This window comes from Rubrivirga litoralis, assembly GCF_031846415.1.
GTDB lineage: Bacteria > Bacteroidota > Rhodothermia > Rhodothermales > Rubricoccaceae > Rubrivirga > Rubrivirga litoralis.
Map to the genome: position 1 here is coordinate 1 of NZ_JAVRHT010000033.1, position 40,546 is coordinate 40,546.

Annotated in this window: 36 protein-coding genes; 12 read left to right on the forward strand and 24 right to left on the reverse strand. The window is 74.6% G+C overall.

The window, feature by feature from the left end; genetic code table 11:
• Positions 1-163: 163 nt before the first annotated feature.
• The 12 genes from RM540_RS12675 to queF all read right to left on the reverse strand — a co-directional run bounded on the left by RM540_RS12675 (position 164) and on the right by queF (position 14,476).
• Complete coding sequence (locus RM540_RS12675) at positions 164-967, reverse strand: TIGR04290 family methyltransferase (protein ID WP_311664656.1); 804 nt, start codon at positions 965-967, stop codon at positions 164-166.
• Positions 968-1,109: 142 nt separating this feature from the next.
• Positions 1,110-2,195, reverse strand: a complete 1,086-nt coding sequence (locus RM540_RS12680) for a CgeB family protein (protein WP_311664657.1) — start codon at positions 2,193-2,195, stop codon at positions 1,110-1,112.
• A gap of 64 nt (positions 2,196-2,259) precedes the next feature.
• Positions 2,260-2,532: a hypothetical protein gene (locus RM540_RS12685; RefSeq protein ID WP_311664659.1), complete on the reverse strand. Its 273-nt coding sequence runs from the start codon at positions 2,530-2,532 to the stop codon at positions 2,260-2,262.
• A 68-nt stretch (positions 2,533-2,600) separates the two neighbouring features.
• Entirely contained in the window at positions 2,601-3,674 is a 1,074-nt protein-coding gene (locus RM540_RS12690; RefSeq protein ID WP_311664662.1) for a CgeB family protein, read from the reverse strand.
• 5 nt (positions 3,675-3,679) lie between these two features.
• Entirely contained in the window at positions 3,680-4,861 is a 1,182-nt protein-coding gene (locus tag RM540_RS12695; protein ID WP_311664664.1) for a CgeB family protein, read from the reverse strand.
• A 114-nt stretch (positions 4,862-4,975) separates the two neighbouring features.
• Entirely contained in the window at positions 4,976-6,400 is a 1,425-nt protein-coding gene (locus tag RM540_RS12700) for a glycosyltransferase family 4 protein (RefSeq protein WP_311664666.1), read from the reverse strand.
• Positions 6,401-6,426: 26 nt separating this feature from the next.
• Positions 6,427-7,494, reverse strand: a complete 1,068-nt coding sequence (locus RM540_RS12705) for a Gfo/Idh/MocA family protein (protein WP_311664668.1) — start codon at positions 7,492-7,494, stop codon at positions 6,427-6,429.
• A 335-nt stretch (positions 7,495-7,829) separates the two neighbouring features.
• The gene (locus RM540_RS12710) at positions 7,830-8,765 is read right to left on the reverse strand and encodes an MDR/zinc-dependent alcohol dehydrogenase-like family protein (protein WP_349256327.1); all 936 of its coding nucleotides are present in this window, start codon (positions 8,763-8,765) and stop codon (positions 7,830-7,832) included.
• 236 nt (positions 8,766-9,001) lie between these two features.
• Positions 9,002-11,182 carry an NAD-dependent epimerase/dehydratase family protein gene (locus tag RM540_RS12715; protein ID WP_311664672.1) on the reverse strand — a complete coding sequence of 727 codons (2,181 nt, stop codon included), beginning with the start codon at positions 11,180-11,182 and terminating at the stop codon, positions 9,002-9,004.
• Between the two features lie 2 nt (positions 11,183-11,184).
• The gene (locus tag RM540_RS12720) at positions 11,185-12,336 is read right to left on the reverse strand and encodes an SDR family NAD(P)-dependent oxidoreductase (protein WP_311664674.1); all 1,152 of its coding nucleotides are present in this window, start codon (positions 12,334-12,336) and stop codon (positions 11,185-11,187) included.
• A gap of 445 nt (positions 12,337-12,781) precedes the next feature.
• Positions 12,782-13,849 carry an endolytic transglycosylase MltG gene (gene mltG / locus RM540_RS12725; protein WP_311664676.1) on the reverse strand — a complete coding sequence of 356 codons (1,068 nt, stop codon included), beginning with the start codon at positions 13,847-13,849 and terminating at the stop codon, positions 12,782-12,784.
• 96 nt (positions 13,850-13,945) lie between these two features.
• Complete coding sequence (gene queF, locus RM540_RS12730; protein WP_311664678.1) at positions 13,946-14,476, reverse strand: preQ(1) synthase; 531 nt, start codon at positions 14,474-14,476, stop codon at positions 13,946-13,948.
• A 159-nt stretch (positions 14,477-14,635) separates the two neighbouring features.
• On the opposite strand from queF, the gene queC reads away from it, so the two are divergent.
• The 3 genes from queC to RM540_RS12745 all read left to right on the forward strand — a co-directional run bounded on the left by queC (position 14,636) and on the right by RM540_RS12745 (position 17,582).
• Complete coding sequence (gene queC / locus RM540_RS12735; RefSeq protein ID WP_311664680.1) at positions 14,636-15,421, forward strand: 7-cyano-7-deazaguanine synthase QueC; 786 nt, start codon at positions 14,636-14,638, stop codon at positions 15,419-15,421.
• A 3-nt stretch (positions 15,422-15,424) separates the two neighbouring features.
• Entirely contained in the window at positions 15,425-16,297 is an 873-nt protein-coding gene (locus tag RM540_RS12740) for a 7-carboxy-7-deazaguanine synthase QueE (protein WP_311664681.1), read from the forward strand.
• 697 nt (positions 16,298-16,994) lie between these two features.
• Positions 16,995-17,582 carry a Uma2 family endonuclease gene (locus RM540_RS12745; RefSeq protein ID WP_311664682.1) on the forward strand — a complete coding sequence of 196 codons (588 nt, stop codon included), beginning with the start codon at positions 16,995-16,997 and terminating at the stop codon, positions 17,580-17,582.
• Between the two features lie 37 nt (positions 17,583-17,619).
• Here the strand turns inward: RM540_RS12745 and thrS are convergent, their stop codons facing one another.
• Positions 17,620-19,695, reverse strand: coding sequence for a threonine--tRNA ligase (gene thrS, locus RM540_RS12750; RefSeq protein ID WP_311664683.1), 2,076 nt, complete (start codon positions 19,693-19,695; stop codon positions 17,620-17,622).
• Between the two features lie 276 nt (positions 19,696-19,971).
• On the opposite strand from thrS, the gene RM540_RS12755 reads away from it, so the two are divergent.
• The 4 genes from RM540_RS12755 to RM540_RS12770 all read left to right on the forward strand — a co-directional run bounded on the left by RM540_RS12755 (position 19,972) and on the right by RM540_RS12770 (position 23,504).
• Entirely contained in the window at positions 19,972-20,145 is a 174-nt protein-coding gene (locus RM540_RS12755) for an aminotransferase class V-fold PLP-dependent enzyme (RefSeq protein WP_311664685.1), read from the forward strand.
• A gap of 37 nt (positions 20,146-20,182) precedes the next feature.
• Positions 20,183-20,596, forward strand: coding sequence for a SufE family protein (locus tag RM540_RS12760; RefSeq protein WP_311664687.1), 414 nt, complete (start codon positions 20,183-20,185; stop codon positions 20,594-20,596).
• A 649-nt stretch (positions 20,597-21,245) separates the two neighbouring features.
• Complete coding sequence (locus RM540_RS12765) at positions 21,246-22,076, forward strand: glycoside hydrolase family protein (RefSeq protein WP_311664689.1); 831 nt, start codon at positions 21,246-21,248, stop codon at positions 22,074-22,076.
• A gap of 93 nt (positions 22,077-22,169) precedes the next feature.
• Positions 22,170-23,504, forward strand: coding sequence for an amidohydrolase (locus tag RM540_RS12770; RefSeq protein ID WP_311664691.1), 1,335 nt, complete (start codon positions 22,170-22,172; stop codon positions 23,502-23,504).
• Between the two features lie 97 nt (positions 23,505-23,601).
• Here the strand turns inward: RM540_RS12770 and RM540_RS12775 are convergent, their stop codons facing one another.
• The 11 genes from RM540_RS12775 to RM540_RS12825 form a co-directional block, all read right to left on the reverse strand.
• Positions 23,602-24,087 carry a methylated-DNA--[protein]-cysteine S-methyltransferase gene (locus tag RM540_RS12775; RefSeq protein ID WP_311664693.1) on the reverse strand — a complete coding sequence of 162 codons (486 nt, stop codon included), beginning with the start codon at positions 24,085-24,087 and terminating at the stop codon, positions 23,602-23,604.
• A 547-nt stretch (positions 24,088-24,634) separates the two neighbouring features.
• Positions 24,635-25,045 carry an ATP synthase F1 subunit epsilon gene (atpC, locus tag RM540_RS12780; RefSeq protein ID WP_311664695.1) on the reverse strand — a complete coding sequence of 137 codons (411 nt, stop codon included), beginning with the start codon at positions 25,043-25,045 and terminating at the stop codon, positions 24,635-24,637.
• A 91-nt stretch (positions 25,046-25,136) separates the two neighbouring features.
• Positions 25,137-26,663: a F0F1 ATP synthase subunit beta gene (gene atpD, locus RM540_RS12785; RefSeq protein ID WP_311664697.1), complete on the reverse strand. Its 1,527-nt coding sequence runs from the start codon at positions 26,661-26,663 to the stop codon at positions 25,137-25,139.
• 171 nt (positions 26,664-26,834) lie between these two features.
• Positions 26,835-27,362, reverse strand: coding sequence for a DUF1648 domain-containing protein (locus RM540_RS12790; protein ID WP_311664699.1), 528 nt, complete (start codon positions 27,360-27,362; stop codon positions 26,835-26,837).
• An 85-nt stretch (positions 27,363-27,447) separates the two neighbouring features.
• Positions 27,448-28,563, reverse strand: a complete 1,116-nt coding sequence (gene thiL, locus RM540_RS12795; RefSeq protein ID WP_311664701.1) for a thiamine-phosphate kinase — start codon at positions 28,561-28,563, stop codon at positions 27,448-27,450.
• A gap of 249 nt (positions 28,564-28,812) precedes the next feature.
• Positions 28,813-29,973: an anhydro-N-acetylmuramic acid kinase gene (locus tag RM540_RS12800; protein ID WP_311664703.1), complete on the reverse strand. Its 1,161-nt coding sequence runs from the start codon at positions 29,971-29,973 to the stop codon at positions 28,813-28,815.
• A gap of 73 nt (positions 29,974-30,046) precedes the next feature.
• On the reverse strand, positions 30,047-31,012 hold the full coding sequence (locus RM540_RS12805; RefSeq protein ID WP_311664705.1) for a hypothetical protein: 966 nt from the start codon (positions 31,010-31,012) through the stop codon (positions 30,047-30,049).
• A gap of 78 nt (positions 31,013-31,090) precedes the next feature.
• Positions 31,091-32,614: a glycosyltransferase family 2 protein gene (locus RM540_RS12810; protein ID WP_311664707.1), complete on the reverse strand. Its 1,524-nt coding sequence runs from the start codon at positions 32,612-32,614 to the stop codon at positions 31,091-31,093.
• Complete coding sequence (gene lptE / locus RM540_RS12815) at positions 32,611-33,087, reverse strand: LPS assembly lipoprotein LptE (RefSeq protein WP_311664709.1); 477 nt, start codon at positions 33,085-33,087, stop codon at positions 32,611-32,613. Before lptE ends, RM540_RS12810 begins: the two co-directional genes overlap by 4 nt.
• A 110-nt stretch (positions 33,088-33,197) precedes the next feature.
• Positions 33,198-34,499, reverse strand: coding sequence for a sigma-54 interaction domain-containing protein (locus tag RM540_RS12820; RefSeq protein WP_311664711.1), 1,302 nt, complete (start codon positions 34,497-34,499; stop codon positions 33,198-33,200).
• Between the two features lie 320 nt (positions 34,500-34,819).
• The gene (locus tag RM540_RS12825) at positions 34,820-35,101 is read right to left on the reverse strand and encodes a hypothetical protein (protein WP_311664713.1); all 282 of its coding nucleotides are present in this window, start codon (positions 35,099-35,101) and stop codon (positions 34,820-34,822) included.
• A gap of 137 nt (positions 35,102-35,238) precedes the next feature.
• Here RM540_RS12825 and infC point away from each other — a divergent pair, with 137 nt between their 5' ends.
• From infC to pheT, 5 genes are all read left to right on the forward strand, one after another.
• Positions 35,239-35,868: a translation initiation factor IF-3 gene (gene infC / locus RM540_RS12830; protein ID WP_311664715.1), complete on the forward strand. Its 630-nt coding sequence runs from the start codon at positions 35,239-35,241 to the stop codon at positions 35,866-35,868.
• Positions 35,869-36,033: 165 nt separating this feature from the next.
• Positions 36,034-36,228 carry a 50S ribosomal protein L35 gene (rpmI, locus tag RM540_RS12835; protein ID WP_311664717.1) on the forward strand — a complete coding sequence of 65 codons (195 nt, stop codon included), beginning with the start codon at positions 36,034-36,036 and terminating at the stop codon, positions 36,226-36,228.
• Between the two features lie 87 nt (positions 36,229-36,315).
• Positions 36,316-36,663, forward strand: a complete 348-nt coding sequence (rplT, locus tag RM540_RS12840; RefSeq protein ID WP_311664719.1) for a 50S ribosomal protein L20 — start codon at positions 36,316-36,318, stop codon at positions 36,661-36,663.
• 169 nt (positions 36,664-36,832) lie between these two features.
• Complete coding sequence (gene pheS / locus RM540_RS12845; protein ID WP_311664721.1) at positions 36,833-37,900, forward strand: phenylalanine--tRNA ligase subunit alpha; 1,068 nt, start codon at positions 36,833-36,835, stop codon at positions 37,898-37,900.
• Between the two features lie 59 nt (positions 37,901-37,959).
• A complete protein-coding gene (gene pheT / locus RM540_RS12850; protein WP_311664723.1) occupies positions 37,960-40,482 on the forward strand; it encodes a phenylalanine--tRNA ligase subunit beta in 2,523 nt (840 codons plus the stop codon).
• Positions 40,483-40,546 lie beyond the last annotated feature (64 nt).

A 40,546-nucleotide genomic window follows, 5' to 3' on the forward strand; every position in this document is an offset into this window, starting at 1 on the left:
CGGGGCGGGACGGCCTCGGGCGGAGCACGCGCCGCCCCGAACGGCGCCCGCCGCCCCGCCTGTGCGCCGAGGGCGCGGGCGGGGCGGGCGCGCAGCGCGCGGACCTGGGACAGCTAGCGCGGGCGGGGCGGGCGCTCCCGAGATGGACCGCCCCGCCCGCCGGCTACGCGCCGTCGCCCGCGACAGCCTGGAGCTCCGCCGCCCGCGCCGCCGCGTTCGGGTCCTCGGCCGCTCGCTCGGCGACCCAGATCTCGTGGCCCGGGCGCGAGGCGACGCGGAGGCCGGCGGAGCGGAGCAGGGCCTCGCACGCCGCCGCGTTCGGCGCCCACCAGTTCGTAGGGTCGCCAGCCAGGCGGTGCTCGATAAAGGCCATCTGCGGCCAGCCCGGCTGGGCCATCTGCTCGCGCGCGTCGATGGGCAGGTTCTCGGGCGGGGCGGCGGCGGCCTCGCCCGGGGCCGTGAGCGTCTGGAACACGACGAGCCGCTCGGCCGCGCGCGCCACGAGGTCGAGGGCGAGGAGCGGGTAGCGGAGGTGGTAGAAGACGCCCATGAACCACACGAGGTCGAACGTCTCGTCCATCCGCGCGAGGTCGTAGACCGTCCCCTGCCGGAAGCGGACGCGGTCGGCGAGCCCGAACTGCTCGGCCGCCCACTCGGCCTGCGCGATGTAGTGCGGGTCCAACTCCAGGCCGGTCACGTCGGCCCCGCGCCGGGCCAGCTCGAAGGCGTAGAACCCGGCGTTCGAGCCGATGTCGAGCACGCGCCACCCGCTCAAGTCGTCGGGCACGTGCGGGGCGATCTCGCGCCACTTGAACGCGGGAAAGTCGCCGAGCGGGTGGTCGGGCGCCGTCTGCGTCCCGTCGGGGAGGTGGAGGTTGTGGAACCACGGCGCGCGCTCGGCCACGGCGCGCTCGGCGGCGGTGGAAGGCGCGGCGGGGCCGGCGGACTGGAGCGTGTCGAGGGTCATGGGCGGGGCGGTGGCGTGGGGAGCGGCCGTAGGCGCGGATGTGCGATGAGGGATGCGTGACCTGTCCCGGCGGGAGTCACGAATCCCCCGTCGCGCATCGGACGCGCGCCGGTCGTCTCGTCGGGCGTGTTGTAGCGGGGCGTCAAGCGGTGGCGGCGCGGGCCTCGTGGACGTAGCCGACGAGCTCCTCGGCGCGGTGGGCCGCCGTGTGGGCGGCGAGCACGCGCGCCCGCGCCCGCTCGCCGATGCGGCGGCGCTCGTCGTCCGGCGTGTCCTGGAGCGCGCTCAGCGCCTCCTCGGAGGACCGCGCGATGACGATCTCCTCGCCCGGTACAAAAAAAGAATCCAGCCCCTCCCACCAGTCGCTCACGACCGGCGTCGCGCACGCGGCGGCCTCGAACAGGCGGACGCTCGGCGCGTAGCCGGCCGCGACCATGTCGGCCCGCGTCAGGTTGAGCGTCCACCGCTGGCTCGTGTAGAACGCCCGGTGCTCGGCCGGCGGCAGGTGGTCGACACGGTCCACGTTGTCCGGCCACGCGACGTCGTCCGGGTAGCCCGGCCCGGCGACGACGAACCGCCCCGCCCGCCACTGCCGGGCGGGGTGGAGGAGGAGCCGTTCGAGGCCGGGCTGACGGTCGTCCGAGTACGTCCCCATGTAGCCCAGGTCGTGCGTGGGCGGGGCGGCGGGGTCGGGCGCGTAGGCCTCGGGGTCGACCGAGCAGTAGAGCGGCCGCGCCGCCGGGCTCCCGAACTCGCGCTCCAGCCGGTCCAGCGTAGGGCCGCCGGTGAACGAGAGGTAGAGGTCGTAGCCCGGGATCTGGCGCGGCGCCAGGTACTCGGTGTCGCCCCGCCCGAGCTTCGCGAGCGTGACCGGCGTGTCGATGTCGTAGAAGGCGACCGCCCCGCCCGCCGTCGCCTGCGCCCAGTCGCCCACGGCCACGCCGTCGGGCACGTACGACCCGACGACGACGAGGTCGGCGCGGCGGACGGCGTCGGCGTGCTCGTCCTTCAGCTCGTCCAGGGAGTCGTAGAGCCGCGTCGTGCCGTAGGGCGGGGCGGGGAGGTCGCGGTTGTCGGCGTACCACGGCTTGTCGCGCTCCAGGAAGAGCACGCGGTGGCCGGCGGCGTCGAGCGCGCGGACGAGCGCGCGGTACGTCGTCGCGTGGCCGTTCCCCCACGACGACGTGATGGAGAGGCCGAGGACGACGATGTCGAGGGGCGGGGGCATTCGGTACGGGGTACTCGGTACGGGGAGCCGGCGAGGTGCTGTACCGCCGGACCCCGTCCCTGCGCTATCGGGAGACGAGCTTGTTGAACCGGCTCGTCTCGCCGTCGTCGGTCTGGTCCTGGTAGAGGAGCGCGAGGCCGTTGGCGTCGAACTGCTCGAACCACTCGTCCCAGGAGATCTCCTTCAGGTTATCGGACTCGCTCTGCGGCGCGTCGGGGAACATGAGGCGGATGACCTCGCTGTCGCCGTCCTGCGTGTCCTTGACGGCGGCGGGCGTGCCGCCCCGCTCGTCGGCCCAGGTGCGGATGGTGTTGTGGTCGGTCGTGGTCTGGCTCATGGCAAGAGGGGAAAGGGGAGGGGAGAGGGCGGGGCGGACTCGGCGCGGCTGCACCGGCCGCCCCGCCCCTACACGCCGACGCCCTCCAACACGTTCTCCAGCACGGCCGCGCGGTGAGCGTAGGTGTGCTCGGCGAGCATCCGGCGGAGCGCGGCGTCGCCGATGTCGCGGGCGCGCTCGGGCGTGAGCGCGGCGAGGTGCTCGGCCACGTCCGCCCCGCCCTCGGCGACGAGCACCTCGCGGCCGGGCTCGAGGAACAGGTCGACGCCCTCCCAGGCGTCCGTGATCAGGCACGCCCCGGCGCCGGCCGCCTCGAACACGCGCGTGGCCGGGCTGAACCCGTACCGCGCCATGCTCTCGCGGCTCACGTTGAGGACCGCGCGCGGCGTGCAGTTGAACGCGTTGTGGTCCGGGACCGCCACGTGCCCCAGCGTGCGGACGTTCGCGAGGTCGGGCGCGTGCTCGGCCCACCCGCTCCCGCCCAGGAGGAACGACTCGTCCGGGAGCCGCTCGGCGGCGCCGTAGAAAAAGTCCAGGATGCGCGCCTCGCGGTCGGGCAGCCGGTTCGCGAGCAGCCCCAGCCCGCCCTCGAAGCGCGGGTCGGGCGGGGCGGGGTGGTGCGTCGTCGGGTCGAGCGCGTTGTAGATCGGGACGCAGTCGCGGGCGCCGAGCGCGCGGTAGGCGTCGACGACGGGCGGGCCGCCGCCGTACGTCAGCACGAGGTCGTACTGCGGGACGAGCGGGCTGAACGGGTCGGCCGCGTCCGTCTGCACGCGGTCGAGCGTGGCCGGCGCGTCGACGTCCCAGAAGGCGACGAGCGTGCCCGGCGCCTGGAGGCGGAGCACCTCGCGCTCCAGGTACTCGTCGAGCACGCCGACGCCGCTCGCCTTCACCACGAGGTCGGCGCCGGCGGCGCGCTCCAGCATCCGGGCCGCGTCGGCCTCGGTGGGCTCGTAGACCACGCTCTCGGCCCAATCCGGGTCGTCGAGGTCGCGGTGGGCCTGGCGGTCGAAGGCGTCGGGCTCGTAGAACGTGGTCGTGTGGCCGCGCTCGCTCAGCGCGCGGATGATGCCGCGGTAGTAGGTGGCCGCCCCGTTCCAGTAGGCCGAGACGAGGCTGGAGCCGAAAAACGCGATGTGCACGGCGGTTAGGGACTGGGGATCGGGGACTGGGGACTGGAAATCGCCCCGCCCCGCTCGGGCGGGGCGGCGGGTTTTGGGGCGGCGGGCTCCACCCCGCCCACGCCTAGCTCGGCAAGGATGGCGTCGAGCTCGTCGACGCGGTGGGCGCAGGTGTGGCGGGCGCGGATCGTGGCGAGGCCGTGCGCGCGGAGCGACGCGGCGAGGCTCGGGTCGTGGAGCACGTCGCGGAGGTGGCGCTGCATCTCGGCGCCGTCGCGGGCGATGAGAAAGTCCTCGCCGGGCGTGAACAGGCCCTCGGCGTCGTCCCACGGCGAGCACACGAGCGGGATGCCGCAGGCGAGCGTCTCGAACGGGCGGATCGTCGGGATGCCGGGGAGCGCCTCGACGTAGGGCCGGCGCGGGACGTGGACCGTTACCCCGAACTGCGCGAGCGTCCGCGGCACGTCGGCGCTGGGGAGCCAGCCGCCGTACTCGATGCCGGCCGCCGCGAGCGCCGCGCGCGCGTGCTCGGGGTAGCGGACGCCGTGGACGCGGGCGCTCAGCCCCAGCGCCTCGACGGGGTCCAGCAGGAACTCGTGAAGCTCCGCCGTCCGCTCCTCGTCGCCCCAGTTGCCGACCCAGACGAGGTCGCCCTCGCGCTCGGCCTCGCGGGGGTAGAAAAAGCGCGTGTCGGCCGCCTCGTGCCACGTCCACGCGCGCTCGGCCCAGCCGCGGTCGAGGTAGAGCCGGCGGAGCACGTCGCCGAAGGCGAGCACGCCGTCGAACCCGCTCAGGTCGTAGGCGCCCATCGTCTCGGGCTCCGTCACCGCCCGGTGGTGCGTGTCGTGGAACAGGAGCCGGTAGCCGGCGCCCCGCCGGTGCCGCCCGACGCGGGCGACGAGGTCGTGGTCGCTCCACTCGTGCACGACGACGGCGTCCGCCCCGCCCAGAGCCTCGTCCAGGTCCAGCGTCGCCGGGTCGTAGGACCGGCTGATGCCGCGGAGCTGCGGGTACGCGTCGAGGAACGCCTCGACCGGCCCCTCGCCGTGCTCGGCGCGGAGGTTCTGGAGGCTCCACGCGTCCTCGGGCTCCCAGACCGTCACGTCGTGGCCGCGCGCGACGAGCTCGCTCACGACGCCGCGCAGGAAGTGCGCGTTGCCGTGGTTCCAGTCGGAGAGGAGCGAGTGGTAGAAGAGCGCGAACGTCATGCGGCGGGGAGCGGGTAACGAGTGACGAGCAAGGCGCGCCGCGGGCGGGGCGGCCGCTAGCGCGAGGTCACGCGGAGAGCGGGCGAGCAGGGCGGGGCGGCGGCAGTCCCCCTCCTAGCCAGGAGGGGCCAGGGGTGGTTGTCGGGTGGGCAGGGCGGTTCCGACGGGCGGGGCGGCAGAAGCGGCCGCCCCGCCCCACTCGGACGCCGCTCCCTCACCCTGGCTCCGCCGACCTGTCGGTTGTCCCTCTCCCGGGGGAAGAGGGGACGCCGTAGCGAGTGTGCGGGCGGGGTGGGAAGGCGTGCGCTTCTCAGAGTCTGTTTGAGGCTGCACGGCGTTCTCCTCCCCCCAGCGGGGGGAGGCTGGGAGGGGGGTGACGGGCCGAGCGCCCCGCCCCGAGCCGACGTCTGTCCCCCACCCCGGCCCTCCCCCGGTGGGGGAGGGGGAGATCCCAAACAGCCGCTCAGAGCCCGCCCCGCCCGCGCCGAACGACGCCTGCGCGCGGCGGTAGACCGCGAGCGTGCCCTCGGCCGTCCGCTCCGGCGTGAACGTCAGCGCCCGCGCCCGCGCCCGCCCCGCCCACTGCGCGCGGGCGTCGGCGTCGGAGGCGAGCGCGCCGACGGCGTCCGCGAGCGCGGCGGCGTCCGAGGCGTAGAGGGCCGCCCCGCCCCACACCTCGCGGAGCGAGGGGACGTCGCCCAGGACGAGCGCGCAGCCGGCGAGGGCGGCTTCGAGCGCGCTCAGCCCGAACGGCTCGTAGCGGGCGGGGAGGGCGTAGACGGCGGCCCGCCCCATCTCGGCCGCGAGCGCGTCGGGCGCGAGCCGCCCCAGCGCCTCGACGCCGGGCGGGGCGGGACGCAAACCACCGTCGGGGTGCGCCGTGCTCCCGGCCACGCGGACCGGCCACGGCAGCGCAGGCGCGGCCTCGGCCAGCCGGTCGAGTCCCTTGGCTTCGTCCCACAGCCGCCCCGCTGCGAGCACGGCGGGCTCCTTCTCGGCCGGAGGAAAGCGCCGCGCGTCGCGCCCGTTCGGCACGACGGCCGACGGCGGGAGCGGCCCGTAGTGGCGGACGAGCGCGTCCAGCATGGCGGCCGTCGGCGCGAGGACGGCGTCCGCCCCGCCCAGACCGGCGCGGACGGCGTCGGCGTAGCGGCCCCAGGCGGGCGGGGCGGGCTCGCCGTGGACGGCCTCCCACCACGAGAGCACGCACGAGTGACCGGCCACGACGACCGGCACGCCCCAGTCGAGCGCCCCGTGCGCGTAGTCGTTGAGGTGGACGACGTCGGGGCGCACGGCGTCGCGGAGGCGGAGCAGCCAGTCGCCGGCCGCCGCCACGTCGCCCCACGGATTGTCCATCCATTCGAGCTGGTAGTCGCTCTCCCAGAGCGCGACGTGCGGCATGGCCTCGATCTGGGCGCGCTCGGCAGCCGGGACCGCCCCGCCCGCCGTCGCAAGCGTGACCTCGACGCCGAGCGGCCCGAGCGCGCCCGCCAGCTCGACGGCGTACGTCAGCACGCCGCCGACGGTGTCGGCGGTCATCAGGACGCGGAGGGGGCGGGGCGGCGTCACGGGCGCTCCGTCCGGGGGCGGCCGTAGATCCAATCGAGCACGTCGTGAAGCGCGACGAGTCGCTCGGCCTCCGGATCGAAGCCGGCGCCGGCGGCCAGCCCTTCGGCCCACGCCACGGCCGCGCGCCCGCCCCAGTCGTCGGGCGGGGCGGCGATCGTCTCGCGCGCGGTCCCCTGGAGGCGCTCGGCCGTAAAGTCGTAGAACGAGCCGTCGACGTTCGCGAGGCGCGCCCCGCCCTCGGTCCCGTAGACCGTCGCTTCGATGGCGGCGTCCTGGCCGGCCGGCGCGTTCCACGAGCACGCGAGGCGGACCGTCGCGCCGGCCGCGCTCGCCGCCCCGCCCGCCAGGTCCAGCGTAGCGAGGGCGTAGTCCTCGACGCGGTCCACGGGGAGCGGGAGCCGCTCGCCGCCCGAGTACAGCGCGCTCTGGACGGCCTCGACGTCTGGGTAGTCCAGCGCCCACAGCGCGAGGTCGACGAGGTGCACGCCGAGGTCCATGACGCACCCGCCGCCCGAGCGCTCGGCGTCGTAGAACCACGCCTTGTCCGGCCCATAGGCGTTGTGGAACGTGAGGTCGACGGCGTAGACGCTCCCCAGCGCGCCGCCCTGGACGAGGTTGCGGATCTCGGGGACGCCCGCGACGCGGCGGTACGAGAGGTCGACGCCCAGCGGCCGGTCGGCCGCGCGTGCGGCGTCGACCACGCGGCGGGCCTCGGCCGCGCTCCGCGCCAGCGGTTTCTGGCAGAACACGGCGACGCCGCGTTCGAGCGCCGCCACGCTCTGCGCCGCGTGCATCGCGCTCGGCGTGGCGATCACGACGCCGTCCAGGTCGAGCGCGAGGAGCGCGTCGAGGTCCGCCGCCGCCTCGGCGCCCGGCGCCGCCTCCTGCGCCGCGGCGACCGCCTCGCTCGACGGGTCCGACACGGCGACGACCTCGGCCGCCCCGCTCTGGACAATCGCCTCCATCCGGTTCCGCCCGATCCACCCGACGCCCAAGAACCCCAGGCGCGGGCGCCCCGCGGGCGGGGCGGGGCGGGGGGTGGTCGCGGTGTCGGTCGTCTCCATCGGGTTGGGGCAGGCCGCCCCGCCCCGGCGAGAAGCGAGCGGCGGGCGGCGAGAGAAAAGGTCCCCCTCCTGGACAACCGTCAGGTCGGCGCAGCCAGGAGGGGCATGCGTGGTGGACCGGGTGGGCGGGGTGGTCCTAATGGGCGGGGCGGTAGGATCGACTTCCCCGCCCTATTCAGCCATCAGTCGGTGCAGCGAGGAAGGGCTAGAGGCGGCGCCGCGGGCGGGGCAGCAGAGTCGGCCGCCCCGCCCGGCCCGGACGTTGGTCCCCCACCCCGCCCGTTGGGTCCGGCCCTCCCCCGGTGGGGGAGGGGACTCCCACCAGGCGGACCGTTTTAGTCATCCGAGGGCGGGGCGGTGACGACGAGCGCCTTCATGAACCCGTCCGGCCGCGCGCCCGTGGCGTCGAGCGCCTCGCCCAGCCGGTCGAGCCCGTAGGTGTGCGTGAGGAGCGGGCGCGGGTCCATCCGGCCCTCGGCGACGGCCGCGACGGCCAGCCGGATGCCCTCGGTGTAAACGGCCGGGTCGCGCTCGTGCGCGTTGATGACGTCGAGCCCGCGCCAGTTCCAGAGCTGCATGTTCACGCACCGCAGGCCGTCCTGGTGGTAGCCCGCCACGACGAGCCGGCCGCGGACGGCGCACAGCTCGGCGGCCAGGTCCAGCGGGTCCTGCTTGCCCGTGCACTCGAACACGACCGGGCAGCCCGCCCCGCCCGTGAGCTCGAACACGCGCTCGACCACGCGTCCCCGGTCGCCGTCGAGCTCAATGGTCTCGGCGGCGCCGGCCGCGCGGGCGGCGTCCAGCGACGTGCCGCGGCGCGAGATCCCGACGACGCGGGCGCCGTCGGCCACGGCCAGCTGCGTGAGGAGCGCGCCGAGAAAGCCGACGCCGACGACGGCGACGGTCTGCCCGGCCTCGACGCCGGCCCGGCGGTAGATGTTGAGGGCGCAGCCTAGCGGCTCGCCCGGGAACGGGACGCCGTCGAGCGACGGCGGGAGCACGACGCAGCCCTCGGCGTCGGCCAGGTCGTGCGTGGCGTAGGCGTGGTAGGTGATGGCCGCCACGCGGTCGCCCACGGCCGGCGCCTCGACGCCCTCGCCCACGGCCTCGACCACGCCCCAGCCCTCGTGGCCCGGCCCGCCGGGCTCCTGCGGGTATGAGAACCACTCGCGGCCCTCCCACACGGGCACGTTCGAGGCGCACACGCCGGACCCCTCCAGCCGGAGGCGGACTTGGCCGGCGCCGGGCTCGGGGAGCGGCACGTCGCGCATCTCCACCCCGCCCGGCTCGGTGACGACGGCGGCGCGCGACGGCCCGGGCGGGGCGGCGGCGGCGGGCGGGGCGGGAGACGGGTCGGTCACGGGTGGTGGTGCGGTAGGTCGGTAAGTCAGTGGATCAGTAGGTCAGGGAGAGGGGGCTCCTCAATCGCCTCGTGCGCTCCCGCCCCGCCCTTTCAGCGAGACCGGGGCGGGGAGGTGCGCGAGTGTCCCAAACGAGTCGTACCGACCTACTGACCCACCGATCCACTGACCCCCTGACCCAGGGCGGGGTGGTGAGCGGCGAGCCAGTCGTGGAGGCGGCGGACGCCCTCGTCGACGCCCACGCGGGGCGCCCAGCCGATGGCGTCGCCGAGCGCCCGCGCGTCGGCCACGTAGTAGCGCTGGTCGCCCTGGCGCCACCCGTCGAACGACACGTCGACGGGCGTGCCGGTGAGGCCGCCGATCTGATCGAGCAGCTCGACGAGGCTGACCGCGTTCGCCGCCCCGCCCCCGATGTTGAAGGCGCGCGCGGCGGTCCGGTCGATGTGCTCGACGGCGCCGACGAGCGCGTCCACGAGGTCGTCCACGAACAGGACGTCGCGGACCTGCTTGCCGTCGCCGTAGAGCGTGATGGGCTCGCGTGCGAGCGCGCGGATGAGGAAGTGGGCGACCCACCCCTGGTCCTCGGTCCCGAACTGGTGCGGGCCGTAGATGCAGCTCATCCGAAAGACCGTTGCCGGGAGCCCGTAGGAGCGGGCGTAGTCCAGGACGTACTGGTCGGCGGCCCCCTTCGAGCAGCCGTAGGGGCTGTGGAAGTCGAGCGGGCGGGCCTCGGAGATCCCGTGCGCGCGCGTCTCGGCGTCGGCCGGCGCCCACCGCGTCTCGCCCTCCTCCATCTCCAGATCGGCGAGGTCGCCGTAGACCTTGTTCGTCGACGTGAACAGGAGCGGGGGCGGGGCGGACCGCTCGCGGACGGCTTCGAGCACGTTGAGCGTGCCTTCGAGGTTCGAGCCGAAGTCCTCGCGCGGGTCCGTCAGGCTGGTCGTGACCGCGACCTGGGCCGCAAAGTGGTACACCGCCGACGCGTCGCGCACGGCGTGGCGCACGGCGAACGCGTTGCGGACGTCGCCCAGCTCCACCTCGACGCGGTCGGGGTACGTCTCGGTCAGCCACGCCAGGTTCGTCTCGACGCCCGGCCGCGAGAGGTTGTCGAACACGCGGACGCGGCGGCCCTCCGACGCCAGCCGCGCGGCCAGGTTCGTGCCCACGAAGCCGGCCCCGCCCGTGACGAGGGCGGGGCGGTCGTCGCGGGCGCCGTCGACGTGGAGGGCCGGGGCCGCGACGGCGGCCCCGTCGCCGCGGGCGTCGGCCGCCCCGCCCGCGGGCGCCTCGTTTGCGGCCGCCCCGCCCGGGACCGCCCCGCTCAAGCCGGGGCGGGGCGGCTCGGGCGCGGCCGGGACGCGCTCGGCGTGGGCGGCCACGGCCGCGAGCGCCGCCGGGTCGCCGGACGCCAGGAGGCGGTGGAGCAGCTTGGGCCGCCCGTTCGCGCGCTTCAGCCCGAAGTGGTAGTGCCGGTCGTCGCGGTGGAACCCGCTGTCGGCCGGGAGGTCGGGGTGGAGATCCTGCGCGGCGTACCAGTAGACGCGGCCGGCGCCCGAGTCCAGCGCGCGCTGGAACTCGAGCACCTGGCGGTGCTCGTCGTGGCGCCACGTGGCGTAGCCGGCCTCAGTGATCCACAGCGGGCGCGCCCAGCCCCCGTGCTCCAGCGTGGCGCGGACGGTGTCGAGCGTCTGGGGCCAGTCGAGGAACTTGTCGTCCCAGGTGTCCGGGAAGCCGTGCACGCCGACGACGTCGATAAAGTCGAGCAGGCCCTTCTTGCCCATGTGGTAGAGCCAGGGCGGGTCGGTCGGGCTCATCCCGCCGAGGACTGTCTTCCACCCCCGCTTCTGGACCCAGTGCGCCGCCCCGCTCGCCATCTCAGCGAACGCGTCCCACTCGGGGTCAGCGTACCAGTCCCAGTAGTGGTGGTTGTTGGCCTCGTTCCAGATCTCGACGTGCTCGAAGTGCCGGCCGTAGCGGTCGAGCACGACGTCGAGAAAGTCGGCGTAGGCCTTGAGGTCGCGGGGCGGCGACGTCGGGTTGCCGGAGCGCGAGATCGAGGGCGGGACGTAGAGCGCGCACGGGAGCACCTCGGCCTGGCGCGCGAGGCGCGGGAGGAGCCAGTCGAACCACTCCGGCCCGCCGTCCGAGACGAAGTCGGCCCACGAGAGCCCGGTGCGGACGTGCTCGACGCCCAGCGCGGCGAGGTCTGAGAGGACCTCCTCGGCGCGCTCGTACTCGCCCGTGCGGATCCATTCGAGCAGGCCCCACGCCGCCCCGCCCGCCGCGGCGTTGTCGGGGGTCGCGTTCGTCGTCGTGTCGTTGTGCATGGTCAAACCGTGAGCCCCCGGGCCGCCAGCTCGCCGCTGGCCTGGTCGACGCGGTCCGTCGCCGTCTGCGTGTCGAGCCACCCCGCCAGCTCGTCGAGCCCGTCGCGGAGCGCGACCTGGGGCCGGTAGCCCAGCCGCTCCTCGGCCTTCGTGATGTCGGCGAAGCAGTGGCGGATGTCGCCGACGCGGTACGTCCCGACGACCTCGGGGTCGAGGTCGCTCTTGCCCAGCACCTCGCCGGTTAGCCGGGCGATGTCGAGGACCGAGCGCGGGTCGCCGCTGCCCACGTTGAACGTCTCGCCGTCGGCCTCGGGGGCCTCCAGCGCGAGCGCGACCGCCCGCGCCACGTCCGTCACGTGGACGAAGTCGCGGAGCTGGCGGCCGTCCTCGAAGATTTTGGGCGGGCTGTCGTTGAGGAACCGCGAGCCGAAGATGGCGAGGACGCCGGTGTACGGGTTCGAGAGCGCCTGCCGCGTGCCGTAGGCGTTGAAAAAGCGCATCGCCGCCGTCGGCACGCCGTAGGCCGCGCCGGTCATCAGGCACAGCCGCTCCTGGTCGTACTTCGAGAGCGCATAGACGCTCGTCGGGTCGGGCGTCTTGGTCTCGGGCGTCGGGAGCGGGGTGAGCGCCTCGCCGTCGGCGTCGCGGACCTCCCAGTCGCGGGCTTCGAGCTGGGCGCGCGGGCGGGGCGGGACCTCGCGCGTGCCGCCGTCGCCGCGTGCCGAGGCGTACAGCCCCTCGCCGTAGAGGCTCATCGACGAGGCCACGACCAGCTTCTCGACCGGCCGGTCGGCGTCGCGTCGCGCGACGACCTCCTCCAGCAGCACGGCCGTGCCCAGGTTGTTGACGTCGGTGTACTCGGCGATCTCGTACATGCTCTGCCCCACGCCGACGGCCGCCGCGAGGTGGACGACCCGGTCGGCGCCGTCGAGCGCGGCGCGAACGGCGTCCCGGTCGCGGACGTCGCCGCGGACGAGCTCGACGTCGGCGGCGAGGTAATCGGGGCGGAAGTCGGGCGCGGCGGCGGCCGGTCCGTGGACCTGCTCGCTCAGCGCGTCGAGCGCGCGGACGGTGTGGCCGCGCCGGAGCAGTTCGTCGGCAAGGTGGGAGCCGATAAAGCCGGCGCCGCCCGTGACGAGGACGGTCTGAGACATAGGGGAGGGGCGTGGAGAAGGGGCCGCTGGAGCCCGGGCGGGGCGTTCAGCAGCTTCATCAACCTACCCGGGCGGCCGCCCGCGCGCACGCCGCCCCGCCCCGCCCGATCGACTTTGGGGAAAGTCACCGGGCCTCTGTAGGGGAACCTCCTGAGTCCGCCCGCCGGTTCGTGCGCCGCAGCGCGGAGCGGGGCGTTGATCCGCCGAGGCGCCACCCCGCCCGCGCGCCTGGGCGGGGTGGTGCAGAGGGCGGGGCGGTCCCGGACGGCGTGGCGCGGACGGCGTTGCGTGCAACGCCGCTACGGCGTCCGCCCCGCTCGCACGGAGCGAGGGCGGGGCGGCCGCTGCGCACCGGGCGACCGCCGGTCGTCCCTACGACCGCCCCGCCCGCGGCATGGGCGGGGCGGCCGCATTCTGCCCGCTGCTCGCTGCTCGCTGCCCGCCGTCAGGGGGCCGCGCCCGCCGCCTCGGCCGCCCTCTTCTGGCGGACCTGCTCGCTCAGCCACTGGCTCCACCGGCGCGCCTTCGCGTTGTGCTCGCTCACGGTCCGGCTAAAGTCATGGCCGCCCGAGCCGTCGGCGACGAAGAAGAGGTAGTCGTGGGCCTCGTTGTCGAGGACCGCGTCGATCGTCCCGTCGGCGGGGTTCGTGATGGGGCCGGGCGGGAGGCCGTCGATCCGGTACGTGTTGTAGTCGCTGGGGTAGGCGTAGTCGCGGAACAGGAGCCGCCGCATCCGGGGCTCCCCGCCCTCCTCCATGAGCGCGAACTGGACCGTGGGGTCGGCCTGGAGCCGCATGCGGCCCGCCGACGTCCGCCCGAGCAGGCGATTCACGTAGACGCCCGCGATCCGGCGGCGCTCCTCGGGCTTGCGCGCCTCCCACTCGACGATGGACGCCAGCGTGACGACCTCGTCGGGCGTCAGCCCCAGGGCCTCGGCCTTGGCGCGGCGCTCGGGCGTCCAGAAGCGGTCGTAGCGCTCGTGGATGCGCCGCAGCGCCGTCTCGGCGTCGTCAGTCCAGTACATGTCGAACGTCTCGGCGAGCATCTGCCCGTGGAGGTGCGCGACGTTCGTACCCATCGAGTCCGCAAAGGCGGGGTCGCGGAGGAGGCGCGCGACGGCCGCCGAGTCGGTCCCGAGCTGGTTGCGGAGCACGCGGGCCGTCCGCTCGGGGCGGCTGCCCGGCGGGATCGTGATGCGGATGGGGTCCTGGAGCCCCTTCCTGATCTTGTCGAGCACGGCCCAGTTGGTCATCCCCGGCTCGAGGTAGTAGTGCCCCGTCTTGACCTGCTCGTCCCACCCGGTCACGTTCCCGAGCGCGGACAGCGACGTCCGCGAACGGACCGCGCCGACCGACTCCAGCGAGTCGAGCAGCCCCTCGAACGAGGTCCCCTCGGGGACGCGCACGCTGTACGGCTCCTCGGCGGCCGGCGTGTTGGGCAGGAACGCGAGCCACGCCGCGACGCCGGCCCCGACGAGGCCGAGCAGGACGAGGATCAGGAGGACGGTCTTCATGGGGAGAGTCGAGAGGTACGGGGTACCCGGTACGGAGTACGGTTAGAATCGGAGGCGTACCCGGTACCACGTACCCTGTACCCACCCCTCAGGCGGTCACGCGGCGCCGTCACCGCCGGCCGCCCCGCCCCGCCCCTGCTCGCGGCTGTCGACGGTGCAGACGGTGTGGATGCCGCCGCGGACCGTGTAGTCGGTCGTGACGACGAGGCGGTCGGGGTCGTCGAGCCAGCCCATGAGGTCCTCGAACAGGAGCGCCGTGATGTCCTCCTGGGCCGCCCCGATGTGGCGCCAGCTCAGGAGGTAGTACTTGAGGCTCTTGAGCTCGAGGAGCCACGAGCCCGGCACGTACTCGACGCGGACGGTCCCCGAGTCGGGGAGGCCGGAAAACGGGCAGAGCGCCGTGAACTCGCCGGGCTCGGTCGTGTAGACCACGCGCTGCCGCGCCGCGTGCGTGTACGGCATCCGGTGGACCTCGGCTTGGCGCGCGTCCGGCGGCAGGAACAGCGCGACGCGGCCCTCGGGCTCGATCCCGTAGCGGGCCATGTGCGCGAGCGAGGCGCGTGTGTTCTCCAGCGCCTCCTGGTGGAAGGCGTCGAGGCGGTCGGCGGGAGAGTCGGTCGTGGGCATGGGCGGACCCAGGGGCGGGGTGGGGCGCGCAGAGTGGCGCCGGGGCGGTGCGAGGATAGCAACGGCCGCCCCGCCCCCGTTCCGCGCGGGCGCCGCGTTCTTCGCAGAACCTCACGCGCGGGCGGGGCGGACCGCCGCCGCCGGGCCGTTCCTTGGCGCATGTCCACGCCGCCCCGCCCCGCCCCGCCCGCCCAACGCTCCGCCAGCGGGTCGCCCGCCGGCAGGTCGCCCGACGCGGAGCGCTCTGCGCTCGTCCTGTTCTCGGGCGGCCAGGACTCGACGACGTGCCTGTTCTGGGCGCTCTCGCCCGAGGGCGGCGCGTTCGACCGCGTCGAGGCCGTCGCGTTCGACTACGGGCAGAAGCACGCCGTCGAGATCGGGCAGGCCCGGCAAATCGCCGACGCGGCCGGCGTCCCGTTCGCCGTCCAGGACCTGAGCGGCCTGCTGGCCGGCTCGTCGCTGACCGAGCACGACCGCGACTCGAACGACGTTCACGACCTCGCGCCCGACCTCCCGGCGTCGTTCGTGCCCGGCCGGAACGCCTTGTTCCTCACGCTCGCCGCCGCGCGCGGCTTCCTCCGCGGCACGCGCGACCTCGTCGGTGGCATGTGCGAGACCGACTACAGCGGCTACCCCGACTGCCGGGCCGACTTCGTCGAGAGCCAGGCGCAGACGCTCACCCTCGCGCTCGGCCAGCCCGTCCGCATCTGGACGCCGCTCATGCACCTGACGAAGGCCGAGACGTGGAAGCTGGCCCGCGACTTAGGGGAGGTCCGCGGCCTCGACGTGCTCGAAACGGTCCGCGAGCTTAGCCACACCGACTACAACGGCGACCGGACCGAGCGCCACGCGTGGGGCTACGGCCGCCTCGACAACCCGGCGTCCGTCCTGCGCGCGCGCGGCTACGCCGAGGCCGAAGCGAACGGGTGGCTCGGAGAACGCTGAACGATGAACGCTGAAGAACTCCGCCCGCCCCGCCCCGCCCGCGACGTTGCTACGAGGTCCCCTCTCCCCGAGGGCGAGGGCGGGGTGGCACACGGGCGGCCAGACGTGGAGCCCGCCGGCGCCCGCCCCGCCCCGCCCGACGAGCGCGAGGGCGGGGTGGCGGACCGCCTAGTCGACTCGCCGCCGGGCGGGCGGCGCTACGCCGTCAAGGCGCTGTGGCGGACGGTCCAGGGCGAGGGCGTCTGGGCGGGGCGGCCGGCCGTGTTCGTCCGCCTGGCCGGGTGCAACCTGTGGAGCGGCTACGAGGGCGACCGCGAGCGCGACGCGGCCCGCCACGGGAACGCCTGCGCCCTGTGGTGCGACACCGACTTTACGCGCGAGGGCGCCGTCAAGCTCTCGGCGGATGCCCTCGCCGCCGAGGCCGCGCGCGTGGGCGGGGCGGTCCGCTTCTGCGTGCTGACGGGCGGCGAGCCGCTCCTCCAGGCCGACGCCGCCCTCGTGGGCGCGCTCCACGCGGCCGGCTTCACGGTCGCCGTCGAGACGAACGGGACGCAGCGCCTGGCCGACGCCTTCGGCGACGGCGACCGCCCGGACTGGGTCGTGTGCAGCCCAAAGCTCCCCGAGGGCGCGCTGCGCCTGGAGGCGTGCGACGAGCTCAAGCTGGTCGTCCCCGACTACCGCCCCGCCCAGTACGCCGCGTTCGCCGGCCGCGTCCGCGAGCACGGCGCGGGCGCCGCGCGGCGCCGCGCGCTCTGGGTCCAGCCCGAGGACGGCCCGCGGCTGGCGGAGGCGACGCGGCTGGCGCTCGACCTCGTGTTCGAGGACCCGCGGTGGCGCGTCTCGGTCCAGACGCACAAGCACCTCGGCGTGGACTGACCACCCCGCCCGGGCGGGGTGGTCGTAGCCACGCCCGGCTCACGCGCCAGTCGACGAGGGCGAGCACCACGTGACGGTCCTGCTCCACAGCCTGCTCCGGGTTGGAACGCTGAACGCGATCGTAGGCGACGTGGCCGCTCACCTCGGCATGAGCAAATGATGAGCGAATCCGGCGTGTCTCCTGACCACCGTGCGGCAGAACTCGCCGCGGGTTGTAGCTGGGAGTCAAGGGGCCGGCGTCGATCCCGGCCGATCAGGGCGGGGTGGACGTGAGGAGGGGGCGGGGCGGCAGCACACGTCCCGCGCCGGCCCCCGCCCCGCCCTCAGCGCTTGAACGGCCCTCCGGCCGCTGTGCCCTTCGAGAGTCTGGTCACGAGTGAGGACCTCTCCTTGAACCGTCATCCCGAACCACGCAGCAGAGCCTGCCCCGGACGACGATCCGGGGGCGCAGCCACCCCGCCCTGTGATCCAGTACGAGGGCGGGGCGGTCGGCCCCCGGGTTCCCGCCTCCACGGGAAGGACGGCTAGCGGGACTGTCGCGGACACACATTCAGAAGGCGGCCTGCGTCGCACTTCGTTGCATTCATGGCAAACCCAGAGGGCGGACCCAGAGGGCGAGGTGGCGTTCCAGAGTGGGCTCCGGGGTGGGGCGGGCTCCCCGGCGCGTCCTATGTTGCCGTCCCCGTCCCTTGCTCCCATGTCGCCCATCGCCCTGACCGCCCCGCCCCCGCGCGTGACCGAGCCGGTCCGCTACCCCGCCTCGTTCGAGGCGTTCCAGGCGCTCCCCGAGGGGACGCGCGCGCAGTACCTCGACGGCCACGTCCATATGTCCCCCGCCCCGCTCCTCCGCCACCAGGACGTCGTCCAGAACCTCTACCGCGCGCTGTTCGCGTACGCCGCCGAGCACGGCGGGTACGTCGCCGTGGCCCCCATCGACGTGGCGCTCGCGGATGAGCTCGTCGTCCAGCCCGACGTCGTCTACGTCGCGGCCGACCGGCGGGACCGCCTGGCAGAGCGGGGCGTGAACGGAGCGCCGACGCTGGTGGCTGAGGTCCTTTCGCCGTCGACGGCCTATCTCGACCTGTCGCGGAAGCGGCGGGCCTACGAGGAGGCCGGCGTCGAGGAATACTGGCTGCTCGACCCGGGGGAGCAGTCCGTCGAGGTGCTCGTCGCGGGCGACGGAGCCTTCCGCGCGGCCGGCCGCGTCTACGAGCGGGGCGCCGTCGCGTCGGCCGCGCTCGCCGGCTTCGAGGTCGAGGCGGCCGACCTGTTCCTCCGGCCCTGACCGCCCCGCCCGAGCAGGAGCGGGCGGGGCGGGGCGGCTAGGCGCGGCCGAGCCCGCGGGCGATCTCGTCCAGGAACGCGTCGCGGAGCGCGTCGAGCGGCTGCGAGCCCTGGTCGGAGTCGTCGCCCAGCCCGTGGCGGCGGACGCTGACGGTGCCGGCCTCGGCCTCCTTGCGGCCGACGACGAGCATGACCGGCACCTTCTCGACCTCGGCGTCGCGGATCTTGCGGCCCACCTTCTCGCTCCGCGTGTCGGTCTCGACGCGGAACCCCGCCCCGCCCAAGGTCTTGGCGACTTGGCCGGCGTACTCGTTCTGGTCGTCGGTGATCGGGAGCACCTTCACCTGGGTCGGCGCCAGCCACAGCGGGAGGTTGCCGCCCGTGTGCTCCAGGAGCACGCCCACGAACCGCTCCAGCGACCCGAACGGCGCGCGGTGGAGCATGACTGGCCGCACGCGGTCGTCGTGCTCGTCGGTGTAGACGAGGTCGAACCGCTCGGGCAGGTTGTAGTCGACCTGGACGGTCCCCAGCTGCCACTGGCGGCCGAGCGCGTCGCGGACCATGAAGTCGAGCTTGGGGCCGTAGAAGGCGGCCTCGCCCTCGACCTCGACCGTGTCCAGCCCCATCTCGGAGGCCGCCTCGCGGATCGCCTGCTCGGCGGCGTCCCACTGCGCGGCCTCGCCGATGTACTTGGCCGCGTCGGCCGGGTCGCGGAGCGAGATCTGGGCCGTGAAGTCCTGGAAGTCGAGCGCGCGGAGGACGGTCAGCGTGAGGTCGATGGCCGCCTTGAACTCGCCCTTGACCTGGTCGGGCCGGCAGAAGACGTGGGCGTCGTCCTGCGTAAAGCCGCGGACGCGCGTGAGGCCGCCGAGCTCGCCCGACTGCTCGTAGCGGTAGACCGTCCCGAACTCGGCGAGCCGCACCGGCAGGTCGCGGTAGGAGCGCGGCTTGTGGGCGTAGATCTGCGTGTGGTGCGGGCAGTTCATCGGCTTGAGCAGGTAGCCGTCGCGGTCGTCCGCCCCGCCCACGACGGGCGCCGCCTCGTCCGCCCCGCCCCCGTTCAAGATCTCGGCGCCCTCGCTCACCGCCCCGCCCGCGCCCGCCGCCCCGCCCGTCTCGACTCCCGCAGCGGACTGCGGGGCGAACATGGGCGGGAACTGCGAGTCGGCGTAGTACGGGTAGTGGCCGCTCGTGCGGAACAGGTCGAGCCGCCCGATGTGCGGCGTGACGACGGGCTCGTAGCCGCGCCGGACCTGCTCCTCCTTGAGGAAGTCCACGAGCGCCTCGCGGAGCCGGGCGCCCTTGGGGAGCCAGATGGGGAGGCCCGGGCCGACCTTGTCCGAGAACATGAACAGCTCGAGCTCGCGCCCCAGCTTCCGGTGGTCGCGCTGCTTCGCCAGCTCCAGCCGCTCCAGGTGCTCGTCGAGCAGCTTCTGCTTGGGAAAGCTGACGCCGTAGATCCGCGTGAGCTGCGGGCGCGACTCGTCGCCCCGCCAGTAGGCGCCGGCGAGCGAGAGGACCTTGACGGCCTTGATCGGCTTGGTCGACGCGATGTGCGGGCCGCGGCAGAGGTCGGTAAAGGCGCCCTGCGTGTAGAACGTGATGGCGCCGTCGTCGAGGCCCTCTAGCAGCTCCAGCTTGTACGGGTCGCCCTTGTCCTCGAAGTGGGCGACGGCCTCGGCCTTGGAGACGTCGCGGCGCTCGAACCGGCTGTCCTGGCGGGCCAGCTCCTTCATCTTGGCCTCGATGGCCGGGAAGTCGTCCGAGGACAGGACCGGGTGGTCCGTCTCCGACAGGTCCACGTCGTAGTAGAACCCGTTGTCGATCGCCGGCCCGATGCCCAGCCGGACGCCCGGGTAGAGCGCCTCCAGGGCCTCGGCCATCAGGTGCGCCGACGAGTGCCAGAACGCGGCCTGCCCGCCCTCGGACTCCCACGTCAGGATCGAGACCGTCGCGCCGTCCGGCAGCGGGCGGTCCAGGTCGCGGACCTCGCCGTTGACGTCGACGGCGAGCGCGTTGCGCGCCAGGCCCATCGAGATGGACTCGGCGAGGTCGCGGCCGGTCGCGCCGTCGGGGAGCTCTTTCTCGGTGCCGTCGGGGAGCGTGATCTGCATCGGGTGCGAGGGCGGGGCGGTCGGCGTCGGGGGCGCGGAAGCTAACCGGCCGCCCCGCCCCGCCGTTCGCGCGGCGGCCGCAGGCGGGGCGAAGACCGGGCGGAATCGGCCGCCCCGCCCCGCCTGCAGGTGAACCCAGGGGGCGGGGCGGCTCCGCAGGTGGGCGGGCCGGGGCGGCATCGGCCTCGGGGGCACCGTTTGTCGGGATGTCCGAGCTCCGGGCCAGCGCCGTCTCGTTCCTCCTCGACGGCGTCCATCCGTTACGACGCCGGGACCGTGCTCGACCGGCTGGGCGTGGCCGTCCGCACGGGCCACCACTGCGCGCAACCCGTGATGGACCGGTTCGATGTGCCGGGGACGGACCGCGCGTCCTTCGCCTTCTACAACACGCGCGCCGACGTCGACGCGCTCGTGGAGGGGCTCGGGACGGTCCGCACCCTATTCGGCTAGCCGCCCCGCCCTTTGGGTCCGACCTTTGGGTTCGCTCATGACCGAGACCGACCGCCGCCAGCAGGAGATCGTCGATGAGTTCGCGCTCGTTGTCGACTGGATGCTCCGGTCCCAGCAGGTCATCGAGCACGGCGAGCGCGTGCCCCCACTGCCCGACGCCGAGAAGACGGACGACCGGCTCGTCCGCGGGTGCCAGTCGACTGTGTGGCTGCGGACGTGGACCGAGGACGGCGCCTTCCGCGTACGGGCCGATTCGGAGTCCGCCCTCGCCCGCGGGGTCGCGTCCCTCCTCGTCGGCGTGTTCGACGGCGTCGTACCGGCGGAGGCCGCCGCGGCCGACCTCTGGTTCCCGCGCGAGATCGGTCTCACCGAGCACATCTCGTCCAACCGCGCCAACGGCCTCGACACCATGATTCGGGCGATCCGGGCCGCCGCCCGCCCCGCCGCCTAACGGGCGGGTCGGGGCCGCTGGACGCGCCGCGCCCCCGTTCGCACGGAGCCGGGCGCCCGCTCCGGTTCAGGCTACGGCACGCGTGGCAAGCCAAACGTGCCTAACGACTCGCTCCCAACAGGCGTAGCGCAGCGTCGTCAGCTTTCGGATTTAGAACCCCACGTCTCGACGCGCACGAAGCCCTATGCTCCATTTCCACCGTCACCGGGGCAACCGCTGGTATCCCGTCGGCCTGTACGGCCGGGTCTGGGCCATGACCGACCGGCTCCCTCTCCCCACCGGACTCAACGCCGCCGCACGGGCGGGCGTCTACGCGGGCCGGCGGGTCCGCCACGCGATCCGTGGTCCCGTCGCGCCACACGGCCCGTCCGTTTGCGAGGAGGGGGTCCTCCCCCCTCGGCACCCGTTTGCCCCGCTCCCTCTCGAGGCGGCCGCCGCGCGGTTCCGCCACGTCCACGAGGCGAACGAGGCCGTGCGGCGGTCGGACGGCTCGTGGGATCCGGTCCCCCTCGACACGGGCGCCCCGCTCGGGCCTAGCGTAGAGGAGGCGGCTCTACGAGTGCCGGGGTATCTCGGGGCGTACGACGCGTTGGGGGACCCAGTGTACGCCGCGCGTGCGGAGGCGGCAGGGGAGCACCTGGTCCGGCGGATGTTTGCGAACGGGGACCTCCACCTTCGGGGCCACCTCGTCCCTGACCTGCCCTACGCCTTTGCGGGCACAGCCCTCGTCGAACTGTGGCAGCGAGACCCGCCCGGTCGGCGCGACCTCCTCTCCGCCGCCGTGCGGATCGGGGACCGGCTGCTGGCATACCCCATCGCGGGATCGGTCAACCACGCCTGCGCGCCCGTCTGGCTTTTCGCTGCGCTGTACCGCGCGACGGGGGAGCGGCGGTTCCTGTCGGCGATGGTACGGCGCGTGCGGCGGACGGCCCTGGCCTTTCAACTCCCGGACGGGGCGTGGGCCGGTCACGAATCGTGGACGTGGTACCACGGAATCACAACGCGGGCTCTCGTAGACGCCTACGTTGCCCTCCCATTTTTCCCTCAGTGGTACCCCACCAAGGACCGGCTGGCCGCCGCGATTAGCCGGGCACTCAACCGGCTGACCGCCGCTCAGACCGCCGATGGACGTTTCGACCCGGTGCACCCGAGCGCTGGGGCCAAGGAGCGCCGGGAGTTCGACGCCCGCCGCCAGCGGGGCGGGGTCCAGTTCGACGGGCGGTCGTTCCGCCTGGCCCCCGGAGCAGAGCACGTCGAAGGTGGGTATGAGATGGACGCTGTCGTCACGGCGGCCGAGTGGCTCGGCATCGGGGGCGGAGTGGCGCACGGGCTCGCACGCGGGACGTTCTGCGGGGGGCTCCTCCAGCGGCTCGAGTTCGACACGCTCGCGGCGGGCCGGTACCTCGCGCTCCTCCACGCGGAGGCCGCCCCCCGCAGCCGTGACCCGACAGACGACGCCTCACCGGGTTGCGGCGCGTGAGCCCCCTCCGTGTGAGCGGCGGACGGGGTGGGGCGGCCGTACTCTCCGGTCTCACCCCGACCGTTGGGTTCGCCTCTCGCGTCCGCCCCGCCCATGACCAAGCTGCTCGCGGCGCTCGCCGCCCTCGCTCTCCTCCCCGCCCCGGCGCGCGCCCAGGCCGACGGGCCACCCCGCCCCGACCTCGCCGAGCGCGTCGACGCGCTCGTGGCCGATGTCGTGCCGGACGTGGTCGCGTACCGGCGACACATCCACGAGAACCCCGAGCTCTCGAACCGCGAGACCGAAACGGCCGCCTACGTCGCCGAGCACCTGACCGGGCTGGGAATGGAGGTCCGCACGGGCGTCGCGCGGACCGGCGTCGTGGGCGTGCTGACGGGCGGGAAGCCCGGCCCGACCGTCGCCCTACGAGCCGACATGGACGCGCTGCCCGTGACCGAGCGCGTTGACCTCCCGTTCGCGTCCACCGTGACGACGATCTACAACGGGATGGAGGTCGGCGTGATGCACGCGTGCGGCCACGACGCCCACGTCGGCATCTTGATGGGCGTGGCCGAGGTCCTCGCGGCCGTCCGCGACGAGTTGCCGGGGACGGTCGTGTTCCTGTTCCAGCCGGCCGAGGAGGGCGCGCCGGCGGGCGAGGCCCCGGCCGGCGCCGAGCTCATGGTGGCCGAGGGCGCGCTGAGCGGGGCGGAGGCCGTGTTCGGGCTCCACGTGACGAGCGCCCACGAGGTCGGCGAGCTCAAGACGCGGCCGGGCGGCATGATGGCGAGCGCGGACAACCTCGAAATCGTCGTCCACGGCAAGCAGACGCACGGGGCCTACCCGTGGGGCGGGGTGGATCCGGTCGCGACCTCGGCGCTCGTCGTGACCGGCCTCCAGACGATCGTGAGCCGGCAGATGGACCTCACGAAGGCGCCGGCCGTCGTCACGATCGGGCGGATCGACGGGGGCGTCCGCTCCAACATCATCCCCGACTCTGTGGCGATGATCGGGACGATCCGTGCACTCGACGACGGGATGCGCGCCGAGCTCCACGACCGCATCCGCCGCACGGCGACGGACATCGCGTCGAGCCAGGGCGCGACCGCCACCGTCACGATCGCCGACGAGTACGGCTACCCCGTCACGGCCAATGACGCCGCCCTCCTCGACCGCATGGCGCCGACGCTCCAGCGCGTGGCCGGCGACGGCCTGGACACGGGCGTCGCGCCGGTCCTGGGCGCCGAGGACTTCTCGTACTTCGCGAACGAGGTGCCCGGCCTGTTCCTGTGGCTCGGCGTCCGCACGCCGGGCGCGAGCGACGAGCTGTTCCCGCCCAACCACTCGCCGCTGTTCCGCATCGACGAGGACGCGCTGCCGCTGGGCGTCCGCACCCTAGCGCAGCTCGCCGTCGGCTACCTCGAAGGCGACGAGTCGGCAGGTCGGTGAGCCAAGGTGCCCGCCCCGCCCGCGTGGCGCGAGGGGCGGGGTAGCGCGCTGCTCCTCGGTGTCCACCCCGCCCGACGTGCCGCGAGCGGCGGGGTGGTCAGAACAGGCGGCCCTGCCGGCTCTCCAGGTCCAGGAGCGCCCGCTTCCGCGCCAGCCCGCCCGCGTAGCCCGTCAGCGAGCCGTCGGCCCCGACGACGCGGTGGCAGGGGACGACCACGGCGACCGGGTTCTGCCCGTTCGCGGCGCCCACGGCCTGCGCCGCGCCCGGGTCGCCCAGCCGGGCGGCGAGCGCGCCGTAGCCGACGGTCTCGCCGTGGGGGACCTCGCGGAGCGCGGCCCACACGCGCTCCTGGAACGGCGTGCCCTCGGGCCGGACGGGGACGGTGAACGGGGCGCGGCTGCCGTCGAAGTACGCCCGCAACTCGGCCGCGGCGGCGGCGAGCAGGGCGTCCGCCTCGGCGTCGGGCGGGGCGGCCGTGGGGGCGGGGCGGTCGGCGTCGAACGCGACGCCGACGAGGGCGCCGCCGTTCGCCGTTAGGAGGAGCGGCCCGAGCGGGGTGGCGACGGTGAGGGTGCGGCGCATGGGGGAAGCTAGAGCCGGACCGAATGGGCTCCTGCCGTGCCACCGTCGGACGGTGCGAACGGAGAGTGCCTCCCGAACGGCCGCCGAGTCGGCGCGGCGGACCATGCAGTAGGTACAAAAAGAGAGCGCCCGACGGTCAAACCGTCGGACGCTCAGTCGGGGAACTCGCCCTGGAGGGCGGGGCTGGGCGAGCTCGACCCGATTCGGTGGCCGCGTGTGCGACCGAACTCGATGAACCCATGATACCGGCACGCCCCAGAAACAGCAAGCGGACGTCGTGTGAAGACGAGCAGGTGACAGATCACCGCCCCGCCCACGGGGCACGAGCCGAGTCAGGTAGGGACACCATGCATGGTGTCCGCACCAGAGACGGGCACGTCTGCTTTGGGCAGAGGCCGTTGCCCCCCCACCGGCCGCCCGGATATGGGCGGGGCGGGGCGGCAGGTCGAGAGCGTCCCCGGCTCCACCCCGCCCCTTATACCGGCTCCGGAGGTTGGTGCCTCACCCGAACCACCCCGCCCTCGAATTCCCCTCGCCCGCGCGCCGTTTACACGCCGCCCATCGACGTCCGCAGGCGGTTGCGGGCGCGCTCGAGCTCCGCCTGGAGCGCCTCGCGGTCCTCGGGCGTCTGGGCCGCCGCGAGCCGTTCGGCCGCGCTGTCCTCAGCGGCGCGGGCGCGCTCGACGTCGATCTCGTCGGCGGGCTCCGCCGTCTCGGCGAGCATGATGACGTGGTCGTCCAGGACCTCGACGAACCCGCCCGACGTGGCGAACGTGACGCGCTCGCCGGACGTCGTCGTCACGACGACGGGGCCGACCTGGGTGGCCGCGAGCAGGGGCGCGTGCCCGCGCAGGATCTCGAACGACCCCTCGACGCCGGGCGCGCGGAAGCTGCGGGCCTCGCCGCGGTAGGCGGAGCGGTCGGGGGAGACGATCTCGACGAGCAGGGAGTCGGCCATGACGGGGAGGGATGGGGGATGCGGGATGGAGGGTCGGGGCGGGGCGGGCGTCTCTGCCCATGCCTCCGCCCCTTATCCCTCTGCCATCCCTCTACGCTTCGGCGAGCATCTTCTCGCCGGCCTCGATGACCTCCTCGATGGAGCCCCGGTAGAGGAAGGCGCCTTCGGGGAAATGGTCGAGCTCGCCGTCGAGGATCATCTTGAAGCCGCGGACGGTGTCCTCGACCTTGACGTACTTGCCGGGCGTGCCCGTGAACTGCTCGGCCACGAAGAACGGCTGCGACATGAACCGCTGCACGCGGCGCGCGCGGTTGACGACCTGCTTGTCCTCGTCGGAGAGCTCGTCGAGGCCGAGGATGGCGATGATGTCCTGGAGCTCCTTGTCGCGCTGGAGCAGCTCCTTGGTGTCCTGGGCCACCTTGTAGTGCTCGTCGCCGACGACCTCGGCCGTCAGGATGCGGGAGGTCGAGTCGAGCGGGTCGACGGCGGGGTAGATGCCGAGCGACGCGATCGAGCGCGAGAGCGTGGTCGTGGCGTCGAGGTGGGCGAAGGTCGTCGCCGGGGCGGGGTCCGTGAGGTCGTCCGCCGGGACGTAGACGGCCTGGACCGACGTGATGGCGCCGGCCTTGGTCGAGGTGATCCGCTCCTGCATCTCGCCCATCTCCGTCGCCAGCGTGGGCTGGTAGCCCACGGCCGACGGCATCCGGCCGAGGAGGGCCGAGACCTCGGAGCCGGCCTGCGTAAACCGGAAGATGTTGTCGACGAAGAACAAGACGTCCGTGCCGCCGAGGTCGCGGAAGTACTCGGCGAGCGTGAGGCCCGAGAGGGCCACGCGGGCGCGGGCGCCGGGCGGCTCGTTCATCTGGCCGAACACGAACGTCGCCTGGCTCTCCTTCAGGAGGTCCATGTCGACCTTCGAGAGGTCCCAGCCGCCCTCCTCCATCGAGTGCATGAAGTCGTCGCCGTACCGCATGATGCCCGACTCGAGCATCTCGCGCAGGAGGTCGTTCCCCTCGCGCGTCCGCTCGCCGACGCCGGCGAAGACCGAGAACCCCTCGTGGCCCTTGGCGATGTTGTTGATGAGCTCCTGGATGAGCACCGTCTTGCCCACGCCGGCCCCGCCGAAGAGGCCGATCTTGCCGCCGCGGGCGTAGGGCTGGATGAGGTCGATGACCTTGATGCCCGTCTCGAGCACCTCGACCGACGTCGCGAGCTGGTCGTAGCTCGGCGGCTCGGCGTGGATCGAGCGCGTCTCCGCCGTCCGCGGCTGCGGGAGCCCATCGATGGCCTGGCCGACCACGTTGAACAGGCGCCCGCGGACCTCGACGCCGACGGGCATCGAGATGGGCCGGCCCGTGTTGCGGACGGCCGTGCCGCGCGTGAGCCCGTCGGTCGAGTCCATGGAGATCGTGCGCACGCGGTTCTCGCCGAGGTGCTGCTGGACTTCGAGGACGAGCACGCCGTCTTCGCGGTCGACTTCGAGGGCGTCGTAGATCTCGGGGACCGACTCGGCCGGGAACTCGCAGTCGATGACTGGGCCGATGACCTGGAGGATCTCGCCGGTGGCGGTGGCGGTCGTCGGGGCCGGCGTGCCGACGCGGGGCGGGGAGGTTTCCATCGGGCGGGGAGGGCTTTAGGAGCGGGGCAGGAAGCTACCGAGCCCCCGCCCCGCCCCGGTGAACGGGCCGCCGTACGGCGTCGAAGGTTCGGTGGAAAGGCCGACGGAAGGCGGAAGGCGGAAGGCGGAAGGCGGAAGGCGGAAGGCGGAAAGATGCCCACCCCGACCGCGCTACGGGCGGGGCGGGGCGGCCGCCTGCTGCCGCCGGAGCTCGACCGAGACGCCTCGGAGGCCCCACGCCAGCGCCACGAGCGGGGCGACCACGGCAACCGCCCCGCCCGCCGCCACCCACTCCGCCCCGCTCCCGCCGTGCGCGGCGGCCCAGGTGCCCGCCTGGATCAGCGCGAACGACACCATGCAGGCCGCTCCGACCGCGTAGAGCGCCGCCGCCGACCACGCCAGGACTGGCGCGCGGCGGTCGGGCGGGAGGGCGAGGATGGCGTCTTTCTGGGGCAGGTTGAGTCCTGCGAGGGCGGGGTGGCGGTGCGTCCACACGACCAGCGCGTCGAGGAACGCGGCGAGCGCGAGCGCGATGGCGGGAAGCCCGAACCACGACCCCACCGACCGCCCCGCCCACGCGTCGGGCTGGCCGTCGAGCCCGAAGTGCGTGGGCACGCGCGCCGGCACATCGGGCCAGAGCCACCCCGCCCAGACGGCGAGGCCAACGGCGAGCGCCCACATGACGAGGCGGAACGACATGGGCGGCGCAGCGAGGGCAGGGCGGGGCGGGGCAAACTGCACCCGGTACCTCGTACCCAGTACCCGCTCTACCCGCTCTACCCGCTCAGTAATGCTTGTACCCGCCGGCCACGAGCGGCACGCGGTTGCCGTCGGGCAGGCGGAGCACGACGCCCTCGTCCGGCTCCACGATCTGGCCGACGACCGCGTAGGTCGCCGGGTCGAGTTTAGGCGCCTCGGCCTCGGGGAGCGTGAACAGGAGCTCGTAGTCCTCGCCGCCGTAGAGCGCATAAGCCTCGGCGCGGGCGTCGAAGCGCTGGGCCGCGAGCGCCGTCTGGACGTGGATCGGGAGGAGGCCGCCGTCGATGACCGCCCCGACCGTCCCGGCCTGGCTCAGGTGGTGCGCCTCGGACGCCAGCCCGTCCGACACGTCGACGAGCGCCGTCGGGCGGACGCCGGCCTCGGCCCACTGGCGCACGCGGTCGAGCCGGGCCTGCGGCATCAGCTGGCGCTCGACAACGTAGGCGAACTCCGCGAGGTCGGGCGCCGCGCCCTCGGCGCCGTCGCCGCCGGCCGCCCCGCCCGTGTCCATCGCGTCCTTCCCGGCCAGGAGCACCTGGAGACCGGCCGCCGCGCTGCCCAGGTCGCCCGTCACGCACAGGAGGTCGCCCGGGGCCGCGCCCGCGCGCGTCACGATGGCGGACTCGTCGGCCTCGCCGACGACCGTGACCGAGATCACGAGCCGGGCGCTCGCCGTCGTGTCGCCGCCGACGACGGCGAGCCCGTACCGCTCGCACGCCTCGGCGATGCCGGCGTAGAGGGCCTCGGCGCCCTCGACCGACAGGTTGTTCGGGAGCCCCAGCGTGACGGTCGCGAACCGCGGCGACGCGTTCATGGCCGCCACGTCGCTCACGTTGACGGCGACGGCCTTCCACCCGAGCGCCCGGAGCGGGACGTACGTCCGGTCGAAGTGGACGCCCTCGACGAGCGCGTCGGTCGTGACGACGTGGACGCGGGCCGAGCCGTCGGAGCCCGCCCCGCCCACGCGGTAGACGGCGGCGTCGTCGCCGATGCCGACGACGAGGTCGCGGGCGCTCGCGGCGTCGCCGAGCCGGTCGCGGAGCCGGTCGATCAGGCCGAACTCGCCGACTTCGGAGACGGGCGTGAACTGGAGGTCGCCGTCAGACAAGGGGGCGGCGTCGGGCGGGGTGGCGTCGGGCATGGGCGGATCCAGAAGGCGGGGTGAGGCCGAAGCCAACCCGCCGCCCCGCCCGTAAGGTCCGCCCGCGGGGTCCGCTCGGTCACATTCGGGCTCGGGGCTGGAAGCGGGCAATGGCGACCGACGCGCGGTGCTCGCCGATCCGCTCGTTCGTCAGACGAGGCCGACCAGCAGCAGGACGAGGGCGGGGCGGGGCGGTCGCATCCGGTCAGGCGGCGTGGGCTCCTCCAGCCGCCGACCGCCCCGCCCGCGTCACGGCAGCGTCAGCGAGCCCTGGAAGGCGGCGCGCGAGGCGCCCGTCACGGCCGGCAGCCCGGTCCGCACGCCCTCGGCCCACTCGTGGGCGAGGACCGCGAACAGCACGGCCTCTTTGGCGTCGGGGTCCAGCCCGTGCGCCGCCGTCGTTTCGAGCGGGATGGGCGCGAGCGCCGCCGCCAGCGCCGCCACGAGCGCCGCGTTGTGGACGCCGCCGCCCGACGCGATCACGCGCGCCGGGGCGGGGCGAACGAACCGGCGGACGGCGGCGGCGACGGACCGCGCCGAGAGCGCTGTCGCCGTCGCCAGGAGGTCGGCCGGAGCGCCACCCCGCCCGACCAGCCGCTCCACGAACGCCGCCCCAAAGTCCTCGCGGCCGGTCGACTTGGGGGGCGGGGCGGCGAAAAACGGGTGGGCCAGGAGGTCCGCCAGGAGCGCCTCGTCGGGCGCGCCCTGCGCGGCGAGCGCCCCGCCCTCGTCGACCGGCCGGCCGGTCAGGCGGAGCGCGAGCGCGTCGAGGACCATGTTGGCCGGGCCGGTGTCGAAGGCTGCGCTCGGCCGCCCGCCCGCCGGCAGGACCGTGAGGTTGGCGATGCCGCCCAGGTTGAGGAGCACGCGCGTCTCGGCGGCCGACCCGAACAGGGCGCCGTCGAGGTAGGGCGCGAGCGGGGCGGCCTGCCCGCCGAGCGTGAGGTCGCCGGCCCGGAAGTCGGCGACGACCGGGGCGCCGAGGCGGGCCGCGATCACGGCCGGGCTCCCGATCTGGAGCGTCGACCGCGTCGGCACGCCGGCGCAGTCCTCGGGCTCGGGCACGTGCTGGACCGTCTGCCCGTGGCTCCCCACAAGGTCGGGCGCGTCCACGCCGGCCGCGTCGAGCGCGCGGCGGGCGACGGCCGCGAACCGCTCGCCCAGGCGCGTGTGGAGCTGCGACACGAGGCGGACGTCCGACGTCTCGGTCTCGACGCACGCCGCGAGCGCGGCGCGGAGCGCGTCGTCGTACGGCTCCGACACGAACCCGAGCGGCTCGGCGGAGAGCGCCGCCCCGCTCCCGTCGAGGCGCACGACGGCCGCGTCGACGCCGTCCAGCGACGTCCCGCTCATGAGCCCGACGACCACGCGCGGGCCGGGACGAAAGAGGGCGAGGGCGGGGTGGGTCACGGTGAGATCGCGGGCCAGAGCCCCGCCCCGCCCTTTGAGTCCGCCCGCGGCGTGCAGAGTGGCGCGGCGCGACTCACCGCCGTTCCCTCATCTCGCCCGCCAGCTCCAGGAGCTCGTCGGCGCGGGCGGGGTGGCGGGCGGCGAGCGTCTCGTAGACGTCGGCCGCCTTCTCGAACTGGCGCTGCGCCGCGAAGATCTTCGCCAGCGTCTCCGACGCGATCTCCTCCACGTCCGAGTCGTCGAAGGTGACGGCCGGGCCGCTAAAGGTGGGGTCGGGGCGGATGCGCGGGGCGCTCTCGAGCTGCGAGATGAGCGAGTCGAGCTCGTCGGCGACCGGGTGGCGCTCGGCCGGTGCAGCGTCGGTCGGCGCGGCCTCGGGCGAGACTACGTCGGCCCCCGCCCCGCCCTCGGCCGGCGCGTGCTCCTCCTCGCCCAGGATCATCCACCCCGCCCCGCCCGGCGCCTCGGGCGTCACGTGGAGCGGGTCGGGCGGGGCGGGCGCCTCCGGCGGGAGGAGCTCGGCGGCGAGCGCGGCGCTGGGCACCGGGGAGGCATCGCCGAAAAAGACGCCGGACGCATCGGCCTCCGGCTCGCCATCCGCGCCGTTAGACTCGGGGTCCGCGTCGTCGGCCGCGTCGTCGTCGCGCAGGAACCGCTCGTCGACGGCCCGCAGGTCAGCGGGCGCGGCGGGAGCGGGCGGAGCGGCGTCGGTGGGGGCAGGCTGGGAGGGCGGGGCGGGAGCGGCGTCGGCAGGCGCGGGCGGGGCGGCGTCGGCGGCGTCGGCGCTGAGCAGGCGGCGGCGCTCGCGGTGCGCGAGCGGGCTCGACGGGACGAGCGCGGCCACGCGCCCCCACGCCGCGAGCGCCTCGGCCGGCCGGCCGTCGGCTTCGAGGGCCGTCGCGTGGAGGGCGTGGGCGGCGGCGTAGACGGGGGCGTCGGCGACGAGTGCGCCGAGGCGCTCGACGGCCTCGGCCGAGCGGTCCTCGGCGAGCAGCCGCGCGGCCAGGTGGAGGTCGGGCTCGGGGGACACGGGGGGCATGCGCGTGGGGGCCGCCAAAGGTACGCAGGCCGCCCGCCGCCCCGCCCGCGCCGCCGCCCCACAAAGGCGCGGCGCCCCCTACGCCGCCACGCGCCGCACGTCGTCGATGGCCGGGGCCTCGGCCGCCCGCCCCGCCCCCCAGAGCGCGAGGGTCGCCCCGGCGAACCCGGCCGCCAAGAGACCCTGAAACGCTGCGCCGGCCCACGCCCCAACGGCCAGGAGGGCGACAAACCCCAGCACGCTGTAAACCGCCAACGCTGCCTCCGCCCCGCCCTCCCACGCCGGGAGCGGGGCGGGGCGGCTGGTTTTGAGCGTCCGCTCGAACGGCGTCCGCCGCCCGCGCGCCGCCTCCAGGACCGCCCGCGCCGCCGGCACCACGAGCGCGAGCGGGGCGACGAGCACGAGCGGGAGCCGCCGCAACCGGCCCACCCACGCGTCCGGGTAGAGCGCGCGTTGGGCGACGACGTGGGCGAGCAGGAGCCCGGCGAGCCCGGCCCACCCCGCCCCGAGCGCCACGTACACGCTGGCCGGGCCGACGCCCGCGGCCCCGGCGAGCGCGACGACCGGGTGCAGCACGGCCACGACGAGGAGCGACGGGAGGCTCAGCGACAGCGCCGGCATCGCCGTCGCCTCGGCGCGGGCGGCGACGGACAGGCCGGAGCGCCACACGGCTCCGGCCGACTTCCGCCCCACCTCGGCCAGCCCCTTCGCCCACCGCGCCTGCTGCCGCCGCCACGCCGCGACCGTCGGCGGGAGGTCGGCCGAAACGCGGACGGTCTCGACCAGCCGCGCGCGCCACCCCGCCGCCTGCGCGCGGAGCGCGAGGTCGAGGTCCTCGGCGAGCGTGTCGCCCTGCCACCCGCCCGCGCTTTCGATGGCCGCCACGCGCCACACGCCGGCCGTCCCGTTGAACGTGACGGGGAGCCCGGCCCGGTCCCGCCCCGCCTGCTCGACGGCAAAGTGGAGGTCGAGCACCGCCGCCTGCACGCGCCCCAGAGCCGTGTCGTCGGCCTCGGGGTGCGCCCACCCCGCCTGCACGAACGCGAGGTCAGGGTCCGCGAGGAGCGCCGGGACCAGGCGGAGGAGCGCGTCGGGGGCGGGGCGGAAGTCGACGTCGAACACGGCGGCCAGCCGCCCCGCCCCGCGCGCCGACGCCTCGGGCGGGGCGGCGTGGAGGCCGGCGGCGAGGGCGCCGGCCTTGAACCCGTCGCGGGCGTCGCGCGAGAGGTGGCGGAGCGTGGCCCCGCGGCGCGCAGCGCGGCCCCGGCGCTCGGCGCAGAGCGCGGCGTTCGCCAGCCGCCCCGCCCGAGGCGAGTCGTCGAGAAGCTGGACCTCGACCGGCCCGCGCGCCTCCAGCGCGAGCGCGGCGTCGAGCGCGCGGGCCACGAGCGCCGGCGGCTCGTCGTACACGGGGACCTGGACGACGACGAGCGGCCACGGCCCGTCCGGCGCATGCGGCAGCGGGCGGGGCGGCCGGAGCAGGCGGACCACTGCGAGTGCGCCGGCGTGGAGCCCGAGCCCGGTCAGCACGAACGTGGCGAGCGCGTACACCGCCACGGCGGCCACCGCGAGCGCGTCGAGCGCCGGGGCGGCCCCGCTCACCAGTCCGAGGTCGCCGCCGTAAACGCGTCGCGCGCGATCTGGTCGAGGGCCGAGGCCGTCGCGTCGGCCTCGCCCTGGAGGCCCTCGCCGGGCGCGTAGTCCTCGGTCGCCGTGAACGCGCGGTCGAGGAGGTCGCGGTCCTCCACCCGGTCGCGGACGACCACGCGCACGGCCAGCGTGACGCGGTTGACGGCCGCGCGGTCGTCGCCGGTCACGGCGGCCGGGGCCACGGCGTACCGCTCGATCGAGGCGCGGACGACGGCGTCGGCCTCGCCCTCGTCGGCCACGAGCGCGAGCCGCGAGCGGTCGCCGAAGAGCCGGACGAGCGCATCGGTCAGGAGCCCCTCGGCGCCCGGCGGCGTCCCGCCCACCCGGTCTTCCGCGATCGGCACGGCGACGGTCTGGAGGTGGTCGGGGATGGAGGCGCCGGAAAACGAGTAGACGCCGCAGCCGGCGAAGAGCGCCAGAGCCATGAGGCCGAGGGCGAACCTCCACCCGCCCCGCCCCGCCCGGCTCCGCCCCGCCCCGCCCCGCCGCGTATGGGGCGGGGTGGCCGGACTGGGCCTCCAGGGTCTCGCGCCGTTCATTCCGCCTCCAGGTCCTTGATCTTCCGGTAGAGCGTGCGCTCGGAGATCCCCAGCGCCTCGGCGGTCTGGCGGCGGTTGCCGTCGAACCGGCGGAGGCCCTCGCGGATGAGGGCGGCCTCGGCCTCCTCCATCGTCGGCAGCGGGAGGCCCGTCGCGAGCGCCCCTTCGAGGTCGTCCGGGAGCCCCGCGGCGCCGTCGCCCTCGGGCGCGCCGTAGTCGGCGGGGGCGTCGTCGGTGTAGTCCTCGAACTCGAACACGGTGTCGGCCGCGTCGGGCGGGGGCGGGGCGGGGGGCGGCTCGTAGGCCACCTCCAGGGCGTCGTCGAGGGCGTCGTCGAGGTCGGGCGGGGCGGCGAACAGGCCGTCGGGGAGGCCGCCCCGCGCGCCCAGGCTGCGGAGCGCGGCGCGGACCTCCTGCATCTCGGCGCGGAGCTCGAGGAGCGCCCGGTAGACCAGCTCGCGCTCGCCCACGTCGCCGGCCGGCGGCGCCTCGCGGCGGGCCAGCGCGAGCCCGGCCGAGACGCCGCGGAGGTGGGGCCGGAGCGAGTCGGCCGCGACCGCCCCGCTCTCGGACAGCACGACGGCCTGCTCGGCCACGTTGCGGAGCTCGCGCACGTTGCCCGGCCACGCGTACCCGCGGAGGAGCGCCGCGGCCTCGGGCGTGACGGCGAGGTGCGGGGCGTCGTACTGGCGCGAGAACCGGGCGAGGAACGCCTCGAACAGGGGCACCACGTCGTCGCGGCGCTCGCGGAGCGGCGGGATGCGCAGCACGACCGCGCTCAGGCGGTAGTACAGGTCCTCGCGGAACCGCCCCGCCCCGACCTCAGCCGCGAGGTCCTTGTTGGTCGCCGCGATCACGCGGACGTCGGCGTGCAAGGTCGCCGTCCCGCCGACGCGGCTGAACTGGCCGCTCTCGAGCACGCGCAGCAGGCGGACCTGCGCCTGGAGCGGCATCTCGCCGATCTCGTCGAGGAACAGCGTCCCGCCGTCGGCCTCCTCGAAGTAGCCCGTCCGCCGCTCGACGGCGCCGGTGTAGGCGCCCTTTTCGGCCCCGAACAGCTCCGACTCGATAAGTCCCTCGGGGATCGCCCCGCAGTTGACGACGACGAGCCGCTTGTGGCGCCGCGCCGAGAGCCCGTGGACGGCCGTCGCGACGAGCTCCTTGCCTACGCCGCTCTCGCCTTCGAGGAGCACCGTGATGTCGGGCGGCGCCACCTGACGCACGCGGTCGAGCACGCGGCGGAGCGCCGGGCTGTCGCCGAGGATGCCGAACCGTTCTTGGAGGGCCTGCCGGTCCATGTGCCGTCTGCGCAGAGGGAGGTGAGGCCAAGATAGACGCCGCCCCGCCCGCGCCGCCGTACGGGGCGCGCTGAGCGCGGGGGCGGGGCCGCCCGAGCGGGGGGGCGGCGGTAGGGCGCGGCGCGTGGGAGGAGCCCCGAGGGCGGGGCGCTCCGCAGCGCGCCCGGCGACACCGTCTGCCCCTCCATCCCGCCCTCAGCGGGGCCTACCGGATAGCGCCCCCGCCGGTGGGCCGGCTGAGGGTTGCTGGCGCTGGCTCACTCCCGGCCTCTATGTCGTGGACAGGGCCACGGAGTTTATATCGGCCGTGGGCGGGGCGGCTACACCACCTGCGTCCCGTCGGCGACCGGCCGGTCGGGGCGGAGCACGACGGCGCCGTCGCTCGGGCTCACCGCGGCCAGGACCACGACGCCCGCCCCGCCCGGCGCCGGCACCGTCACGACCTGCCCGCCCAGGAGGTCGGCCGGCGCGTAGTTCTCGGTGATGTGCGAGACGGCCTCGCGGCGGACCCCGCCGAGGTCGATCACGAGGTGAAGGGCGCCATTCTCGGCGGCGGCCTCGACGACGGTCCCGACGCGGAGGTCGACGGCGGTAAAGTCCATGAGCGGGCGGGGCGGAGGGCGTGCGGTCGGGCGGGGCGGTCAAGCTAGGGCTAGGGCGCGCGCCGCCCCGCCCCGGTGCCGGCGCCTCCTGACGGAGTTTTAACCGGCCCTCGCGAACCCGCCGGCCGACGGCCGCGTTGTCCCCCCACGCCCCGCTCCCGTGCCCCGAGCGCGCCGGGGTCCCTTGTTCCACGCCCCACAGGTCAGCCATAGCCCGACGTCGCTCCCGCCGTCCGCAGCCCGCCCGCCGCGAGCCGGACGCCATCATCAACGAGAACATCAACGCCTCCCAGGTCCGCGTCGTCGTCGACGGCGAGGGGCAGATGGGCGTCATGCCCCTCGAGCAGGCGCTCGACTTTGCCCGCGAGCGCGGCCTCGACCTCGTCGAGATTGCCGGCTCCGCCGACCCGCCCGTCGTCAAGGCGATGGATTACGGGAAGTTCCGCTACGAGCAGCAGAAGAAGGCTAAGGAGCAGCGGAAAAAGCAGGCCGGCCAGGGCGAACTCAAGGAGGTCCGGTTCCGCCCGCGCACCGACGACCACGACTACGAGTTCAAGATGAAGCACGCCCGCGAGTTCCTCGAGAAGGGGAACAAGGTGAAGGCGTGGGTCCAGTTCCGCGGCCGCGACATCATCTACAAGGACCAGGGCCGCGACATGCTCGACCGCTTTACCGAGGACCTCGCGGACATCGCCAAGGTGGACCAGCCGCCGACGATGGAGGGCCGTCGCATGACCATCATGCTCACGCCCGACAAGAAGAAGTAAGCGGCGCGCTCCGCGCTCGGGAGGGGTCCGCCCCGCCCGAACACTCTGCAAAGACCCGTGGGCGGGGCGGTCTAGCTCTGCCCCGCCCGTAGTTTCCGCCCTTCGTCTCGCCCGCCGCCCAACCGCGACGGGCGTTCGTTTGCCCGACCACGCCCCGAGAGTCCGATGCCGAAGATGAAGTCGAACAGCGGCGCCAAAAAGCGCTTCACGCTGACCGGGACGGGTCGCGTCAAGCGCAAAAAGGCGTTCACGAGCCACATCCTGACCAAGAAGTCGCCGAAGCGGAAGCGCAACCTCCGCGGCGCGACCCTGGTCAACCAGGCCGACGAGGCCCGGATGAAGAAGCTCATCGTCAAGTAGGGCGCTTGGGCGGGGCGGTCTGCCCCGCCCGCCCTCCGTCCCGGCCGTTCGCGGCCGGGCCTCCTCACCCTCACCCACGGAACCAAGATGCCCCGAGCACGAAATCTCGTGGCCTCCCGTCGCCGTCGCCGCAAAGTTCTGAAGCTGGCGAAAGGCTACTGGGGTCGCCGTGGCAACGTCTACACCGTTGCCAAGCACTCCGTTGAAAAGGGGCTCCAGTATGCCTACCGCGACCGCCGCGCCCGCAAGCGCCAGTTCCGGCGGCTCTGGATCGCCCGCATCAACGCCGCCGCCCGCCAGAATGGGACCACCTACTCGCGCCTGATCTCGGGCCTGAACAAGGCGGACATCCCGCTCAACCGGAAGGTCCTCGCCGACCTCGCGGTCCGCGACAAGGCCGCGTTTGCCGCCGTCGTCGAGCAGGCCACGGCGTAGGGGCCACCGCCCCGCCCGTTGGGTTCCGCCCTCTGGGTCCGCCCGGCTTGTTCGACGCGACTCCCGCCCGGCCCCGGCCCGGCGGGAGTCTTTTTGTTGATCCTGTTCCGTGTTTCGTCGTGCGTGTTGGAGCTGCGCGCAGAGGAACACGCAATACGAAACACGCAGCATGGCCACCTCCCTCGACGACCAGATCGCCGCCGTCCAGGCTGAGATCGACGACGCCCCCCTCGACAGCGCTGAGGCCGCCGAGGCGTATCGCGTCCGGTTTCTCGGGCGGAAGTCCGGCGTCGTCACCGACCTGTTCGCCCAGATCGGGACCGTCGCGCCCGACCAGCGGCGGGCCGTGGGGCAGCGGCTCAACGCGCTCAAGCAGGCGGCGCAGGACCGGCTGGACGCCGCCGCTGACGGCGCGCGGGGCGGGGCGGGCGGGGCGGAGGGCGCCACGGACCTCGACCTCACGCTGCCCGGCCGCGTGCCGGCGCCGGTCGCCGGGCGGGCGGGGCGGGGCAGCCTCCACGTGCTCACGCAGACGCTCGCGGACATCCAGGACATCTTCCGCTCGTTCGGGTTCTCGGTCGCGCGCGGCCCCGAGATCGAGGACGACTGGCACAACTTCTCGGCCCTCAACTTCCCGGCGGACCACCCCGCCCGGGACATGCAGGACACGTTCTTCCTGGAGCCGCCGCCGCCCGAGGGGCGGGGCGTCGTGCTGCGCACGCACACGTCGCCGGTCCAGATCCGGGCGCTCGAAGACGGCGAGCCGCCGCTCCGCCTGATCGCGCCGGGCCGCGTGTTCCGCAACGAGGCCATCTCGTACAAGAGCTACTGCCTGTTCCACCAGGTCGAGGGGCTCGTCGTAGATGAGGGCGTGAGCTTCGCGGACCTCAAGGCCATGCTCCAGGCGTTCGCGCGGGCCTTTTTCGGGGCGTCGGACGGGCCGGCGCGCGAGGCGCGGATGCGATTCCGCCCCAGCTTCTTCCCCTTTACCGAGCCCTCGGCCGAGGTCGACGTGTGGTGGGCCGACAGCGCGCTCCCGGACGGCGGCCGGTGGATGGAGATCCTGGGCTCGGGAATGGTCGACCCGAACGTGCTCGACAACGTCGGCGTGGACTCCGAGCGCTACACGGGCTACGCCTTCGGGATGGGCGTCGAGCGCCTCGCCATGCTCCGTCACGGCATCGACGACATCCGCCTGCTCTACGAGAACGACGTTCGCTTCCTGCGCCAATTCTGAGGTACGGGGTACGGGGTACGAGGTACGTGCCCCGCCCACCGTACCGAGTACCCTGTACCATGTACCTCTCGATCAACTGGCTCTCCGAGTACGTCGAGCACGGGCTCTCGGCCGACGCGCTCGCTGACCTCCTCACGCGGTCCGGCCTCGAAGTCGAGGGCGTCGAGCGGGGCGGGCCGGCGCTCGACGGCGTCGTCGTCGGCCGCGTCGTCGACGTCCGCCCGCACCCGGACGCCGACCGGCTCCAGGTCTGCGACGTCGATCTGGGCGGGGTGGCGGGCGCGGACGGTCCGGTCCAGATCGTGTGCGGGGCGCCCAACGTGGCCGCCGGCCAGGCCGTGCCCGTCGCGACGGTGGGGACGGTCCTCGACCTCCCCGCCCGCGACGGGTCCGGGGTCGAGCTCGTCACCATCAAAAAGGGGAAGATCCGCGGGCAGGTCTCGAACGGGATGATCTGCGCCGAGGACGAGCTAGGCATCGGGACCGACCACGACGGCATCCTGGTCCTGGACGGCGACGCCGTCGTGGGCCAGCCGTTCGCCGACTACCTCGCCGAGCACGGGCGGGGCGGCGACGCCGTCCTCGACGTCAACGTCACGCCCAACCGGCCGGACGCGACGAGCCACGTCGGCGTGGCCCGCGACGTGGCCGCGCTCCTGGACAAGCCCTTGCGCCGCCCCGCCGGGTTGCGGTCCGCCCCGCCCGTGCCTGGTGTGGGCGGGGCGGTGGCCGACCTCGTGTCGGTCGAGATCGACGTCCCCGATGCGTGCCCGCGCTTCGTGGGCATGGTGGTCGAGAACGTGACGGTCGGGGAGTCGCCGGAGTGGCTCAAGGAGCGGCTCGTGTCGGTCGGCCTGCGGCCGATCTCGAACGTGGTCGACGTGACCAACTTCGTGATGCTGGAGACGGGCCAGCCGCTCCACGCCTACGACCTCGACCGCCTCGAAGGCGGGCGCGTCCGCGTCGTGGCCGCCGAGGGCGGGGAGGCGTTCACGACGCTCGACGGCGTCGAGCGGAAGCTCCCGGCCGGAACGGTCATGGTCGCCGACGGCGAGCGGTTCGTCGGCGTCGCCGGCGTCATGGGCGGGGCGGACAGCGAGGTGACGGAGGCGACGACGACCGTGTTCATTGAGGGCGCCATGTGGGAGCCCAGCCAGATCCGCCGGACCGCCAAAGCGCTCGGCCTCCAGACCGACGCCAGCTACCGCTTCGAGCGCGGCGCCGACCCGACAGGCCAGCCGTTCGCCGTCGCCCGCGCCGCCGACCTCGTCGCGCAGACCGGGGGCGGGGTGGTCGTGGACGGCAGGATCGACGAGAACCCGCGGCCCTACGCCCCGCGCACGGTCCGGCTCCGCCCCGCCCGCGTGGCCCGCGTGCTGGGCGTCGAGGTGCCGGTCGAGGACATCGCGCGCCTGCTCACGGCCATCGGGTTCGGGGTCGAGGGCGGCGAGTCCGGCCTGGAGGTGACGGTCCCCCCGTTCCGGCCCGACGTGGAGCGCGAGGTCGACGTGATCGAGGAGGTGGCGCGGCTGTGGGGCTACGACCGCCTCCCGACGCCGACCACGACGGCGGTCCCGCTCGTGCCCGCAGGCGACACGCCGAGCGCGCGGCTGCTCGCGCGGAGCCTCCGGCGCCTCGCCGCGCTGGGCTTCCGCGAGACGTACACCAACTCGCTCGTCTCCCGCCCGACCGCCGAGGCGTTCGCGGACGCGGCGTGGACCGGGGCCGCCGCCCCGCCCGTCGAGACGCTCAACCCGATCTCGCAGGAGATGGCCGCGCTCCGGCCGTCGCTCCTGCCCGGCCTGCTCGCCGTCGCGTCGTACAACCAGGCGCGCGGGGCGGGGTCGCTCCGGCTCATGGAGTCGGGCCACGTCTACCGGAAAGCGGCCGGCGCAGACGAGAACGGCGCAGACAGGAACGGCGCGGGCGGGGTGGTCGACGGCTACCACGAGCACCGCGCGCTCGCGCTGGGCATGAGCGGGGCGGCCGTGCTCGACGCCTGGGACCGCCCCGCCCGCGAGACCGACGTGTACGACCTGAAGGGCGTGGTCGTGGACCTGCTGGCCGACCTGGGAATCACGGGCGTGACCGAGACGCCCCGCCCCGCCCCCGACGCCCTCACCGCGTACGCGCTCGTGCTGGAGGCCGGCGGGCGCCGCCTCGGCGTGCTGGGCCGCGTGTCCGACGCCGTCGCCGACGCGGCCGACCTCCAGGCGCCGCTCTTCGCGGCCGAGCTGGACTGGGACGCCGTCGTGGCCCTCGCCGACCGTGACGCCGTCGTGGCGTACGAGCCGATCAGCCGGCACCCCGTCGTCGAGCGCGACCTGGCCGTCGTGGTCCCCGAGGCGCAGCCGGCCGGGCCGCTGCTGGAGACGATCCGCCGGGCGGGGCGGCCGCTCTTGCAGGACGTCCGCCTGTTCGACCTGTACCGGGGCGAGGGCGTCGAGGCGGGCCACAAGAGCCTCGCGTTCGCGCTCCGCTTCGGGGCCGACCGGACGCTCCGCGACAAGGAGGTCGACGGCCGGGTCCGCCGCGTGGTCAAGGCGCTCGGCGCCGAGCACGGCGCTGGGCTCCGGGGCTGACCCGGGGCCGCCCCGCCCGCGCGTGGTACGTGCGTGGTGAGGGCGGGGCGGCGGCGCGGAGGCG

Excerpts from the sequence above, each read along its gene's own strand:
- queC (WP_311664680.1), top strand. The coding sequence starts at position 14,636 with ATGTCCACGCCGCCCCGCCCCGCCCCGCCCGCCCAACGCTCCGCCAGC.
- RM540_RS12700 (WP_311664666.1), bottom strand. The coding sequence starts at position 6,400 with ATGACCGCCGACACCGTCGGCGGCGTGCTGACGTACGCCGTCGAGCTG.
- RM540_RS12740 (WP_311664681.1), top strand. The coding sequence starts at position 15,425 with ATGAACGCTGAAGAACTCCGCCCGCCCCGCCCCGCCCGCGACGTTGCT.
- RM540_RS12685 (WP_311664659.1), bottom strand. The coding sequence starts at position 2,532 with ATGAGCCAGACCACGACCGACCACAACACCATCCGCACCTGGGCCGAC.
- atpC (WP_311664695.1), bottom strand. The coding sequence starts at position 25,045 with ATGGCCGACTCCCTGCTCGTCGAGATCGTCTCCCCCGACCGCTCCGCC.
- RM540_RS12825 (WP_311664713.1), bottom strand. The coding sequence starts at position 35,101 with ATGGACTTTACCGCCGTCGACCTCCGCGTCGGGACCGTCGTCGAGGCC.
- RM540_RS12775 (WP_311664693.1), bottom strand. The coding sequence starts at position 24,087 with ATGCGCCGCACCCTCACCGTCGCCACCCCGCTCGGGCCGCTCCTCCTA.
- RM540_RS12770 (WP_311664691.1), top strand. The coding sequence starts at position 22,170 with ATGACCAAGCTGCTCGCGGCGCTCGCCGCCCTCGCTCTCCTCCCCGCC.
- queF (WP_311664678.1), bottom strand. The coding sequence starts at position 14,476 with ATGCCCACGACCGACTCTCCCGCCGACCGCCTCGACGCCTTCCACCAG.
- thiL (WP_311664701.1), bottom strand. The coding sequence starts at position 28,563 with ATGCCCGACGCCACCCCGCCCGACGCCGCCCCCTTGTCTGACGGCGAC.
- RM540_RS12675 (WP_311664656.1), bottom strand. The coding sequence starts at position 967 with ATGACCCTCGACACGCTCCAGTCCGCCGGCCCCGCCGCGCCTTCCACC.
- atpD (WP_311664697.1), bottom strand. The coding sequence starts at position 26,663 with ATGGAAACCTCCCCGCCCCGCGTCGGCACGCCGGCCCCGACGACCGCC.
- RM540_RS12765 (WP_311664689.1), top strand. The coding sequence starts at position 21,246 with ATGTTTGCGAACGGGGACCTCCACCTTCGGGGCCACCTCGTCCCTGAC.
- RM540_RS12705 (WP_311664668.1), bottom strand. The coding sequence starts at position 7,494 with ATGGAGACGACCGACACCGCGACCACCCCCCGCCCCGCCCCGCCCGCG.
- RM540_RS12695 (WP_311664664.1), bottom strand. The coding sequence starts at position 4,861 with ATGACGTTCGCGCTCTTCTACCACTCGCTCCTCTCCGACTGGAACCAC.
- RM540_RS12820 (WP_311664711.1), bottom strand. The coding sequence starts at position 34,499 with ATGGACCGGCAGGCCCTCCAAGAACGGTTCGGCATCCTCGGCGACAGC.
- rpmI (WP_311664717.1), top strand. The coding sequence starts at position 36,034 with ATGCCGAAGATGAAGTCGAACAGCGGCGCCAAAAAGCGCTTCACGCTG.
- RM540_RS12745 (WP_311664682.1), top strand. The coding sequence starts at position 16,995 with ATGTCGCCCATCGCCCTGACCGCCCCGCCCCCGCGCGTGACCGAGCCG.
- pheT (WP_311664723.1), top strand. The coding sequence starts at position 37,960 with ATGTACCTCTCGATCAACTGGCTCTCCGAGTACGTCGAGCACGGGCTC.
- RM540_RS12680 (WP_311664657.1), bottom strand. The coding sequence starts at position 2,195 with ATGCCCCCGCCCCTCGACATCGTCGTCCTCGGCCTCTCCATCACGTCG.
- rplT (WP_311664719.1), top strand. The coding sequence starts at position 36,316 with ATGCCCCGAGCACGAAATCTCGTGGCCTCCCGTCGCCGTCGCCGCAAA.
- RM540_RS12710 (WP_349256327.1), bottom strand. The coding sequence starts at position 8,765 with ATGCGCGACGTGCCGCTCCCCGAGCCCGGCGCCGGCCAAGTCCGCCTC.
- lptE (WP_311664709.1), bottom strand. The coding sequence starts at position 33,087 with ATGGCTCTGGCGCTCTTCGCCGGCTGCGGCGTCTACTCGTTTTCCGGC.
- RM540_RS12720 (WP_311664674.1), bottom strand. The coding sequence starts at position 12,336 with ATGTCTCAGACCGTCCTCGTCACGGGCGGCGCCGGCTTTATCGGCTCC.
- RM540_RS12760 (WP_311664687.1), top strand. The coding sequence starts at position 20,183 with ATGACCGAGACCGACCGCCGCCAGCAGGAGATCGTCGATGAGTTCGCG.
- thrS (WP_311664683.1), bottom strand. The coding sequence starts at position 19,695 with ATGCAGATCACGCTCCCCGACGGCACCGAGAAAGAGCTCCCCGACGGC.
- RM540_RS12790 (WP_311664699.1), bottom strand. The coding sequence starts at position 27,362 with ATGTCGTTCCGCCTCGTCATGTGGGCGCTCGCCGTTGGCCTCGCCGTC.
- mltG (WP_311664676.1), bottom strand. The coding sequence starts at position 13,849 with ATGAAGACCGTCCTCCTGATCCTCGTCCTGCTCGGCCTCGTCGGGGCC.
- RM540_RS12715 (WP_311664672.1), bottom strand. The coding sequence starts at position 11,182 with ATGCACAACGACACGACGACGAACGCGACCCCCGACAACGCCGCGGCG.
- RM540_RS12805 (WP_311664705.1), bottom strand. The coding sequence starts at position 31,012 with ATGCCCCCCGTGTCCCCCGAGCCCGACCTCCACCTGGCCGCGCGGCTG.
- pheS (WP_311664721.1), top strand. The coding sequence starts at position 36,833 with ATGGCCACCTCCCTCGACGACCAGATCGCCGCCGTCCAGGCTGAGATC.